The sequence below is a fragment of the Halanaerobium saccharolyticum genome (assembly GCF_003259895.1).
GTDB classification, from domain to species: domain Bacteria; phylum Bacillota; class Halanaerobiia; order Halanaerobiales; family Halanaerobiaceae; genus Halanaerobium; species Halanaerobium saccharolyticum_A.
This window is the reverse complement of the sequence record NZ_QLME01000001.1, coordinates 1-57,671: the sequence shown is the minus strand read 5'-3', so window position 1 is coordinate 57,671 and position 57,671 is coordinate 1. Positions and strand designations below refer to the sequence as shown.

Genomic DNA, 57,671 nt, shown 5'->3' with positions numbered 1-57,671 from the left:
ACTCCTTATGGAGATGCAGTAATAGATTTTGAAATAACAAAGGCTGTTCCGGCTTCCACTATTGCAGCTTCCTATATTATTAATGGTATTATTGCCGAAGTCATTGCAATTATGAAAGAAAAAGATCTGGAAATACCAGTTTATAAAAGTGGTAATATAGATGGAGCAGATGCAGATAATAAAAAATTGGCTCAAAAGTATGGGAAAAGAATTAAAGACTTATAAACTGGATACATCAGCTTATTTAATTTGTATCGGGTAAAACTAAAAAGAATAGATAATTAAGAACTCCTGTTGGTCATTTGTACGATTGCTGACAGGAGTTTTCTTTTACTAAACTCACTCATTTTTTTCAGACTCAATAAATTTGATCAAATTTCTATAAAACTCAATTTTGTCATTAGACATCTCTCGTATTTCGTTAAATAATAATTTAAGTTGATCATTATGTAGTATTTCTTTAGTTACATTACTTTCACTTACTTTATAATTATCATAATCAACAGCAAGCAGGGTATCAATGCTGCAGTCTAATGCTTTAGCAATTTTTTTCAGTACTTTGTAAGCTGGTTCCTGATCTTTGCTTTCATAGCCGGCAATGGTTGAGCGTTTAATTCCCACGATTTCTGCCAGATCTTTTTGTGTAAAACCTTTATTTTTGCGAGCTTTTTTGAGGTTTTCACCGAAAGTCATAAAAAATTCCTCCAATTTTGTCGAATAATTAAAATTAACAAAAAAACTTATAAAAATAGCTTGACATTGTTCTAAATTAGAACTATAATAAACTTGAAATGTGATAATTATAAACTAAAGTCCAGAAACAATAAATGGACAGAGTTATCCCTTGCTCTTTTTGCAGACAAAGGAGGGATTAAATATTGATAGTAGATTAGATAAAAAGGGTAACAGATTTCAGTTGGCGCTGTTCTGTTAGGGTTAATACTAAATAATTATATCACATTCGTTGAAGGGTGTAAATTTTAAAGACCCCCTTTTTGTTTCAAAAATCAGAATCTTTCAAACAGTCGGTTTAATTAGTCTTGGTGGTTCCCGGGAGGGATCTTTTTTGAGTAAAAATTATAAAGAAGAGCTGACAGATTTAGTGAAGTTTCAACCTGGAGATAAGATATATAAACTTTTTAAACATCAAAAGGTTTTAGTCAAAGGGCAAAAAGAAAATTTTGTTATACAGATCAAAAAAGTCAAATAAGAAGACTAACCTGGGGCCATGGGCCGGGAAATTTATTTTTCCCGGTCTCTTTTTTTGTTCTAAAAGTCCACAATTGGGATTGATTTTGCAAAATAATAAGGAGGATTTTAAATTATGAAGAAAATTTTGAGTTTAGTAGTTTTAGTATCACTGCTTTTGGTTCTCACCGCTTCAGCCTCAGCCCAGGAGTATACATTAAGATATGGGCATGTTCTAAATGAAAGCCATCCCTTTCACGAAGGTTTTGTAAACATGGCAGAAAGGGTAGAAAACAGAACTGATGGAGATTTGCAGATTGAGGTTTTTCCCAGTTCGCAATTAGGAGTAGAGGAAGATGTTCTGGAACAGCTGAGATCTGGAGTACCTATAGCCTGGAATACTGATGCAGCAAGGTTAGGCAGTTATGTGCCCGGACTGGCAGTGGTTAACGCTCCTTATTTTGTTGACACAATAGAAGATGTAGAAAAATTACGTCAGACACCGACAATGCAAAAATGGGAAGAAGAACTGGCAGAAGAATATGGAATTAAAATTCTTTCCTTCTCCTGGGTTCAGGGATTCAGGCATTTTATGACAAATGAACCTGTCAGAAGTCCGGAGGATCTGGATGGTTTAAGGATCAGGACACCCCCTGCACCAATCTGGCATCAGTCGGTTGAGGCTTTAGGTGCTGTGCCGACAGCAATGAATTTTGGTGATATCTATACAGGTATTCAGCAGGGTTCTGTTGATGGAGCAGAGTTAGTTTACAGTAATATTCCTGCTGGAAATTTATTTGAAGTTTTAGATTATGTAAATGAAACCAGACATTTTTTATTAGTTAACTTTCAGGTTGTAAGTAATCAGTGGTTTGAGAGCTTACCCGAAGCTTATCAGGAGGTCTTAGTTGAAGAGTCCAATAGAGCCGGTCTGGAAACTTCCCGCAAATTAGCCGAACAGACTGAAGAAATAAAGCAGACTGTGCAGGAAGAAGGAATGACTATTGTGGAAGATGTTGATCTGGAAGCATTTAGAGAAGCCGGAATGCAGGCCTATGAGGAATTAGATTTGATGGATGAGCGAGAGCAAATTTATGAAGAAATGGAAGCAATAGAGTAAAAATTAATAAGGCTGGCCCCGGTCAAAATTGGCCGGGGTTCTTAAGGAGGTTTATAGTTGGAGACTGCTAAAAATATTTATCATAAAATATGTCAGGTCGAAAAAATAATTTCAGGAGTATTCTTAGTTTTGATTATGATAATTGTGTTTCTGTCCGCTATCGGCAGGGCAGTAGGGCATCCTTTAAATTGGGCGATTGATATTTCTGCTTTTCTTTTTGCCTGGGCAGCTTTTTTTAGTGCAGATGTTGCGATGCGGCAGGATAGACATTTAAGTGTAAAATTTATAGTATTAAAACTTCCGGAAAAAGCTCAGTACTATATTACTTTAGCAAATTACTTAATTATTGTTGTTTTTCTGGGCTATCTAATTAGATTTGGTTTTATCCAGACCTATAATACGAGATTTAGAACATTCCAGGGGATCCCGGAGCTCAGTTATGCCTGGGCAACCCTCAGTGTACCCATTGGCTCAATTTTATTATTAATTTCCACAGTTAATAAAATGCGTCAGGTCTATAAAACAAAAGAGGCAGCATCTCTTAAAATGAAAGATAAAGAAAAGGTAGATCAATTAAGTGATTAATTTAGGAGGAAGATAATAAATGCTGGAAGTAATAATTATATTTGCATTATTTTTAATAATGGGGATGCCCGTTGCTTTTGCAATTGGAATTTCCGGGTTTTTCTTTTTCATGCAGGAACCGGCACTGCCCTATACAATGCCAGTTCAATTAGTTTTATCAGAAACACAGAGCTTTACTCTGCTGGCAATACCCATGTTTATGCTGGCCGGAAATTTATTAAATAATACAGGAATTACTAGCAGATTATTAGATTTAGCGTCAGTACTGGCCGGCCATTTATATGGAACCCTGGCTCAGGTTACTGTAGTATTAAGTACCTTAATGGGAGGAGTATCCGGATCTGCAATTGCCGATTCTTCAATGCAGGCCAGAATTTTGGGGCCGGATATGACAAAAAAGGGATATGAAAAAGGCTATTCAGCTGCAATTATTGGTTTTTCAGCCCTGATTTGTATCGCGGTTCCTCCGGGGATTGGTCTGGTGCTTTATGGAAACATTGGTGAAATCTCAATTGGAAGACTTTTTACAGGTGGAATTGTGCCTGGATTAATGATGATGGCTTTTTTAATGATTGCTGTTACTATCACCTCCAGGAAAAAAGGCTATGCTCCAGAAAGAGAAGAAATGGCCTCGATTGATGAAATTATACCAACTTTTATTAAAAGCATCTGGGCCCTTTTATTTCCGGTGATTTTAATTGTTGGTTTAAGATTTGGTTTAATGACTCCCTCAGAGGCTGGCTCATTTGCAGCAGTCTATGCAATTGTAATTGGAGTCCTGATCTATAAAGAACTGAGCTGGCAGCGATTTGTCAATTCGGTTAAGGATACAATTGGTGATGTAGGAATGATCATCTTTTTAATATCGCTGTCCTCACTATTTAGCTACGGAATTGTCTGGGACAGAATACCTGTTATTTTAACAAGTTTTTTATTAAATATTAGCGACAGTCCTCAGGTAATATTTTTAATAATCCTCACATTTTTATTCTTTCTGGGAATGTTCATTGATTCAACAGTTATAATCTTGCTTTTAACCTCAATTCTGGTGCCTGTAATTACCAGAATTGGAATTGACCCTGTACATTTTGGAGTAGTGATGGTTATAATCTGTGCCATGGGATTGTTAACACCTCCGGTTGGAGTTGCCATGTACTCAGTCTGCTCGGTGATGGAATGCTCAGTTGGTGAATATATGAAAGAAAGTTATCCATTTTTATTAGCATTATTTTCAGTCATAATCTTGTTAGTGTTTTTTCCTCAATTAGTAATATTTTTACCGAATTTGATTTTTAACTAAGATGATTTGAGATTAAGATCTAATTTAAGCTTAAGAAAGGAGATTTAAATGGAAACTAAAGTTGCAATTGTAACAGGTGCTGTTAATGGGATTGGAAGAGCAATTGCTGACCGATTGGTTGAAAATAATTTTACTGCAGTAATATGTGACATTAATCAGGATGAAGGTCAGAAATTAGAAGAAAAGAGTTCTGATTTTGAGGGAGAGTACAGATTTAAACACTGCAATGTAGCCAGGGAAGAAGATGTTGCAAGAGTGGTTAAGGGAGTTATAGAAGAATACGGTCAGATTGAGGCCCTGGTAAATAATGCGGGGATTATCAAAAGAAGAGTAGGAGAAGAAATAAGTATCTCTGACTGGGATCAGGTTTTTGCAGTAAATACCAGAGGTGCATTTCTATTCTGCAAATATTTACGGCCTCAATTTAAAGAACAGAAGCAGGGAAGGATTGTAAATATCTCTTCTATAGCTGGCAAAATGGGAGATATAACTTCTGCTCCAGGCTATGGTCCCTCCAAGGCAGCCCTGGATGGAATGACTAAAACATTTGCCAGAGATTTAGCTCCCTATAATGTTACAGTTAATGGAGTTGCTCCCCATGCAATAGAAACCGATATGAGTTCAGAATGGTCGGAAGAAAAAAGAAAGCGAATAATTTCTGAGATTCCACTTAAGAGGCTGGGACAGCCGGAAGATGTTGCAGGAGCTGTAAGTTTCCTCTTATCAGATGCTGCCAGTTTTATCACTGGCGAAATAATTGATGTCAATGGTGGATTTCTAATGGATTAGTCATTAAATAGAAAAACAAATGGAATAACCTATAGGAGGAATAAAGTTGTCAGAAAAAATTTTGATTACCCCAAAATCATATTACAAAATTAGAGATAAAATGATGCCGCTGCTGGGAGATTATCAGCCGATTTTTAATGATACCGGAAAAACTTTTACTGAAAAACAGATGCTCAATTTAGCAGAAGATGTGGTTGGAATCATAATTGGTATTGATCCAATCAGCAGCAAGGTAATTGAAAATGCTTCCAATCTCAGAGCAATTTCTAAATATGGGGTGGGAATGGATAATATTGATCTGGAAGCTGCCAGAGAGAAAAACATTAAACTGGACAATACTCCCGGCACCAATAATGTTTCTGTAGCAGAGTTAGCTCTGGGTCTGATCTTTGCAGCTGCCCGTAATTTGCCTCAGGCAGTTAAAAGCGTAAAAAAAGGGGAGTGGAAGCGGATCAAAGGAGTAGAACTGACTGACAAGACTTTAGGTTTAATTGGCTGTGGAAAAATTGGCAGAGAAGTAGTAAAAAGAGCTGCTGGAATATTTAAGTCTATCAAAGTCTATGACCCCTATTTTGATGATAGTCAATTCATCAGAAAATATAAGCTGCAGATGCTGGATAAGGATAGACTGCTGCAGGAAGCAGATTTTATTTCGCTGCATTTACCCTTAAATAAGGAAACCCAAAATTTCATTTCCAGAAAAGAACTTTCCCTCCTGAAAGGTGATGCTGTGCTGGTCAATACTTCCCGGGGAGGTCTGATTGATGAAGCTGAGTTATATCAGGCACTGAAAAACAATGAGCTTGAGTCAGCAGCCTGTGATGTTTTTTCGGAAGAACCTCCAGGTAAACATCAATTGTTAGAACTTGATAATTTTCTGCTGACTCCCCACATGGGTGCCAATACAAAAGAGGCAGTGGAGAAAATGGCAGCTGCAGCCACCAGAAATTTAATTGCAATGTTAGAGAATAATTCAGCAGGAGGTGTTAAAAATTAATAATAAAAGTTTCGCCCTGGAAAGAAAAACTGTTTCTAACAGAATATCGACTGCAGAAGAAAAAGAACTGTTAAGGAAATATGCAGCTCAAATTGCTTCTGATATTGACAGGATATTAATTGTACCACCTGATTATACCCGGAAACACTCGGGTTCGGGTAGACTGACCAGGGAATTATATAATCTTTTGCAGGCTGATTATCAAGTTGATATTATGCCGGCCCTGGGAACCCATAAAGCAATGACCGAACAGGAAATAAGAGATATGTTTGGCCAGGAGATTCCACCTGATAATTTTCTGGTTCATGACTTTAAAAATGAAATTCAGAAAATAGGAGAAATCCCCGCTGATTTTGTCGAAAATATTTCTGAGGGGAAGCTGCAGAGGTCAATTGAAGTCAAAATAAATAAAAGACTGGTCAATGACGAATATGATCTTGTAATCTCTGTTGGTCAGGTTTTACCCCACGGGGTTGTTGGTATGTCAAACTTCAACAAAAATATTTTTGTCGGCTGTGGTGGCGCAGAAATGATAAATATCTCTCACTATCTGGGTGCTGTTTATGGGATAGAGCGTTTACTTGGCAGAGGGGAGACTCCTGTCCGCAAATTATATGATTATGCAGAAGAACATTTCTTAAAAAATGTAAATGTTGATTATATTTTAACTGTTAATTCTACCGAAGTTAATAAAGAGACCGGAACGACTGATCTGCTGGGTCTTTATATTGGTCGGGATAAAGAAATATTTAAGTGGGCGGTTAAATTAAGTCAGAAGCACAATATAACTAAAGTCTCCGAGCCGCTGGAAAAGGTAGTTGTTTACATGGACAAAAAAGAATTTAAATCAACCTGGTTAAGCTGTAAGGCAATTTATAGAACCAGACTGGCTATTGCTGACGGAGGGGAGCTAATTGTAATCGCTCCCGGCTTAAAGGAATTTGGAGAATACGAAGAAGTTGATCAGCTAATTAGAAAATATGGATATCGAGGTAGTGAGCAGATCAGGCAGGAAGTCGAGAATAATGCTGATTTAAAAAATAATTTATCAGCTGCAGCACACTTAATCCATGGCTCAACTGAGGGCAGGTTTAAAGTCACTTTTGCCACTGATAAATTGAGTCGGGAGGAAGTAGAGGGGGTAAATCACAGTTGTCTGCCCCTGGATAAAGCACTTGCCCGCTACCCAATTTCGCAGTTTGATTATGGATTCAATAATTTGATCAACGCTGAGCGAGTATTTTATATTGACAACCCGACAACCGGTCTCTGGACAGCCCGGGATTTATAAAAAATTAGCCAGAATTAGGATGCAAATGATTGGCCTGAAATTAGGAGAGGACTGGACTCAGGCTCAGAAAAGATTGATTGGAGATAACAGATTAAATTTAGCGAGAAAATTAGGAGGTTTAAAATGGATATTTTTGATATTAAAGATCAAGTTGCGGTAATAACCGGTGCCGGTGGAGTTTTAGGCAGCAAAATTGCGCTGGAACTTGCTCAACAGGGAGCGAAAATAGGACTTTTAGATATTAATCTGGAGCCTGCCCTGGAGATAGCAGCTGAGATTAAAGAAAATGGCGGTGAGGTTTTAGCTGTCAAAACTGATGTTTTAAATAAAGAGAGTCTAAAAAATGCCAGAGAGGAAGTGTTAGCTGAATTTGGCAGAGTGGATATTCTGATCAATGGGGCAGGCGGTAATAAAAAAGAAGCAACTACCAGTGAAGAGCTTGATTTTTTTGATCTGCCTGAGGATGCCATAAAATGGGTCTTTAATCTTAATTTTTTAGGCACTGTTTTAACTTCTCAGGTTTTTGGAAAAGAAATTGCAAATAATGAGAAGGGGAGTATTATAAATATTTCTTCGATGGCAGCTATCAGTCCCCTGACTAAAACCATTGCTTATTCTGCAGCTAAGGCTGCTGTCAGTAATTTTACCCAGTGGCTTGCGGTTTATCTAAATCAAAATATTTCGGAAAAAATAAGAGTAAATGCAATTGCTCCCGGCTTTTTACTAACAACTCAAAACAAGTATTTACTGATTGATCAGGAAACCGGCGAGGAAACCGCAAGAGGTAAAAAGATTAAAAATAATACGCCAATGAACCGCTACGGCAGTCCGGAAGAATTAATAGGAGCTGTAATCTGGCTGGCCTCAGATGCCTCTTCTTTTGTAAATGGTTCGATTATCCCAATTGACGGCGGCTTTGCAGCTTACTCTGGAGTTTAATATTGATATTTGAGGAGGTAAAAAATGTACATTCTGGCTCTGGAGTTTAGTACTTCAGCTGTTAAAGTGACACTGTTTTCCCGGGCAAAGGGAATTATTAAAAATCTAAGCAAAAATTATGAGCAGACGACTGGAGATATGGAAAGGCAGTCAGCCCAGCTTTTATATAATTTTATTATCAAGACTGCTGTGCAGTTAATTAATGATCTGACTCAGGCAGAAAAAAACAAGATAGAATTAATAACTCTGGTCAGCACCTGGCACAGCTTCCTGCTTTTAGATCAGGATAGAAAGCCCCTGACTGAGATTTTAACCTGGGCTGATACCTCTGCCGGTGAGACAGTGTCAAAGTACAGAAAAAAGAAAAAATTAGCTCAAAAGATATATCAAAAAACAGGCTGTCCTGTGCACAGTATTTATCCTCTCTGGAAGTTTATGAATTTAGATAAAAGCAGCTTTAAAGTGGATCAAATCTATCTTTCATCTAAACCAGAATATATTTTTGAGAAATTAACTAAAAGCCGGGCAATTTCTCTAGCATCAGCTTCGGGAACAGGGATCTTTAATATTCATGATCTCAGCTGGGACCAGGAAATACTTGATTTTGCCGGTCTTTCAGCCAAACAGTTATCACCACTAAAAAAACTTAATTATCAGGCTGGCTTAACTAAAAAAGCGGCGCTAAAACTTGGCTTAAAACCTGGGTTGCCTGTCTTAATTCCCGGACCAGATGGAGCTCTTAATCAGATAGCGGCAGGTGGTTTAAAATCTAAGCTGATGACCCTCTCGGTTGGCACCAGCGGGGCCCTGCGGGTTACATCCAGTAAAGCTAAAATTCCGTCTGCACCAGCTACCTGGTGCTATTATGGGGCTGAAGGAAAAAGGATAGTCGGGGCAGCTACTTCTGGGGCCGGCAACTGTACTCAGTGGTTTAAAAATAAGATAAAAGAAAATGATTCTAACTTCATGGAATTAGAAAACTCTCTCAAAGATGTAAACAAAAATAAAGCTCCAATTTTTTTGCCTTTTATTTATGGTGAGCGATGTCCCGGCTGGCAGGATAAGCGAAAAGCCCAGTTCTGTGAGCTGAAAGGCAGCCATTTATCTGCCGACTTATATTATTCAATTCTGGAAGGAGTTTTATTCAACCTTTACCAGTCCTATTTAATTATTGAAGAAATGGGTTTAAAACCGGAAAAAATAAGGATTTCTGGTGGTATTACAAATTCTGAGAAGTGGCTGCAGATGGCTGCCGATATTTTTGGAAGAAAAATGATTGTATCGGAATTTAAAGATTCTTCGACGATGGGATCAATAATCCTGGGGCTAAAGGCTCTGGGAGAAATTAAAGATTTAAGTAATTATCAGCCAGAAGCTGGTAAAGTTATCGATTTTAATTTAGAGCGGCATCAATTTTATCAGTCGCGGTTTGAGAAGTATAAATACTGGTATCAAAAAACTAAGCGGAAGGATGATTATGATGAATACAATTAATAAACTGCAGGAAACAGGTATCGTTGCTGTGATTAGAGCTCAAAATGGAGATGAGGCAGTCAAGATTGCGCGGGCAGTCAAAAAAGGAGGAATAAAAGGTCTGGAAATCACCATGACAGTTCCCGGAGCGGTGGATGTTATCTCTGAATTAAGTAAAGAATTTGAGGGAGAGGAGATCATAATAGGAGCTGGTTCTGTTCTGGATGCCGAAACTGCTAGAACCTGTATTCTGGCAGGGGCGGAATACATTGTCAGTCCCTCTTTTAATGAGGAGATGGTTAAGTTAGCTAATAGATATCAGAAGCCTGTAATCCCGGGAGCAATGACAGTAACTGAGGTAGTAAAAGCTATGGAAGCGGGTGCTGATTTAGTTAAAATTTTCCCGGCCTCGCTTTTTGGACCAAAGATCATCAAAGCAATTAAAGGACCAGTACCCCAGGCACCACTGCTGCCTACTGGAGGAGTTAGTCTGGATAATGTTGCAGAATGGATTAAGGCCGGAAGTGCAGCGGTTGGAGTTGGCAGTTCCCTTACTGCTGGTGCCAAAACTGGAGATTTTGATAAAGTGACTCAAACTGCGGCGGCTTTTGTTGAAAAAATAGCAAAGGCCAGAGAAGTTTAGAGCTGATATAAAATATAAAGAATAAGTCCTGAAATCAAATTGCGGCCTGGGTGTTGTTAATAAATCTAATTAAATAGTAACTAGAGTCCTGCTGTTTTAAGTAATTTTAAAAACGGCAGGATTTTTATCATTGCAATTTAAGGATTTAATAAGTTTAAAAATATTTTCTAAAATGCAGGGAGAGTAATACTGACCGTGAAATATAAATTAAGTCTAAAAATTTAAGCCATACAATCTTCTTAGGAGGAAACAAAAAATGAAAATAAATGTTTATCAGGACAAAAAAACAACAAGTAAATACGCCGCAGAAAGAGCTAGAGAAATTTTGATTGAAAGCATCGAAAAAGATGGGGAAGCAGTATTTATCATCGCTACCGGTAATTCTCAACTTGATTTTTTAGCTGAATTAGTAGAATTCGATGATATAGATTGGTCCAAAACTAAACTTTATCATTTAGATGAATATCTCGGGCTAGACGAAACTCATAAGGCTAGTTTTAGAAAATATATTAAAGAAAACTTTATCTCTGAAGTTGGTGAATTAAAAGAAATTAACTTAATAGATGGGATGAATGATCCGGAAAAAGAATGTCAGAGCTTAAATCAAAAAATTAAGGAAGAAGATAAAATTCAGGCTGCATTTGTTGGCATAGGTGAAAATGGTCATCTGGCTTTTAATGAACCACCTGCAGATTTTGAAGAAGAGGATCCATTTATTATTGTTGAGCTGGATGATGTTTCCAGAAAACAGCAGGTTAAAGAAGGCTGGTTTGAGACTATTGCTGATGTTCCAAAAAATGCGATTACGATGACAGTTAAACAAATTATGAAGTCCGAAAATATTATCTGCACAGTACCCGGCGCCAGAAAAGCTGAGGCAGTTAAGAATTGTTTAGCTGGTGATGAAGTTACAGTTGACTGTCCTGCCTCAATTTTAAAAGAGCATAAAAGTACAGATGTCTTTTTAGATGAAGATTCGGCTAAATTGTTATAAAATATGAGTTTAAATAAATGATTTTAAGATTGTAATGGCTGCAGCTCAGGCAGTTATGGGCTGCAGTTTTTAGATAACTTAGATTAATAGTTGCAAAATTTTAAATCTTATGCTAAACTAATATACAGAATACAGTACATTGTATTTTATTTTTATTCTATTGTACAGAAAATTGTATATTAAAAAGGAGGAATTAAATGGTTTCTGAAATAAAGAGCAAAATGATGTCAAAAATCGGCTTCATAACTTCAATGCTGGCCCGGGATTTTTTCTTAAAAAACAAAGGCGAAAGAATTGATACAATTAGTGGTTATGCGGAGCGCTATAACACCGGACGAGGCACTATCCAGTCTGCAATATCATTTTTAACTGAACATCAGGCTGTAGAGCTGGAATCAAAAGGACATTTAGGCAGCTATATTCTTGATTTAGATTATCACCTGCTCTGGGAAATTGCAGATTTAGGAATGATAATGGGACTTTTACCACTGCCTTATTCTCTGCGTTATGAGGGGCTGGCAACTGGATTAAATCAGGAGTTTAAAAAAGCAGATTTTAATTACAGTATTGCCTATACCAGAGGTGCGGAAAAACGATTGAATGTCTTAAAAGATGATAAATATGATTTTATTGTTTTATCTAAATTTGCTGCCCAGAATCATGAAGATCGGGATCAATTTGAACTTTTTTGTGAATTTGGACCGGGTACCTATCTTTCTAAACATGTGATAGTTTTTTCGGATCCGGAAGCTGCAAAAATTGAAAATGGGATGAAAGTTGGACTTGATTCAACTTCTATTGATCATAAGATACTAACAAAGCTGGAATGTCAAAATCAGGATGTAGAATTTATAGAATTGACCTACATGAAAATAATGGAGCATATAAAAAATAAAACTATAGATGCAGCAGTCTGGAATTATGATGAGATTAAAGACCTTGATAATATAAACTTTACTGAACTGCAGAATGATAAATCGACTGCCAAAAATAAAGATATCAGTAATGCGGTAATTTTGGTTAATAAAAACAGCAGAATGATTAAGAGGATTTTAGCCAAGACAATTGATCCTGAAGAGGTAATTAAAGCTCAAAAAGAAGTATATAATCACAAATTAATTCCTGAGTATTAGGAGGAAGAGAATGGATCCTAAATTAAAACAGAGATTAGAGATTTTAGTTGAAGGTGATCAACTGGAAACAGAACTAAAGAAAAAGATAGAAAGTTTATTGAAAAAGTTTGAATCAGATTTTAATTTAGAATTAAAAAATGAGAATGCAGCAATGCTGGTAACCCATTTACCGATGGCTCTGATGAGGATAAAAAAAGGTGAAGAAGTAGAAGATTTAAATGAGATGGTTTTAGCAGAGTTAAAAAAAGAAAAATTTTATTCTGACTGTATGGATTTTATAGAGCAAATTGAAGCTGAAACCGAAATTGAAATTCCAGCTGGAGAAAAAAATTATTTAGTTTTACATTTTGGTAATTTAATAAAAAAAGAGGGGGGGAATAAATAATGAAGATAGTTGTAGGCGGTCAGGTTGACAAACAAAAAATTGCTAAAAAAATTAAAGAAATTGCCGGTGATCAAGTAGAGGTAGAGATCATGGATGATATTAAAGCGGCGAATACAATTAAGCAGGGAAAAGCTGATTATTATTTTGGTGCCTGTCATACCGGTGGTGGAGGAGCATTAGGAATGGCCATGGCAATCTTGAGCAGCACTAAATGCGCTACGATTTCAATGCCTGCTAAGCCACCTAAAGAGGAAAAAATAGTTGAAGAACTTGAAGCAGGAAAAGTTGCTTTTGGTTTTACTTCAGATCATTTAGAAAAAGCTGTGACTCTTTTATTAAAGAACATTTTAAACTAAAGTAAAGTCTAACAAAAAACGGGAGTGAGAATAATGCAATTAATACTAATGGCTTTAATTGGTGGAATGGCTGCTATACTTGCAAATAAGGGGATTGCTGTATTTAATGATAGTTTGCGTCCGGTAATACCAGAATATGTAGAAAATAGAATGAGCCGTAAAGAACTTGCTGCTACTTCTTTTGCTATGAGTTTTGGTCTGGTTGTTGGTTTTGGAATTCCATTTAGTTTATCGGCAAATATTATTTTAATACATAGTATTTTATTGGGTACAGATATTATTGGTACCTGGGCCCCAGATAATAACAAAGGTGCAGCTGGCGCTGGAGTAGTTGGTGCTCTATATGGTGTTGGTTTAACTTATGGTCTGGAAGCAATTGTAAATTTATTTGAAGTTTTACCTGTTAACTTTTTAGAAGATCTGGGAGCTGTAGGTAGTCCAATAGTTGTAGCCTTTGCTGCTTTCCCTGCCCTGGCTGTTGCTTATCAGTTTGGAATCAAAAAAGGTGGATTTACTTTAATCCTTACTGGAATAGTGAGACAAATTGCAGTTGTTGTTAGCCCCTTAATGATTAATGGTCTTGAAATAAGTATTAATCCCGAAGGAATGGCACTAATTGCTGGTATGACAACCTTATTAATCTTCGCCGCTGGAGAAAAGGGAGAAGAAAGTAATGTTGGTGATTTAGTTTCAATTTTTAGTAAAAGGGTGGAAAGAATTAAAAGCAACTTACCCTATTTAGCTGTGATGGGTGGATTAGTTTCGGCTGCTACTGCTTATCTAATTCTGGCAGGAGATCCTATTTCCTTAAACTTAGTAAGTGAGGGTGCAATAAATGAAGCTGCACTTGCTGCTTTAGCCAGAGCAGTTGGTTTTGTTCCTTTAATTGCTACTACAGCAATAGCTACAGGAGTATATGGGCCTGTAGGAATGACATTTATTTTTGCAGCGGCTCTATTTATTCAGAACCCATTGATTGCTGCAATTGTAGGTGCTGTAATTATTTCCATAGAGATTTTATTACTGGGTAAAGTTGCAACTCTGCTTGATAAGTTTCCTGGAATTAAAAAAGCCGGTGATAATATTAGGACTTCGATGTCTAAAGTTTTAGAAGTAGCCCTCTTAGTTGGAGGTATGAATGCTGCCAATGCAATCATACCAGGATTTGGGTTTTTCTTTGTGGCCGGACTCTATATTTTAAACGAAATTGGAGATCAGCCAATAGTAAGAATGGCAGTTGGACCTACAGCAGCTATAATGGTTGGTATTATTGCTAATATTTTCGCTTTATTTTCTTTAGTCTAAATACAATTGAAATTGAGCCCGGGAATTCTAAAATTTTCGGGCTCAAATTAAGGAGTAAATATGAATAATTTAAACCTGGATTTAAAGAAAAAATTTAATAATGCTCTTGCCAGCAGTTCTAAAGCAGTGGTTTATCACAACAGCGGCCTGAAAAAGAGGCTGTCAGAATTGGCCGAATCCAGGCAAGAACATTATCTGCTGGGTATTAAAAACACCTCTCAAATTTCAAAAAAATTAGTGGATAAATTAACTGAGGATCAGACTTTTCTTTTACATACAATTGATAAGATGGCCAGAGGTGGGAGAGCAGTCGATCCTGAGCTAATCAATCCTTTAACTTTGAGAGTGATGACTGGTTCCAGCAGTGGAGGCTGTCTAAATATTCTCCGGGGAATAAACGATCTTGCGGTGGGAACAGATGGTGGAGGTTCAGTTTTAGCTCCTGCAGCCTCGGTTTCTCTGTCTTCCCTGATGGCTAAAGGTATGGGACTTCAGGCAACTAACAAGAGAATTTCAACTGATAATTTAGAATTCAGGCCTGGAATCGGCTTTATTTCTCACGATTTTAAACTCTGCACTCTGGCTTTAAAAAAGATTCTTGCCCCAGAGCAGTGGGCTTTGAGTAAAGATGTTGAGTTAAACAAAGATCTGACTATTGCTCTGCCTGAGGTGAAAAGTGTTTTATTACCTCAGGGAGAAGATATGGCTGCTGTAACTGCAGAAATAGAAGCTGAGTTGAGTGATTTTAATCTAAATAGAATTAATCTTAAGGGCAGTGAAGATCGAAAACAGGCAATTCAGATTATAGAAAAGGCGTTTGAGCAGGGAAATGAGATTATAATAACTGCAGAAGGACCTGTTGATTATTATGGTTATGGTGATTCTGTTGCCGGCAGTTTTAAAATTGCTGAGGCTGCCCAGAAAAAGAGCGGTAAATATCTAATGCGGGCAGCCAATCTGGTCAATGCAACTGCTGTTACTATCCCCACTGACAGGCTCGGTCTTGCTATAGTTTTACTGGCCAGACCAGGTATAAAAAATGGATTTAAAGTGATTAAATTGGCTGAGCGTTTACAAAAATGCTATAAGCGGCCGGAACTTTTTGCAAGATATTTTCTCAAAAATTATGCTGAAAAAGAAAATGATTTTTTAGGAGCTGATAATTTTGATCAATACTTTGAATAAACAAATAAAAGCAGAAGCGATGGGAATTACAATGTATCACGAACATTTAACTATAGATCTTACAGAGCAGAAAAATGATCCCGATGCCCGGCTGGAAGGTGAGGCTCTGCTGCAGGATCTTAAAGAAATAAAAAAGGCCGGAGTTAAAACGATTGTCGAACTGACTAATATCGGGATGGGAAGAGATACAGCAAGACTCCGCTATCTGGCTGATCAGCTGGGAATGAATATTATTGCCAGCACAGGCTTTTACAAAGAACCCTATCTGCCAGATTTTTTCTACCAAAAGACTAAACAGGAACTGGTCGAATTAATGGTCAGCGAAATTAAGGAAGGGATTGAGGGGACAGATATTAAAGCCGGTGTGATTGGAGAAGTTGGCACCAGTCAGGAAATAACTGCAGCTGAGAAAAAATTACTGCAGGCTGCCGCCCTCGCCCAGAAGGAGACAGGAGTTCCGATTATTACCCACCTGACACTTGGCAGCTGTGGTCTGGAGCAGCTTGAAATTTTAGAAAAAGCCGGTGCAGATTTATCCCGGGTGGCCCTCAGTCATCTTGATCTGGCAGCTGATATTGATTATGTGCTGGAGCTTGCCGCCAGAGGAGTATTTATCGGCATTGATACCATTGGTAAGTTAAAATACCAGAGTGATCAATTCAGAATTAGACTGATTAAGGCCCTGCTTAAAGCAGGGTTTAAAGATCAAGTTTTAATTTCGACAGATATTACCCGGATGTCACATTTAAAAGCAAATGACGGCCACAGTTATCAGTATCTTTTTGAAAAATTTATTCCTAAATTAAAAGCAGCAGCTGTAAGCGAAGAAGAGATTGAAGGCATCCTGATTCATAATCCGGCAAAATTATTTTCATAAAAGCTATTATTTTATAAATGGAGGTTTTAAAAATGCAGACTTATCCTCTTAAATCACTTAGCCTGGAACAAGCCATAAAATTGCAGCAGAAACTTGTAGATGCAATTCAGCGCCAATTTAAGGGAGCAGAGCTTTTGCAGGCAGGTGACTATGGACTTGACCCCGAATTTAAAAAGCCCCGCTATACAGCCAGAGTCGAGAAGGTTCTGGCAGACTTTTTTGGGGCGGAAAAGGCTCTTTTAGTTAGAGGAGCAGGCACTGGTGCAATTAGAGCTTTTTTCAATGCCAATCTTGAGGTGGGGTCTAAAGTTTTAATTCACGAGGCAGCAGTTTATCCAACAACTGAAGTAACATTTAAAAGCATGGATTTAGAAACTAAAAAATTTGATTTCAATCGCTTAAAGGAAATGGAAGCTCAGAAATTGCTGCCGGCAGAAGATTTTGCAGCTATTTTAGTTCAGCACAGCCGTCAGAAAATAGATGACAGCTATGATTTTGGCAGAGTTATAAAAATATTGAAGGCCAAATATCCCGAAACACCAATAATCACAGATGACAACTATGCAGCAATGAAAGTTGAGCAAATTGGGGTTGAAAGAGGTGCTGATTTGAGTACTTTTTCGCTTTTTAAACTGCAGGGACCACCTGGAATCGGACTGCTTGTGGGTAAGAAAAAATATTTAGATAAAGTTGAAGCAATTAATTATTCGGGCGGCAGTCAGGTGCAGGGTCCAGAGGCGATGGATGCTCTCCGGTCCATGGTAAATACACCTGTCAGTCTGGCAATTCAGGCTCAGACTGTAGAAGAGGTTAATCAGCGCCTCAATCAGGGAGAAGTTGAAGCGGTTAAAAATTCATTTATTGCCAATGCTCAGTCTAAAGTTGTGATTATAGAATTTGAGCAGGCAATAGCCCGTGATTTTCTGGCAGCAGTTAATGAGCAGGGAGGGGTGCCCTATCCTGTTGGTTCAGAATCACGCTATGAGATTGGAGCCATGTTTTACAGGATTTCGGGAACTTTTAGACAGGAAAATCCGGAAGCAGAAAAATATCTGGTGCGGATTAATCCGATGCGGGCCGGTGCTGATACAGTTATTAGAATCATTAAAGAAACTATATCCGCTTTAAAAGGGCAGGGATAATCATGTTTTTAAAAAAAATGCAGCAGAGAAATCCAGAATTAATTGAGACAGCTTTTTATTTACACAGAAAAAATATTTTAGAACCAAATACATATATTTTAGACCTGGACCAGATTCAGGCTAATACGGCTATGATGGCAGAAGCGGCAGCAGAGAATAATTTGAGTCTCTACTTTATGAGCAAACAGCTGGGGAGAAATCCACTGGCAGCTCAGGCGGTAGTGGAAGCGGGAATTAAAAAGGCGGTTGCTGTGGATCCCTGGGAGGCCAGAACTCTGGCGCAGGCAGGGATTGAACTGGGAAATGTCGGTCATCTAGTTCAGGTTCCGACTTCTATGCTCTCAGAAATGATAGCTTATCAGCCGGAAATTATGACTGTCTACAGCCTTCAAAAAGCAGAACAAATTTCGAAGTTGGCCCTGGAGCAGAATAGGGTGCAGCCGATAATGCTCAGAATCTACAGTCAGGATTCATTTAATTATGAAGGTCAGATTGGAGGTTTTGATTTAAAAAATATAGATCAGGTAATCCCTGAATTGATGAAGCTTAAGGGAGTTGAAATTAAAGGGCTGACAGCTTTTCCCTGCCTTTTATTTAACTATCAGACTAAAAAAATTGAAACTACTCCCAATTTAGAGCTGGTGATAAAGACAGGGGAAATTTTAAATGAAAAATTTGGGCTGGAAATTGAACAGTTAAATACCCCAAGTGTCAGCTGTCAGAAGACGATTCCAAGGCTGGCTGCTGCTGGAGCAACTCACGGGGAGCCGGGACATGCCCTGACAGGAACTACCCCTTATCACGGTTATTATGATCAGGGAGAAAAACCGGCAATGATCTATATTTCTGAAATATCTCATTTAAAAGATGACAAGGCATATACTTTTGGCGGCGGCTTTTACAGCCGTTCCCACTTAAAAAATGGACTGGTAGCTGCTGATGACTATCAAAATAATAGTCGAGTTTATTCAGCCTCACAGCCAGATTCTGAGATGATTGATTATTATGCTTCGCTGGAAAATAGAGATCGAAAATTGAAGATTGGAGACACAGTACTCTATGCTTTTAGAACTCAGATTTTTGTTACCAGAGCCAGAGTGGCTGTGATTAGCGGTATACAAAACGGTAAATTAAAACTGCATGGAATTTATAATAGTCAGGGACAACTGCTAGACGAAAAAGGAGGGAGCAGGCTTTGAAGAGAGTAATTTTATTAATTTTAGATGGACTTGGAATTGGAGCAATGGATGACCTCAAAGAACAGCAGCGGCTGCAGGATCAGGCCGCAGATACACTGGGAAATGTTTTAAAAAGTAATAAAGATTTAAAATTGAATAACCTTAATCAGCTGGGTCTGGAGGCGGCTTATAATTTAAGCAGACTTGATCCAAGTTTTCCCAAAAGTACATTGGAAATGGATCCGGAACAGCGAAATTTGACGGAAAATGGAAGTGAAAAACAAAAACTTAAAGCTGCTTATACTTATGCTGCTTTAAGTTATGATGGAGCAGATACATTTATGGGACATCAGGAAATTATGGGTTCCAGTCCGACCCATCCTAAAATACAGCCTTTTAAAGTTGTGCATCAAAAGGTTAAGACTGCTCTGGAAAATGAAGGGCACAAAGTTAGTGTGCCTGACCAGGAAAATCCCTATCTGCTTGTTGATCGGCGGGTTGTGGTTGCGGATAATATTGAGGCTGATTACGGGCAGATTTACAATGTCAGCGGTTCATTAGAAGAGATAGATTTTGAAGAAATACTTGCAATCGGAAAAATTGTAAGAGCAAGTGTTAAAGTCAGTCGGGTAATCGCGCTGGGCGGTAAGAATACAAGCACTGAGAGGATTGTTAACAGTATTGAGAATGCTAATTCTGAGATTACAGGTGTTAATTCTACAGCTTCCGGGGTTTATGGAGAGGGTTATCAGGTAATCCATCTTGGTTATGGAATTGATCATCAAAAACAGATCACTTCAATTCTGGCCGGCCAGGGGATAGATGTCCGCTTGATTGGTAAAGTGCAGGATGTAATCTACTGTCCAGAAGCCAGAAAATCACTGCCTGCTGTTGCAACCGAAGAAGTGCTGGAACTGATGCAGCAGGAAATGGAGGAGGCTGATTCCGGTCTGATTGCCGTTAATGTCCAGGAAACTGATCTGGCAGGTCATCAGCAGGATCCGGCAGAATTTGCCAGAGTCTTAAAAATGGTGGATCAGCAGATACCGGAGATTATAGATAATTTACGAGAAGACGACCTTTTTATTATTACAGCTGATCATGGTGATGATCCAACTGTAGGCCACAGCCATCATACCAGAGAAAACGTCCCCCTTTTAGTTTACAAAAAAGATTTACCAGCAAAAGTACTGCCGCCCCGCGAAAGTCTGGCTGATATAGCAGCAGCAATTGCGGATTATTTTGAAGTCAGGGCACCTGAAAGTGGGGAGAGCTTTCTGTAAAAGATAGATATATATTTTGCTCTTTCAGTAAAAATTATGCTGTCCTGCTCTGATAATTGGAAAAAACTGCTTAAAATGATATACTTAAGTAAAGTAAAATTTTTAAGAGGAGGAGTTTTAATTATGGGAGCAGATCAAATTCAGGCACCTTTTCGGGCTGATCATGTTGGAAGTTTACTGAGGCCGAAGAGGCTGTTGAAAGCTAAAAGTAATTTTAAGCAAGGGAAAATAGGAGCAGCTGAACTGCATCAGATTGAAAGAGAAGAAGTAGAAAAAGCGGTAAATAAACAGCTGGAAGCCGGACTTAAACTTGTTACAGATGGTGAGTTTAGACGTGATTGGTGGCACCTTGACTTTCTGGAAGAGTTGAATGGTTTTGAAGGGTATGTACCGGAAAAAGGTTATCAGTTTGCTGACCTGGAAACAGAAGCCTATGATGTCCGTAATACTGGTAAAATTAGTTTTAATTCTGATCATTCTTTTCTTAAGTATTTTAAAGAATTTAATAAAATTGTTGACGGAAGGGCAGCAGCTAAACAGACAATCCCGAGTCCCAATCAGCTGTTTCATTTTGGAATTAGGAATTCAGAAATTTATCCAGATATTAAAGACTATGCACAGGATATAATTGAGACCTATCAGGATGCACTTAAAGCTTTTTACGAGGCTGGAGTTCGCTATCTGCAGTTTGATGATGTTTATATTGCCAGTCTTTCTTCTCCCGATATTTCTTATCAAGACGCGCCATTCTCACGAGAATATCTAATTGAACTGGCATTAGAAGTGGTCAATGGTGTACTTGAAGTGAAGCCGCCTGATCTATCGCTAACTACTCATCTCTGTCGGGGGAATTATAAGTCAAGCTGGGCTTTTTCTGGCAGTTATGATTTAATTGCCCCTACTTTATTTGCCAGGGAAAAGGTAGATGGTTTTTTTCTGGAATACGATGATCAGCGTTCAGGTGGTTTTGAACCCTTAAAGTACATTCCTGAAGGAAAGACAAAGGTAGTGCTGGGTCTAATTACTTCCAAGGATGGTCAGCTGGAGGATAAAGAAAAAGTAAAAGCCAGGATCAGGCAGGCAGCAGAATATATACCTCTTAGTCAGCTCTGCCTCAGTCCTCAGTGTGGTTTTGCTTCTACCCATCATGGTAATCAGCTGAGTCAGGAAGATCAGTGGCAGAAGTTAAAATTAATTGTTGAAATTGCAGAAGAGATCTGGGGCTGAAAATTTGAAAACAGCTGTGAGTGTTAAAACCCACCTTAAGCACTATTTTTTAACAGGTGCTTTTAAGGTGGGGTTATTTTATTTGTTAATTTTTTACTAGGCCTGGTGAAGTCATTTTTTCTGTTTTTAAGATTTCTACCAGCTTTTGTGGACTTAAAAGATTTTTTTCTAAAACCAATTCCTTTAGAGTCCTGTCCCGTTCCATAGCCTCTTCAGCCAGTTTGCTGGCCTGATCATAACCAATATAGGGAACTAAACTTGTAACTACAGCCAGACTGCTTTCCAGTAAATTTTTGCATCTATCCGGATTGGCCTCAATTCCCTGAATACATTTATTAATAAATTTATCTATTCCCTTTCGCATCATTTCGAGCATATTTAAAATTTTATGAGCGATAAGTGGGGAAAAGGCGTTCAGTTCCAGCTGACCGTCTCTGGCTGCCATGGTTACTGCCTGGTCACTGCAGATTATTTCAATTGACAGCTGATTAATCAGCTCACAGATTACCGGATTAACCTTTCCCGGCATAATAGAAGAACCTGCCTGAACTGCCGGCAGCTTTATTTCTCCAATTCCACCTGCTGGTCCTGAAGCCAGCAGCCTCAGATCACTGGCAATTTTATTCAGATTAACAGCTGTAGCTTTTAATAAGCCGGAGACTTCAACAAATAGATCCATGTTCTGGGTTATATCTATCATATTTTCAGAATGAGAGAGGCTTAAACCACTAATCTGCCGTATATGTTTGGCTATCTTAAAAATATAGCTGCGGGAAGTATTGAGCCCGGTTCCAACTGCAGTTCCTCCCAGATTTATTTTTTTAAGGCGGTCTGTAATTTTATACAGGCGCCAGCGGTCTCTATTGACAGCTTCTGCATAGGCAGAAAATTCCTGCCCCAGAGTAATGGGAACTGCATCCTGAAGCTGGGTTCTGCCCAGCTTAATTATGGCAGCGAATTCTTTTTCTTTTTCCTGCAGTGCCTGCTGCAGACTGGCCGCAGATTCAGTAAGCGGCTGCAGCAGTTTTAAAACTGCAATTCTGAGAGCAGTTGGGTAGACATCATTTGTTGACTGGCCCTGATTAACATCATCATTGGGATGGATAATTTGATAAGAACCTTTTTTATGGCCCAGAATCTCCAGAGCCCGGTTGGCAATTACCTCATTGACCATCATATTGGTTGAGGTTCCGGCTCCTCCCTGCAGTGCCTCCAGTTTGAATTCCTGACTTAACTTACCTGCTGTGATCTCTGCTGCAGCTTTAACAATGGCATCGCTTTTTTCTGGCTCAAGCAGTCCAAGTTCCTGGTTGGTTAATGCTGCTGCCTGTTTAACCATTACAATAGCCTTAATTAACTCTGGATGAACACTTTCCCGGCTGATAGAAAAATTTTCCCGGGCCCGGGCAGTATTGATACCTGTATAGGCTGCAGCAGAAATTTCTTTTTTGCCGATACTGTCTTCCTCAGTCCTGATATTTCTGGCTGAGTTATTAGTTTCGTCTTTAAGCATTATTTCCTCCTTATTTAGAAAGGGTTTAAACTAAAGCTGTCTCATCTTTCATTTCCAGCCAGAGATGATAGGCGGCAGGAAAGGGTTTTAAAGCTCTGTCAAGAATACCGTGCAGCTGGGCAATTGCCATTCCATAATTAATTACCGGGATTCCTGCCTGATCTGCCTCTTGCAGGCGGGAAATCACTTCTTTTCGATTCAGCATACAGCCACCACAGTGAAGTATAAGATCATAATCAGTTAAATTGTCTGGATAATCTCTACCGGAAACATGGTCAAACTCTAAGTCAGCGCCGACCTTTGATCTCAGCCAGCGGGGCAGTTTAACAGTTCCGATATCATCAGCCTGACGGCGGTGGGTACAGGCTTCAGCAATCAAAATTTTATCACCTGCCTGCAGTTTTTCTAACCTTCTGGCTCCCCGGAGGAAGATCTCCAGATCACCTTTGTAGCGGGCAAATAGAACTGAAAAGCCTGTCAGCAGAATATCTTCAGGTACATCTGCATCTACTTTCATAAAAGCCTGAGAATCTGTGATTACCAGTTTAGGAGCTTCTTTTAATTTATCCAGAGTTAGCTTTAATTCTCTTTCTTTACAGACCATAGTTATTCCATCATGATCAAGTACATCGCGAATAGTCTGAACTTGAGGTAGAATTAGTCTCCCTTTGGGAGCTGCGAGATCAATAGGAGTTACCAGTACAATAGTATCACCCGGGTCAACCAGATCTCCTACAATAAATGCTTCTTCCGTGTCAGCAGGCATTTTATCTGCTATCTGATCACGTAAATTTTCAATTCCTGCTCCTGTGGCTGCACTGACTGGCACAGCCTGCAGCTGATATTCTTCTTTTATTTTGTTAATTAAAGTTTCTTTTTCAGTTTCTAAATCAATTTTATTCAGACAGAGAACTACTGGAGTCTCTGATTCGGAAAATTTATTCAGCAGATCGGACTCATAATCACCAATTTTTTGCTCAGGATCAATTACAAGAACTGCCAGATCAGTTTTCCTGATAACTTCCAGAGTTTTCTTTACTCTCAGCTCGCCCAGCTCACCAGTATCATCGATACCTGCTGTGTCGATTATGATTACGGGACCAAGGGGCAGGAGTTCCATTGCTTTATAAACGGGATCAGTTGTTGTTCCGGGAATACTGGAAACAAGAGCCAGGTCCTGATTAGTTAGACTGTTAATCAAACTTGATTTACCTGCGTTTCTGCGTCCAAAAACTCCAATGTGCGGTCGATTACCTTTCGGTGTTTCCTGCATAATCTTTCACCTCTCTAATAAATGTTAGTAAAAAAATTTATAAAAACATGACAAAGAGCATATTGATAGTCTAAATTTGTTAAGCAAGTTGTGATAGCTAAATAATCTATCTTTTTACTTAAAATCAGCTTAAATAAAAAAACTATCCTCTATATTGAATAGGGATAGGGCTGCTTTATGAAATATAGCTGATAAAAAATCAGATTTTATAAAGACCCTTCCCCTGTTTCAGGCAGCTGCCCTGGACTCAGGAAGAATACTATTACCAGACTTAAAGTTCTGCTGGATTATTTTCTGGGATTAATTATATCATTAATCAGCATAATGTACAACTATTCACATTATCTAACGAAGGGATTAAACAATGGCAGTATAATTTATTATTAATATAAATTATTTTTATATTTACTGGGAGTTGTTCCGGTGTATTTTTTAAAAATAGTAGAAAAATATTTATAATCATTAAAGCCTACAGCTTCAGCAATTTGATAAAATTTAATCTCCCTATTTTCTTTAATTAATTTTTTGGCATACTCAAATTTATCGTAACCGCTGAGTACAATTATTTTAGTCTTCTGGTTATTTTTTCGGATTTCTTCTGCCATTTCAAGACCATTCATTTCGGGCATTCTGATATCTGTGATTATAATATCCGGCTGAAGTTTATTAATCTTATACTGGAACTCTTGTTTTAAGGCCAATGCTTTTAGAATTTCAGGATGATCCTGGCTGTGACTATCTGGATCGACAGTTTATGCTCGGTGATTCTTTAATGGTTGCTCCGGTATTTAATGAAGATGGCAAAGTTAAATACTATTTGCCAGAAGGTTGCTGGACTATTTTTTTAAGTGGAGAAGTAATTTAAGTTGAAAATGCAGCTCAAGATTATTCAATTGTGCTGAATAATATCTGGGATTATAAAAAAGTTGACAATGGTAAAGTGGAGGAAATTGAAAATGGCATTAAAATCATTCCGGATCAGGAAGCTAAAAAAATAGTGGTTTTGTTATAGGTAAGACTGTTTGGTGTCTAGAAAAAAATTTTGTTAATTTAATCGTAAATTTAATATTTGATAAAAACTGCAGCAGAATATTTTTGCTGTAGTTTTTGTTTGTGTAAATAATTATTATTGATAAAAGAATATAATAAAGCCTAATTAATGAGCTAATTTTCATACTTTTGCATAAATAATATAAATTTTGCGCAAATTAAATATATAATTTGCTTGATTTGCGTAAAAGTTTGTGTTAGAATTTTCATATAGTGAGTTAAAAACAAGTTATCAAAATTATTTTAAACATATATTTGTTGTAATAACAGGGATGATTATCATTAAATGTTATTTGAATATTAATAAAATTATTTAAGCAAAAATATTTTTTTGCATAAATTTTAATTGGAGGATTGAATTATGCCAACTACATTAAGTGATATTGCAGAAAAAACTGGATTTTCTGTTTCAACAGTTTCAAGAGTTATTAACGAAAAGGGTAATATTTCTGCTCAAACCCGGTCTGTTGTTTTAGATACTGCTTCTGAAATGGGTTATGAGTTTAGAAAATATAATAAAGATTTAAACCAGAAGTCTCAATATATTGCTACGATTTTTAATAATCGTCTGGATAAACAGGGTGGTATTTTAGGTAATCCTTTTTATGCTCAGATAGCTCTGGGGTTAGAAAATTTTACTAAAAGTCACAATTATGAACTGTTAATTAAATCAATAACTGGAGAAAGTAAAAAAGATAAAAAAATAATAGATGAAATGATTTCCAGTCAGGACATTGCTGGAATGGTATTTATAGGTTATCTGATTGATGAAAAGCTAATTATGGAAATTAAAGAAGCTGGAATGCCTGTTGTTGTTATTGATAATCATTTCTGGCAGGAAAATATTGATTGTATTTTGAATGATAATATTGCTGGTGCAAAAAAGATGATGAACCATTTGCTTGAGCTGGGACATCAAGATATAGCCTTTATTTCAGGACCGTTAGACAATACTTCTTTTGAAGAAAGATATACTGGTTATATTAACAGCTTGAGAAATCATGCTTTAGAAGTAAAAGATTCGTTTATAAAGATTGGGGACTCAACTTATGGAACAGAAAGTGCTTATAAAGTTGTATCAAAAATGTTAAAAGAAGAAAAGGATTTGCCTACAGCCTTTTTTGCTGTGAATGATTCAAGAGCTCTTGGTGTAATTAAAGCAATTCAGGATGCTGGTTTTTCCGTTCCTGAGGATTTTTCTGTTTGCGGTTTTGATGATATTGAAACTGGAAGACATATTACTCCATCTTTAACAACTGTTAGAATATTTAAACAGGAAATGGGACTTACTGCAATGGAAAGATTATATAAACTAATTAAAAACCCGGCTGCAAAAACTAGAAAGATAGTTATACCTGTTGAACTCATCACAAGGGAATCAACAGATACTATATAAAAATTATAACATTATAAGCTTATAAGCCATTAAATTTTATCGGAGGTGATATATCAGTTTTGAAATATCAGTTGATTTTGGCTTTTTAATGTTTTAAAAACCAGGGAGGTATTAATGTGATTAATAAAAAAAATAGTCTGATTATTTTTATAGTTTTAATTGTTGGAATTTTGTTTACAAGTTCAGTAATGGCTCAGGAAACTGTTGAATTAGAGATGTGGCATGCCTGGACAGGTCAGGATGCTTTTGCAAGTGAAGTTTTACTGCCTAAAATCGAAGAGTTTCAGGAAAACAATCCAAATATAAAACTTAAGATTCAGGTTATTCCAAATGATAGTTATAGAACTAAACTGAGAACTCAAGCAGCCGGGGGTCAAATTCCTGATATTATGCAGACATATCCAGGATCTGAAGTGCAGCCTCTAGTTGAAGCAGGATTATTAATGGATTTAGAAGGAATAATTGACTACTGGACTGATGATTTAATTCCAAGAGATAGTCTTTCTGCATATACTTTTAATGATAAAGTTTATGCAATTCCCGCTAAAGTAAATTATACTCACTTTGCCTTCTATAATAAAGATATGCTAGCAGAAGCGGGCTATACAGAATGGCCTGAAACATACGAAGAATTCAAAGTGATGGGAGACGCTCTTAAGGAAAATGATATTGTTCCAATTTCTTTAGGTAATAAAGCTAAATGGGTACTGCAGTCAATTTATATTTCAACTATCGGAGATAGATTGACAGGAATTGATTATTTAGAAGATGTTTTAGCAGGAGAACGCAAATTTACTGACCCTGCTTTTATTAAAGCACTTGATGTTATAAAAGAGCTTGCTGACGAAGGATACTTCAATAAAGATGCTAATAGTTTAAATGATATGGAAATGAGACAGGCATTTTATCAGAAAAGAGCTGCAATGTTCTTTGGTGGAGCCTGGGATATTGGTGGAGTAATAGAAACTGCTAAAGAAGAAGATATGAATGTTGGAATTGCAACATTCCCTCAAATTGAAGGAGAAGTAGCTCCTAAAGCTTTATCTGGAGTTACAGGAAGTGCTTTTTCAATTAGATCCGGCCTTTCTGAAGCACAAAAAGAAGCTGCAATTAAGTTTCTGAAGTTTTTCTACTCCGAAGAAACATATGTAGATCTTTTAAGAACAGGATCATTTGTGCCAGCAAAAGTTGATCTACCTGCTGATATTTCACCTCAGTTCCAGGATGTTATTAATTTAGTCAATGAACATCAAATTGGACCAGTTTATGATGCTGTCTTACCTATTAATTTAATTCAAACAATTAATAATGGTCTGCAGTCATTAACTACAGGAGAAATGACATCAGAAGAGTTAGCTCAACAGATGCAGGATAACTTATAGAATAAATAATTAAGGGGGAGGAAAAACCTCCCCCTTTTATTCAGGAGGTTTAGAAAGTGGAACATATTTATAAGCATAAGAAAAAACTAATATATCTTGGTATTTTGCCAGCTTTTTTACTCTATCTAGGTTTTGTAATTATTCCAATCTTTATTTCTGCTCGCTATTCTTTAGTTGAGTGGAATGGTTTTTCTCCCCCTTCATTTGTAGGTTTAGAAAATTATGCTGAAATGTTTGGAAATAATATTTTCTGGCGTTCTTTAAAAAATAATATGGTAGTTGTTTTGGCTTCAGTACTGGGACAGGTACCAATAGGTTTTTTATTAGCTTTGCTTGTGAATCAGAAAATAAAAGGAAGACATTTTTTTAGAACAATTATCTTTATGCCAGTAGTAATTTCGGCCGTAATTATTTCTTTAGTCTGGAGTATGGTATATAATTATAATTTTGGACTTTTAAATAATATTTTAAGTTTTGTAGGACTGGAATCATGGATCCAGAACTGGTTAAGCGATCCAGATATAGCAATGTTTTCTGTAGCTGCTGTTATAATCTGGCAGTTTGTTGGTCTTTATTTTATTATATTTCTGGCGGCCTTACAGACAGTACCGGATGAAATTTTAGAGGCTGCAAAAATTGATGGAGCTCAGGGTTGGAAAAGAACATTATATATAACAATTCCTTTAGTTAAAGATTCGATTTTAGCTGCAGTAGTCTTATGTATTAGCGGCAGCCTTAAAACTTTTGCTTTGATTTATGTAATGACAAATGGTGGTCCCTCACATGCCACAGAAGTGATGGCGATACATATGTATGACAATACCTTTAATGGAATGAAATTTGGTTATGGAAGTGCGGTTTCAATATTTATTGTGATATTTGGTATTGTTTTAGTTACTATAGTCAGAAATCTTTTTGCTAAATTTGGAGACTAAATTAAAAGGAGGTAGTCATGAGTAATAAAATTAAAAAACTAGATAAATTGAAAAAATATGCTACATATGCAATTTTGATATTTTTTGCTTTAATAAATATATATCCGATTTTCTGGATGGTTATGAACTCGTTTAAAACCGAAAATCAGATTTCTATCAATTCATTTTCACTGCCAAAGTCATTGATGCTGAGTAATTACACTAGAGCCTGGAATGCGGTATCTCTGGGCAGGAGTTTTATGAATAGTTTTATTGTAGCTGGTATTGCTGTTTTGATTACTGTATCTATTGGTTCTCTAGCAGCATACTTTATTTCTCGTTTTGAATTTCCTGGTAAAAAATTAATTTATAGTTTTTTTATTTTTGGCCTTTTAGTTCCAATCCATGGTACTTTAGTCCCTATTTTTATTTTGATGCGAAATATTGGGCTTGTTAATACCAGAGCATCACTAATTTTACCTTATGTTGCTTTTAACCTGCCCTTAACTATTTTTATTTTGAGCAGTTTTATGAAAAGTTTACCGAAAGCAGTAGAAGAAGCTGCAATTGTTGATGGAGCAGGTTATCTTAGAATTTTCTGGTCGATTATTTTACCAATGACCAGACCGGCTCTGGCAACAGTGGGAATTTTGAATTTTGTTTATAACTGGAATGAATTTTCTTTTGCTTTAGTTTTAATTAATGACAATAAATTAATGACTTTACCTTTAAGTCTTTCTTTGTTCTCAGGTCAATTTAGTACTGATTATGGAATGCAGATGGCTGGATTATCTATGGCCTTAGTTCCGATTATTGCAATTTATTTATTGATGGAAGATCAGTTGGTAAAAGGTATGAGTGCAGGAGCGGTAAAAGGTTAAGTACAGGGAGGAAGGACTTTGGAAAATAATATAGATATAGACAAAAAAATAGATGAGCTGATAGCCGAATTAACATTAGAAGAAAAAATTAAACTATGCAGTGGTGCAAGTATGTGGACTACAGAAGAAATAAAAAGGCTGAACATACCAGCTATTGTGATGTCAGATGGTCCTCATGGTCTGCGCTATGTGGTCGAGATAAATGAATTTGGAGCTACTTCCAATAAAAAAACTACCTGTTTCCCAACTGCTTCTGCTCTTGCTTCCAGCTGGAATAAAGAACTTTTATATCAGGTGGGAGAGACTCTGGCAGAGGAGGCAAAGAGTTTAGGTGTCAACATTATTCTGGGGCCAGGAGTAAATATCAAAAGATCTCCTTTAGGTGGGAGAAATTTTGAATATTTTTCTGAAGATCCAATTTTAACAGCAGATCTGGCTTCCTGCTTTGTTAAGGGGGTCCAGGATCAAGGAGTTGGTACTTCATTAAAACACTATGTCTGCAATAATCAGGAATATAAAAGATTTTCGGTTAATGTAGAAGTAGCAGAAAGAGCTTTAAGAGAAATATATCTGCTGGCATTCGAACGGGTGGTTAAAGAGGCAGAACCCTGGACTGTTATGGCTGCTTATAATCGGGTTAATGGAACTCCAGCTACTCAGAATGATTATCTTTTAAATCAGATTTTAAGAGCTGAATGGGGATACCAGGGCTTAGTTATTTCTGACTGGGGGGCGATCCATGATCGGGCAGCAGCATTAAAATCTGGTCTTGATCTGGAAATGCCTGGACCTTCCAGAGTCAATAAAGAAAAAATTCAGATGCAGCTGGATAAAAAGGAACTGAAAGAAGAGATTTTAAATCAATCTGTAAAACGAGTTTTGAAGACAGTATTTAAATCGTCACCAGAAAGAATAACTGTTGACTATGATCAACATGACAAAATAGCACAAACTGCAGCTGAAGAGTCTGTGGTATTGTTGAAAAATGAGAATAAGTTACTGCCGCTGGATTTTAATAATATGAGTTCAATTACCGTAATTGGCGAGATGGCTGTTAATCCTCGTTATCAGGGAAATGGAAGTTCAAAGGTTACTCCATATATTTTAGCTGATGGTTTATCAGAAATCAAAAATTCAATTCCGCCTGCTGTAGAATTAAACTATGCCTCCGGCTATAATAACGATCAGAATTTAGAAAGTCAAATTGATGAGGCTATAAAGAAAGCTGTTAAATCGGATTATGTTATTATTTTTGCTGGAATTCCTGAAAAATTTGAATCAGAAGGTTTTGATCGTAAGAATATTAATTTACCAGAAAGACAGAATAAGTTAATTAAAGCTGTTGCAGAAGTTAATAAAAATCTTATAGTAGTGCTAAATAACGGTTCAGCTGTAAATATATCTGACTGGATTGACAAAGTTCCTGCTGTTTTAGAAGGATGGCTGCCCGGACAGGCAGGGGCAAAAGCGATAGTTAATGTAATTAAGGGGAAGGTTAATCCTTCCGGGAAGCTTGCTGAGACTTTTCCACTTTCTTTAGCGCATAATCCTTCTTATCTTAATTTCCCTGGAGTAAATGAGGAAGTTAATTATGCAGAAGGTATTTATGTAGGTTATAGATATTACGAAAAGAAAAAAATTGAGCCTCAATTCCCCTTTGGACACGGTCTTTCTTACACTGAGTTTGAATATACAAATTTAATTTTAGATAAGGAGGTCTGGGCAGAGGATGAGGTGGAAGTTGAATTTGACTTAAAAAATGTTGGTAAACTGGCTGGAAAAGAAGTTATTCAGCTCTATGTTTCACAAAATAATCCTTATTATGACCGTCCGGAAAAAGAGCTTAAAAAATTTAAAAAGGTGAGTTTAAAACCAGGAGAAAGTGAAACCATTAAATTTAAACTTTCTTATCGAGATTTTGCTTATTTCAACCCAGAATTAAAAGACTGGGTTGTAGAAGAAGATGAATACAAAATTATTATAGCAAGCTCTGTGCAGGATATCAGGTTAAGTGCGGCAATCAAAATAAAGTCAAAAGAGATAGCACATATTTTAAGTACTGATGATCCAGTTCTGGACTGGCTTGCTGAGCCGTTAGGTAAAAAAGTATTAGCTGAGATTTTATCAGCAGAACAAATGGATTATCTGGAAAACGAAGAAAACACATATATTACAGAAAGACCACTATATAGACTGGATTTTTTAAGTGATGAACTGGTTAGTCAACAGGAAATCGAAAAAATAGTATTAAATTATAATATGCTTAGAGGTGATTATTATTCTAATAAATAAAAAATGGAAGTTAAAATATTTTAGGCCGGGAGAGAAGAATGATCTAGAAATTGCTTCTCCAAAAACTCTAGATAGATTCTGGATGTCAGCAGATGTACCAGGAGATGTACATAGTACACTGATAGAACACAAAGTTATTGATGATCCTTTTTACGGACACAATGACCAAAAATGCCAGTGGATAGAAGATCAGGACTGGTGGTATAGAACCACTTTTGAATACAAAGATGAACTGGCGGCAGATGAGCGATTAGATTTAATTTTTGCAGGTTTAGATACTTTTGCTGATGTCTATTTAAACGGTCTCAAGATTGGGAGTACTAATAATATGTTTATCTCTCATACTTTCGATGTGACTAAAGAAATTGTTGATGGTAAAAACACTCTGGCAGTTAAGTTTGAGCCAGTTAGTGAACATACAATTCATAATCTTGAAATGTGGGGCAATTATGGTAAAGAACGTCCCTGGGCTCGAAAAGCTCAGATGAATTTCGGCTGGGACTGGGGTCCGCGTTTAGTAACAGCAGGAATCTGGAAAGAAGTTAAACTTATAAAAGCTAAAAAAGCAGTTATTAATAGTGTTTATGCAAAAACTTTATCGATTACAGATAATACTGCAGAAATAGAGATTGATCTTGAGATTGATAATTTTACTAAAAGTGAAGATTTAAAGATTAAGGCCAGCTTTACTGGTGATGAAAAAGTTTATGAGTTGGAAAAGACACTGATGAAGGATAAGGCTAATTTTAAATTAAAGGTTGAGAATCCTAAATTGTGGTGGACTAATGATCTGGGAGAGCCGTTTTTATATGAACTTAAAGTAGAATTATTTTCTGAAAATAAAAAACTGGATTCCTATCAAAAGGAGTTTGGAATCAGAACAGTAGAGGTAGAACAGAAAAATAAAAAAGGAGAAGATGTCTTTACCTTTGTGCTGAATGGAGTTAAATTATTTGCTAAAGGTGCTAACTGGATTCCTGTCCACAACTTTTTTGCCTCAGTAGAAGATTCTCGTTATCAGTCATTAGTTAGCCTTGCCCGGGAAGCTAATATGAATATGTTGAGAGTCTGGGGAGGAGGAATTTACGAGAAAGACGTTTTTTATGAAGAGTGTAATAAAAATGGTATTTTAGTCTGGCAGGATTTTATGTTTGCCTGTGCTGTTTATCCTGACTATAATAAGAACTTTATGGAAAATGTTAAAAATGAGATTGAATCAGTTGTTAAGAGGTTAAGAAATGAAACCTGTCTTGCTATCTGGTGTGGAAATAATGAAAATCACTGGATCCATGAAAAAAAATATTCAATGGGAGAAGTAGATTACAGATTTTATGGTGAAAAAATTTATGACGAATTGATGCCAGAAATGTTATCTGAATTGGATCCCGACCGTCTTTACTGGCCCAGTTCTCCTTATGGTGGTAATGATCACAATGATCCTGATGTCGGTGATCAGCATAACTGGCAGGTCTGGCATGGATTAATAGAACCACGCAAATTTGGAGAAGAGGTCAAAGAAGATTTTAGTGTTGAAGGGGTATCCTTTAAAAACTTTAAGAAAGATAGAGCAAACTTTGTTAGCGAATTTGGGATGCATGCTTCTGCAAATAAATATACTTTAAGTGATAATATACCTGAAGGGAAATATTACTGGGGTAGTGATGAAATGGACTATCGAAATAAAGATGTTCATCATGAAAAAGGTATTTTATTAATGGAGGGTTATACCGGCAGGCCTGAGAATATTGATCAATATTTAAATTATTCGATGCTGACTCAGGCAGTGGGACTGCAGTGTGGTATTGAACACTATAGAAGGAGAAGACCAAAAACTAGTGGAACTCTCTTCTGGCAGTTAAATGATTCCTGGCCCGGTACAAGCTGGTCAGTGATTGATTATTATTTATTACCGAAAGCAGCTTACTACTATGCTAAGAAATTTTATCATCCATTCCTTTTATCAATAAATCATGATCGGGAATCAAATATTGAATTCTGGCTGACAAATGACTTTAGAGAAATGATAGAAGCTCAAATTAGTTTTGAAATTCTAGATTTTGAAGGTAGTCAGATCTATGAAGAAGAATTTATGATTAAAATTGATGGAACAGATTCAAAATTAATAAAAAGTTATCAGGAAAAAGAAGTACTACATGGCAAATTAGCTTCAGAAGCTGTGATCAGGCTTCGTTCTGCTGACAATCTGACTCCAGACAAACTATATTATTTAAGAGATAATAAGAATTTGGAATTTCCAGAATGCAGCCTGAAAATTGAAGTTGATAAGTTAAATAATTCTTTGAAGGTTAGTTCAGACAAACATGCCCGTCTGGTAAAGTTAGAAATTCCTCAGGCAGGAATAGTTTTCTCTGATAATTATTTTGACCTGATAGCAGGAGAAGAAAAAGAAATTAAAGTAAAGCATTTAAAAGGAGAAAAAATTAAAATTGATGATTTAACTGTAAGCTCAATGAATAGTAAAATCTTTAGTTGTAAATAAAAAATATTGATCAAAAAATAAATAACTATTCAAATTCAATAATAAAATAGATAGAATTAAATCTAAAATATCAAAGATTGTCTTGAATTGCCCCTTAAAAGTAGAAAATATAGATAACAATAATTCCCAGTATCTTTTATCAGGTGCTGGGAATTTTTTATTGTAACAATGCACACACCTTGTTTAGAGTTAAGATTTTTATCCTGCAATAATAGGGAATTTTAGTTTGTAACTTTCGGGAATACTACTTTGCAATTCCCGGTAAATTTAGCCTACAATAAGCAAAAATATGTTAACTAATCATAAATTGTTTGATAATTAATGACTAATAAGTTATAATTAATATAGAATAAAGTAAATTGAAATTAATAAATCTGATATTTATTTTGACGATTGGCGGTGGCTGTTATTTTTGATATATATTTAACAATATTAATTATCTGGGAGGTTTAAAATATAATGGGAAATAAATATGGAATTAGAAATAAGGATGATTCTTTTAAAGAATTAATTAAAGATAGAAATGATCTAAAAGATACAGTTGAGGGACTTGATCCTGTTTATGAATTAAGGAAAAAGATATTGTTATTAAGGTTAGATAAAGGTTTATCACAGGAGGAATTGGCTGCTAGAGCGGGAATGAAACAGTCAGTTATATCCAGAATAGAAAATGGTGAGAGCGAGCCAAGAATTAAGACAGTTAATAGAATAGCAAAGGCTTTGAATAGGAAGGTAAAAATAGATTTAGTTTAATTTATAATCTCACTGCAGCAGGAGAGATTATTCTTTATTTATTTTGAAAAAAATGGAAATTAGCTTGACATGAATCAAAGTCAATTATAATATTAATACTGGAATAATCAATACTTTTAGAAATAAATTAACAGAAGGAGAATTTTGCTATGGAAATTTCAGCACAGGGAAGATATGCTCTCAGAGCCCTGGTCGATCTGGCAGTAAATGCTAATAAATCTGCCCTTCCTTTAAGAGAAATCTCTGAGAGACAGAATATCTCAGAAAGATATTTAGAGCAGATATTTGCCAGATTAAAAAAGGCGAATCTAATAAAAAGTGTGCGCGGAGCCCACGGTGGCTATTTACTGACCCGGTCTCCAGAAGAAATAACGGTTAAGGATATCATGCAGGTAATAGAGGGGCGGCTGGCCCCGGAAGCCGAACCAGAAAAACATTCGGAAGAAGAACTTTACCAGCAGATGGCCCAGGAACTCTGGACTAAGATGGAATCAAATCTTTACCAGCTGCTGGAATCTATTACTCTGGCTGACTTAAAAGAAAGAACTTTAGAACTTAAAAAAGAAAATAATGAAGGTTATATGTACTATATTTAAAATAATACCGCTTTAATTAAAGAAGAAGCTGAACAGGCTTCTCTTTTTTATGCTCATTTATGTTCACGCACCGGGTAGGTGAACATAAATGAACATTTCTTTGAACAATTTGTAAAATATCTTACATTTTTATTGACATAGGTCCAAATATCCTGTATTATTATTTTTAAGTTAATACCGAATAATCTGATGGGGATTTTCATATTTAAAATTGAGAGGGTGAGATTAATGAGTGAGGCAGTGTTTAGAATACCGGAGACAATCAGGGAAGATACAGCAAAGTTTGAAGAAAATTTAAAACAGTTTTTAGCAGGTGATTTATCAGCTGCGAGGTTTAAAGGATATCGGGTGCCAATGGGAGTTTACGGCCAGCGGGGTGATTCAGCAGAAGAAAAGTATATGGTTCGAGTTAGAATTCCGGGAGGTTTTCTGACAGCAGAGCAGTTTAAGCTGCTGGCTGAGCTGAGTAGAGAGTATGGTGCCGGCTATCTTCATTTTACTACCAGACAGGATATCCAGCTGCATCAGATTGAGATAGATGACAGTGCAGAAATCCTGGCTAAATTATTGGAGGCTGGACTGAGTCCCCGTGGTGGTGGAGGTAATACAGTTCGTAATATAATGAACTCTCCTGCAGCAGGTGTTGATCCGGCAGGTAGATTTGATACAACTGCTCACTGTCTGGCTTTAAGTGAATATCTGCTGGGAGATCGTTCTTCCTTTAATTTACCTCGAAAATACAAGATTGCTTTTTCAGTCAGCCATCAGGACCAGGGTCTGGCAACAATTAATGACCTGGGTTTTATCGCTACTCTCCAGGATGGCCGTCGGGGTTTTAAGGTTTATGCAGCCGGGGGCATGGGGAATCAGCCGGCAGTGGCTTTTAAGCTGCTTGATTTTGTGGCAGAAAATGAGATTTTTGCGGTGGCAGAGGCAATCAAAAGATTATTTGACCGCTATGGTGACCGTAATAACAGACATCAGGCGCGTCTTCGTTTTGTCCGCCGTCGTTTTGGAGAAGCTAAATTTAAAGAATTATTTTTGGAATACTTTAACGAGGTTAAAGCAGAAGCTGAGATCGGAGAGCTGAAATTTACTGATCTTGACTATTATAAAGATGAAATTAAAGCTGGAAAAGCAGCTGATGTTCTGAATCTAAATCCACTCAATGGAGACCTGAAGTATCAGGAAGTAATCGATTTGATTCAGCTGCTTGAGAAATATGATCTCAGCCTAAGAACTACCAATAAGCAGGGTTTGCTTTTAAGAGGTGTAGACAGTTCTCAGCTGGAAGATTTAAAAGAAGATTTAGCTGCAGTCAATGAGAGCCTGCTTGATTCGGCGGCACTATCAGCAGTTGCCTGTAAGGGAGCATCCACCTGTCGGCTTGGACTCTGCCATTCTCCAAATCTGGCAGAAGCTATCAGAGAAAATCTTTTAGAAATTGAGCAGCAAAAGCGAGAACTTTTACCCCAGATTTATATCAGCGGCTGCCCCAACTCCTGCGGCCAGCACCATATCGGGAAGATTGCTTTTGAAGGTAAAGCCAGAAGGGAAAATGGGAGGCTAATCCCCTATTATTCACTCCTGCTGGGAGCAGAAGTGAGTGAGGAAAATACTCACTATGGGGAAAAAGTTATTGATTTACCTGCCAAAAGAATTCCTTCATTTTTAGTTAAACTGGCAAAAAAGCTGGCTAAAGCTGAAAATTACAGTCTGGAGAGGTTTAATGACTATCTGCAAACTGGAGGTCAGGCAGAAATTATTCAGCTGGCTCAGAAATATACAGAAGTCCCAGCTTACAGTAAGGATCCCGATTTTTATCAGGACTGGGGCCAGAATGAGGACTTTTCTCTGGCCGGACGGGGACCGGGAGAATGTGGAACTGGTGTGCTGGAGATTGTGAGGCTGGATCTGGATCAGGCCAAAGCTGCCTATGAGCAGGGAATTGCTGAAGAGGACAGCGACAGTCTCTATCAGGCGATTATTGCAGCTGCCCGTTCACTGTTAATAGTTCGCGGAGTTGACACCGAAAAAGATAGAGTAATCATTAAAGAGTTTAAAAAGAAATTTATTGCAGAAGACTGGGTGGCCGCAGCAAAAGAGGAGCTGCTGGAACAGGCTCTGGATTATCGACTGGGTGACCAGGAAGAACTATTGAGTTTAAGTCCGGAGATTAAAGATTTGATTGAACGATTAGAAGCTCTTTTCAATTCTTTAAATTCAAGTCTGGAGTTTACAATTGAGAAAGCAACTGTGGCTGAAAATACTGAGGAGCAAGATTCGGCAGATTCAGATTCTGCTGCTAAAAGCAGCGAAAGTAATAAGGCAGCTGCAGCAGAAAAAAAACAGTACAGGCGCAAAGACTTAAGAGGAGTCCAGTGTCCAATTAATTTTGTTAAGGCAAAACTATTTCTGGAGCCGCTGCCGGCTGAAGAAATTGTTGACTTTTACCTGGACGAAGGTGAGCCGATTAAAAATGTGCCCCGCAGTCTGGAAAATGAAGAGCATGAGATTCTCAAACAGGAAAAACAGGCTGAAGGCCATTATCTGCTGCGGGTTAAAAAGGCAAAGGACAATTAATTAAATGGCAAAACTGGTTCTGGTGCTGGTGAACTGCAGGCAGTAAGGCCAGTTTCTGGCGAATGCAGCCTGATTTAAGCTTGATTTCAAAAAAATTGTAAGAGGAGTGAGAAGATGAGTAGAGATTATCAATTTGAAACAAAGGTTTTACAAAATAAAAGTAAGGACGAAAAAGGAGCGGTTTCTCCCCCGATTTATCAGACAAATGCCTTTGCTTACGAAACAGCTGAGGAACTGGAAAAGGTTTTTAAAGGACAGGCTCAAGGATATAATTACACCCGGGTTGGTAATCCGACCAATAATCAGTTTGAAGAAAAGATGAAGGAACTGGAAAATGGAATTGGAGCGCTGGGCACAGCCTCCGGCATGGCTGCAATTGCAACGGCGGTGCTGGGGCTGGTGGAAGCTGGCGATGAAATTATTGCCGGCAACAGTCTTTTTGGGGGAACCTACAATTTTTTCAAAAAAGATTTAAAACAGTGGGGAATTAAATGTAATTTTGTAGAAACAACTGAGCTGGAGGAGTATAGAGCGGCAATTACTTCCGGGACTAAGTTGATTTTCCTGGAAACTGTGGGCAATCCCAAACTGGATATTCCTGAGATAAGGGAGCTGGCTGAACTGGCTCATCAGCATAATCTGCCCCTGATCCTGGATAATACTTTGATGACACCCTATCTTTTTCAGGCAAAGGATTATGGAGTTGATATTGTAGTTCATTCTACTTCTAAATTTATCAACGGCAGCTCCAATTCTATCGGAGGAGTGATTGTTGATACCGGGAATTTCAACTGGGCTGAAACTGATAATCCCCTGCTGACAGAGTATCTTAAATATGGACCCTTTGCTTATCTGGCCAAACTGAGGCAGGATATTTTTCGGAATCTGGGTCCGGTGGCAAGTCCCTTTAATTCTTTTCTCAATAATCTGGGTGTGGAAACTCTGCCCTTGAGGATGGAAAAACACTGCAGTAATGCCCTGAAACTGGCTGAATTTTTGCAGTCTGCTCCTGGAGTTAAAAAGGTAAATTATCCGGGGCTTAAAACAAGTCCTTACCACGAGCTGGCAGCAGAACAGTTTGATAATCATTTTGGTGGACTTTTGACTTTTGAGGTGGGAAATAAAAGTGAGGCTTTTAAGCTAATTAATAAGCTGGAGCTGGCCAGGAATCTTTCCAATCTGGGGGATCTGAGAACTCTGGTTGTCCATCCTGAGTCAACGATTTACCACAGCCTGAGTCAGACTGAACAGCAGCAGTTGGGAGTTAACCCGGCCCTGATCAGAGTTTCGGTTGGAATCGAAAGCCCGGATGATATAATTTTAGATTTTAAAGAAGCGCTGGCAGCACTCTAATTGGAGGCAGTAAAATGGAGAAAAAAATTATAAAAACTGATCTTCTGGTTATTGGGGGTGGAGCTGCCGGCTGTTATGCTGCAGTGACTGCCCGCAGAGAGGATCCAGAACTTAAGGTAACAGTTATCGAAAAAGCACATATAGAAAGAAGCGGCTGTCTGGCAGCAGGAATCAATGCAATCAATGCCTACTTAAATCCCGGTGAAACTCCGGAATCGTATCTTCATTATGTTAAAAATGACAGTTATGGCCTGGTTCGTGATGATTTAGTTTATTCTATTGGTCGGGGCCTAAATAAGGTGACCCGGGAGGTAGAGGACTGGGGTTTAAAGATTTTAAAAGATGAGAACGGTAATTATTTAAAGCGCAGTTCCCGCAGTATTAAGATTGAAGGAGAAAATTTTAAGGAAATTCTGGCGGCTAAAGTTGAGCGGAGTGGAGTTCAGGTTTTAAATAAAACAGCTGCCCTAAATTATATTAAAAAGGATGGCAGAATTTGTGGTGCTTTTGCCCTGAATATAAAAGAAGACAAATTTTATGTAATTAAAGCGAAGGCCGTAATCTGTGCCACGGGAGGGGCAGCCGGGATTTATGAACCCAATAATTCCGGTCAGGCCAAACATAAAATGTGGTATCCCCCTTTTAATACCGGAGCTGGTTATGCAATGGGGATTCGAGCTGGAGCTGAGATGACAACTTTTGAAATGCGTTTTGTGGCCTTAAGGGTTAAGGATGTGATTGCTCCCACTGGCAGTTTTGCTTTTGCCGGCGGACAGCAGGTGAATGAGCAGGGAGAAGAGTATCTCAAAAAATACAGCAGAATTACTACTGCCATGAGGCTTTATGCAACCGTCAGGGAAAATAAGGAGGGGCGAGGACCCTGTTATCTGGATCTGGGCCATCTGGAAGCTGAGAAGAAGGAAAAGCTGGCTCAGTCACTGCTGGGGATGTGCCCGGGAATAGTACTGAAGTGGGAAGATAGTCAGTCTGATCTGTCGGAGCTTAAGGTTGAGATAGAAGGAACTGAACCCTATATAGTTGGCGGCCACTGTCAGTCAGGTTACTGGATTGATCTGGATCGAAGCACCAGCCTGCCCGGTCTTTTTGCAGCCGGTGATGTGGCAGGAGGATCTCCCAAAAAATATGTAACTGGCGCCTTTGTTGAAGGAGAAATAGCAGCTAAATCAGCGGTGAAGGAAATAGCGGAGCTGCCGCAAAATTTTTTAAATTTAAATATAAGCGAGTTAATCACTAATGAATACCAGAGAGTAAAATCTGTATTAGATAAGCCAGAGGGAATTGAGGCTGTCCGGCTGGAAGAAAAACTGCAGCAGATTATGGAAAACTACGCCGGGGGCAGAACACAGTATTATGAGCTGGAGGCTTCAAAATTAAAGCAGGCCCGGTCAAAATTGAAAGAACTAAAAAATGAAAGTAAAATGCTGAAGGCGGAATCTCTGAGAGATTTTCTTGCTGTTCAGGAGCTGTTAGAAAGAATCGATGTAGCAGAAGTTTTGCTGGAACACCTTCTTTATCGAGAAGAAACCCGCTGGCCCGCCTATCAGTCTAGAGTTGATTTTTCGGAGCGTAAAAAAGAGTGGCGGAAATTTGTTAATTCCAGGCAAAATCCTGCCAGTGGAGAAATTGAAATTATTGAGAGAGAGTATAAAAGTTTAGAGGAATATGCAGCTTTTGCCAGCCGCAGTCAGGAAGATTTTTATCTGGAATATAATTTATAATTTTTAAGGGGAGTGAAGTCAGATGGCAATAAAAATTGATCAGAGTATTTGTGATGGCTGTCCCGATTATCAGGAAGGCCGCTGTGAGAGAATCTGTCCCGGCAATTTAATTGAAAAAGAAGGCGAAAAAGCAGAGATGAAAAGACCAGCAGAGTGCTGGGACTGTGCAGCCTGTGTTAAAGCCTGTCCCCGCAATGCCATTAGTCTTTATTTACCCGAGGAAGTCGGAGGTCGGGGAACTAAATTGAAAGTACAGCAGAATAAAAAACGTTCGCTCTGGATTTTTGATAGAGAAGATGGAAGCAGAAAAGTTTATAAAACCGGATAGACTGTTTGGTACCGGGCACTTGGAAATAATTTCCAAGTGCCCGGTACCAAAAACCAACTAAATAAAGGAGGACAATAAATGAGTATTAAAATTACTGTTAATGGAGAAGAGAAAGAAATTAAAGAAAATTTAAATCTGGCAGAGCTGCTGGCTGAGCTGGAGATTGACCCAGAGGTGACCGTTGTTAAATTAAATGATTCGATGGTACCCCAGGGAGAACTGGCGGAAAGAGAAGTGGAGTCAGGAGATAATATTGAATACATCTTCTTTATGGGAGGGGGAGCTTTCGATTTAACTGAGGAAGAAATCGAACGCTACAGCCGTCATATTATTCTAAAGGATCTTGGAGGTACAGGACAGCAGAAAATTAAAGATGCAAAAGTATTGGTAGTTGGAGCAGGAGGACTTGGTTCTCCTGTGGCTTTTTATCTGGCAGCTGCCGGCGTCGGAACCCTGGGTCTGGTTGACAGTGACCACGTGGATCTGACAAATTTACAGCGGCAGATTCTTCATACAACTGAGGATACAGGCCGGCCCAAGGTGGATTCGGCCCGCGAAAAGCTGGAAGCGATGAATCCCAATGTTGAAGTAAAAACCTATAATCAGTATTTAAATAAGGATAATGTGGAAGCAATTATTGCCGATTATGATATTATTGTAGATGGAGTCGATAATTTTCCGACCCGTTATCTTTTAAATGATGCCTGTGTAATGGCCGGTAAACCGCTGGTTGAAGCTGGAATTTTGCAGTTTTCGGGTCAGCTGACAACTATTATGCCGGGAGAGGGTCCCTGCTACCGCTGTATTTTTGCGGAGCCGCCAAAAGAAGGAGCGATCCCTAGCTGTCAGGAAGCAGGAGTGCTGGGAGCAATCGCCGGGACAATTGGAACTCTACAGGCAACAGAAGTTTTAAAACTGATTACCGGTATTGGGCGTCCTTTAGTTGGCAGAATGTTAGTCTATGATGCAAAAGATCTTTCTTTTAGAGAAGTAGAAGTCAAAAAAAGTGACAGCTGTGATGTCTGTGGAGATAATCCGGTGATTACAGAACTAATGGAATATGAACTGAGCTGTAATCTGCATCAGCAGGCAGAAGCATAAAGATTGCAAAGGAGTGAGCAAATGGCAAAGTTGATTTTAAAAAGAGAAGATTATCAAAAAATGTTAGAGTATTCCCTGCAGCATAAACCTGTAGAAGCCTGTGGTATTATAGCAGGAACTATTGATGAGGATGCGGAAAAATATTTTTCAACAAAAATTTATTTAATGAAGAACACTAAAAACAGCCCCGAACATTATTTGATGGAGCCGGAAGAGCAGTTTGATGTTTTTAAGGATATGAGAGAAAATGATCTCGATTTCATTTCAGTATTTCATTCCCATCCTCATTCTCCGGCGCGTCCTTCACAGGAAGATATAGATATGGCCAATTACAAAGAGGCCATTTATTTAATTATTTCTCTGCAGCAGAAGCAGGAAGATTTTAGAGCTTATTTTATTCAGGATGAACAGCCAGAGGAAATAGAAGTTGAAGTTAAAATTTAAATTTTTTGCAGCTAGCCAGCCTCTCAAAATTTAGCGAATATTATTTGCTAATTACTAGCAATTTCGATATAATATATGTATCTGGAGAATACGAGGAGGGGCAGGTGAATGAGATGTCAGAAGCTAAAATTTTAGAGACACTTGTCAGCCGTTTTGACCAGTTGGATAGCAAATTTGAGCAAATTGATAAACGTTTTGATAAAGTTGATAAACGTTTTGATATGGTTGAAAACAAACTAGCTGAACACGATAAGCGTTTTGATAAGCTGGACAATATTCTTGAAGAGCAGGATATTAAACTTTTTAATATCAACAAAAAATTAACAAAACACAGTGAACAAATTGATGAGCTGGATTATACAATTGATAAGATTCGCAGTCAAACTGCTTGCCTGAGCCTTGAACAAGGAAAATTGTCCATGAAGATTGATCAACTCAAAAACAGAAAAAAGTGAGGAAAATATCAACAGTATTTAATGATCATTAAATATTGCTGATGAAATTTTCAACTAAATATCAGGAGCAGTTCTAGGCAGTTTAAAGGAACTGCTCTTTTTTGAATGGACTTTTTTTATAGCTGGTTTTTGATAGAATCTAATTAATTGGAGTTAAGCAGTTAAATCTTTGAAATTTGATCATATTCGAAAAAATGATTTATAAAATAAACTGAATCACTTTTTTGTTAAAATTGGTTCTGCAAACGGTAGTTGAACATATAAGGAGGGGCAAATTTGGATCATTTAGATAAATTAGAAAGCAGAAGTATTCATATTTTAAGAGAGGCCTACAGTGAATTTAAAAATATCTGTATGCTGTGGTCAGTTGGTAAGGACTCAACAGTTATGCTCTGGCTGGCCAGAAAGGCATTTTTTGGACATGTTCCAATTCCGCTGGTACATATTGATACGAGCTACATGATTCCGGAGATGATTGAACACCGGGATAAGCTGGCTAAAAAGTGGAATCTGGATATGATTTATGGTCAGGATGAAGAAACTCTGGCAGCAGGAGATACCTTTCCTAATGGCAAGGCAACTCACTTAGAATGCTGTGGACGTTTAAAAACAGCGGCTCTGAAAAATACTTTAAATGGTAACTGGCGCCGCTACAGATATAATCATAATAAAGATGAGTATGAGCTGGATAGCAACCGCGAACCCTACACCGGGGTAATTGTTGGTGCCAGAGCTGATGAGGAAGGCTCGCGCTCTAAAGAGAGATATTTTTCTCCCCGGGACCGCAACAATGACTGGGACATTGGCGATCAGCCGCCTGAATTCTGGGATCAGTACAAAACTGATTTTGCACCGGGAACCCATGTCCGGATTCACCCGCTTTTAGACTGGACTGAGCTTGATGTCTGGGAATATATTCAGCGCGAAAAGATTCCGATGGTTTCACTTTATTTTGATCAGGGCCAGGGTAAACGCTACCGCTCTTTAGGTTGTGCTCCCTGTACTGAGCCGGTTGAATCTACGGCCTCCACAGTTGATGAGGTAGTAGAAGAATTGAAAACCGGAAAGTTTGCCAACATCGCTGAGCGTGAGGGTAGAGCTCAGGATAAAGAAGATGGTGGCGGACTGGAAGAACTGCGTAAAGACGGGTATATGTAGGGGGTAATGATGAATAATACAAAAGGAGAACAGGATTTAAATTTAGTTATTGCAGGCCATGTTGATCACGGAAAAAGTACGATTATTGGTAGAATGCTGGCAGATACAGATTCTCTGCCTGAGGGTAAATTAGAACAGGTTAAGGAAACCTGTCGCAAAAATTCCAAGCCTTTTGAATATGCTTTTCTGCTTGATGCATTAAAAGATGAGCAGGCCCAGGGAATTACTATTGATTCGGCCCGGGTTTTCTTTCAGACGGATTTCAGGCAGTATATTATTCTTGATGCTCCGGGACACATTGAGTTTTTAAAGAATATGGTAACAGGTGCAGCCAGAGCCGAAGCAGCACTTTTAGTAATCGATGCTTCAGAAGGAGTTAAAGAAAACTCCCGCCGCCACGGCTATATGCTTTCCATGCTCGGGATCAAACAGATTGCAGTTGTGGTTAATAAGATGGATTTAGTTGACTATGATCAGGATACATATAAGCAGATTGTAGATGAATATACCGACTTTTTAGCTGAACTTGGGATGGAGGCAGAGCGCTTTATTCCTGTCAGTGGGATGCTCGGTGATAATGTAGCAGATAAATCAGAAAATATGGACTGGTATCAGGGACAGACTGTTTTAGAACAGCTGGACAGCTTTGAAAATGAAGCTTTACCACACAATAAACCATTTAGAATGCCGGTTCAGGATGTCTATAAATTTACCAAAGGTGGAGATGACCGCCGCATAGTTGCCGGTACAGTAGGTGCCGGGGAGTTAAATATCGGAGATGAAGTTGTTTTTTATCCCTCCGGTAAAAAGAGTACAGTTAAAACAATAGAAGGATTTGAAGAGGATAAACAGCACAAGGTTAAGGTTGGTAAGGCAACCGGATTTACCCTTGATGAACAGATTTATATTACCCGCGGTGAACTTGCTTCCCGGGCTGATGAGGCGGAACCTCAGGTTTCAGCAAGAATTAAGGCCAATCTTTTCTGGCTGGCCCGTCAGGATTTAGTTAAGGATAAGGTATATTACTTAAAAGTAGGAACAGCTAAAGTTAAAGCGCGTCTGGAAAAAATTAATAGAGTTATTGATGCTTCCAATTTAAACCAGGATGAAAACAAGGAAAAAATTGAGCGTCATGATGTGGCAGAAGTAGTCTTCAAACTGGATAAGGCGATGGCTTTTGATCTGGCAGGAGAGATAGAAGAAACCAGCCGTTTTGTAATTGTCGATGATTTCGAAATTGCAGGTGGAGGAATTATCTCAGAAGCTTTAAAAGATGAACAAAGCTGGGTTCGAGAAAAAGTAATGCGCCGTAACTACAAGTGGGAGCAGTCACTGATCAGCCGCGAAGATAGAGCCGAAAAATATAATCAAAAATCAACTCTGATCTTAATTACTGGAGAAGAAGATGTAGGTAAAAAACCGACTGCCAAAGCTCTGGAGAAAAGATTATTTAATGATGGAAAGCTGGTTTATTTCCTCGGAATCGGTAACTTACTCTATGGTGTTGATGCTGACATTAAAAACGGTGACAGTGAAAAGAATAAGGAAGAGCACCTGCGCCGTCTGGCTGAGGTTTCTCATTTAATGCTTGATGCAGGAGCAATTTTAGTTGTGACAGCTGTTGAGCTGACTCAGTCTGATCTGGAACTGATTAAAACTACAGTTAACCCTCAGCAGATTGAGACAGTCTGGCTCGGAGATAGGGTTACTACTGATCTGGAATTTGACCTCCAGATTCCGGAGTTTACTTCTGAGGATCAGGTTTCAGCCCAGATTAAGGGCTTACTTCAGGACAGGGGGATTATCTTTAGACCATGGTAGATAACATTAAGTGGCATTCAGGTGAAATTGATAAAGCTGCCCGGGAGGAACTGCTCGGGCAGAAAGGCATGGTGCTCTGGTTTACCGGGCTTTCGGGATCCGGCAAATCAACCATTGCTGTTGAGGTGGAAAAGGAGCTTTACTGGAGAGGCAAAGCTTCCTACCGTCTTGATGGTGATAACCTGCGCTTTGGTTTAAATCAGGACCTTGGTTTTACTGCTGAAGATAGGATAGAAAATATCCGCCGCATTGGTGAAGTGGCAGCTCTTTTTGCAGATGCCGGTTTAATTACTCTGGCTTCCTTTATTTCTCCCTATAAAGCCGGGAGAGAAGCTGCCCGTCAGGCTGCAGGAAAAGAAAACTTTAAGGAAATTTATGTTAAAGCAGATGTAGAAACCTGTGCTGAGCGGGATCCCAAAGGACTTTACGCCAGAGCCAGAAAAGGTGAAATCGAAAACTTCACCGGTATTTCAGCTCCCTATGAGGAGCCAGAAAATCCGGATCTGGTAGTTGATACCAAAAGCTTAAGTCTGGAGCAATCAGTGGAGCTGGTGCTGGGATTGTTTTAAAACATGCAGCTATCGTTTTCCGAACCAATTTTTACCAAAATTAATCCTGGCTGGATTACAACTTAATTTTTTTTATTACTAAATAATAAAAATTTCAAGCTTTATTTTTCCTCCTGTTTTCTTGCTAATTCATATCTAAAGTAATATAATTAACTTAGTAAATTATAAATTTATATAGATTTTAAGGCTTTATGGAGAAAACGGAGAAAGGGGAGTGAAAATGAGGTGGCTGAAGATAAAACATTAAACTTAATCCTTTCAAAAATTGAAGATCTTGACTCTAAGTTTGATAAGCTGGATTCTAAGTTTGATAAACTAAATTCCAGAGTTGATAAGTTGGATTCTAAGGTAGATAAGTTGGATTCTAAGGTTGCAGCTTTAGATTCTAGAGTTGATGGCCTGGAAGTTAACCTTTCAAACTTCAGGGGAGAATTCAATAGTTTTAGAAATGAGACAAATGAAACATTAGCTCGAATAGAGAAAAGAGTTGATGCAACATTTGACCAGGTTGGAGGTTTAAGTGAATACAAAACCAGAACTGAAGCTCAACTTGAAAATATTGAATCTGACATGTCATATTATGCTCGCAAACAGATTGAAAATGAAAAAGAAATATATAAACTAGAAAATAAACTGGCAAAATAGCCGCTTTAACAGCCTCTCCTGTGAGCGAAAATGGGAGAGGTTTTTGTTTTATACTTTTAGGTACCTGGTTCAAATAGGGCTTTTTGTACCAGGTACCTATCGTACTTTTTGTACCTGGTACCTATAGGTCCATTAGCGTCGGAAAGGATGGTTTTATGTTGAAATATCTTAAAGAAATTAGTAAATACGCAGGTCTTATCTTTTTTATAATCCTGTTAATAATGCCTCCATTTGCTGGTTTAAATCCGGCCGGGCAGCGGGCTCTTGCTGTTTTTGTGCTGGTTTTAAGCTTCTGGGTGACACATGTGCTTCCTTTATCAGTGACTTCACTGCTGGGAATTGCCCTGCTGCCTTTATTAAATGTGATGAGCCTGGAGTATACGTTTTCACTTTTTGGTTCCAAAGCTATCTTTTTTATTCTTGGTGCTTTGATTCTGGCGTCTGGACTTTATCAGACAGGTCTGGGATCCCGGCTGGCCTTTAAGATAATTTCTTTTAGCGGCAGCAGTCCACTTAAACTTTTATATGGAATCTTATTTACAGCGGCTTTTTTATCCTTAATTATGCCCGAACACGCTGTTGCAGCTCTGCTTTTTCCGATAGTCCTGGAGATTGCAGTTAGTCTGGATTTAAAGCCTTTAGAGAGCAATTATGGTAAATTACTCTTTTTGACAATGGCCTGGGGAACCGTTATCGGGGGAATCACTACCTATCTTGGTGGGGCCCGTAACTTGCTGGCAGTTGGCCTTTTAGAAAAACATTATGGAATTACAATTGGCTTTTTTGAATGGATTAAATACAGCTGGCCGCTGCCGTTTCTGCTTTTAATTGTTTTTGCAGTCATTATTACCAAATTTGCAGATATTGATATTAGTGATACCTCCAGTTCTCTCAAGAAATTGAAGGCTAAATCAGAAGCAAGGGGAAATTTATCTGGAGCCGAAAAAAGATTAATTGTAATTTTGGGTCTGGTAGTTTTTAGCTGGCTCTTTTTATCAAACTTAATCAATATTGCAATCACAGCCCTGCTGGGAGGAGTTTTAATTGTGGCCTTTAAGGTAGTAAGCTGGAAGGAAGTAGAAGAGTATGTCAACTGGGGAGTAATTTTAATGTACGGGGGAGCGATTGTTGTTGCCTCTTCGCTGGTGGAAACCGGAGTTACTGACTGGATGGCAGCCAGATTTTTCTCTCAATTAGAACTGGCGCCATTTTTATTTATCTTCCTGCTGGCAATTTTCACTTCAATTTTAACCGAGGGAGTTAGTAATATAGCATCAGTTGCTGTAATTTTACCCCTGGCTTTTAGTGCTGCCGAGGCCTACAGTTTAAATCCGATTTTGCTGACCCTGTCAGTTGCTCTCTCAGGTGGACTTGCTTTTTTACTGCCGATGGGAACACCGCCAAATGCGATTGCCTTTTCCTCGGGTTATTATCAGATCAAAGATGCTTTAAAATGGGGGCTTTTGCTGAAAGTAATCGGCTGGTTAATCTACATTTTAGTTGCCAGATTCTACTGGCCGCTGATTGGACTTGAAACTTTTATTTAAAACACTTTAAAAAAGTGGTTTGAGGAGATATAATAGATAATGCTGATGGAATTTGAGGGCAAATAGCTAATTAAGCTTAAATTAACTTAAAAAGTGTTAAATTTGTGAGGGATAAATAAATGAAAAAATATATGCTGATTTTATTCAGTTATGGTGGTTTAAAGAAAATTAATAAACACCTGAAAAAGAATTTAAAGCAGGATGATCAACTGTTAGTTAGAGCAGTAATGCTCGAGGAAGTACCTAAACTATTCAATCATTTAATCTCTGATGTGGGTTTTTTAGGAGAAAAAGTTGTCAGTGATGTAGAAGATTCTGTTGTTGATATTTATCAGGATAATGCTAAAGATTATTTAGCAGAGTTAAAAGAGCTGGCAGCAGCTATGAATTTTAAACTTGATAAGAAATTAATTAAGCAAAATAAGGCAGAAGAATTAAAGCAGGAAATTAAAACAGCTGAGCTGGATCGAATATTCATTAATTTTTCTCATAATGAATTTGTCTCCGATCAGGTTAAAGAAGATGAGATTAGATGCTGGCTGAAAAAGACTGAACTGCCCCAGGATATTTTTTATGATGGGAAAAAAGCAAAATAATAAATATTCAACTATAAATCCCGGTAATAGCAAAACTGCCGGGACTTTTTTTGTCGGATTGGCCGGCAGCTGCTTATTTTAAGCTGAGATTAATCCAATAAGCTGAGATCAAGTTAGTCAAGTTAGTTAAGTTAGTTAAGATACTCCTTTAACTGTTGATAAATCTCATCTGCCTGCTGACTCTGATCCATTGAATTATAGATTATTTCTACATATCCTCGCTTCTTAATGATTGCAAGAGTTTCCTTAAAATTAATATCATAAATCCAGCCCAGCTGCATGGCTTTCAGGTCATTGATTGTCTCCAGCTTATCATAATTTATAGATTCTCCCTTCAATACCTTCTTAAAAATTTCATCACTGATTGTAGGCTCTGTCGAAAGTTTAATCACATAATCTTTTTGACTTCCCTTTTTATATCTTTCCACAAAAATATTAAAAATATCCAGTTTATCAGCATCTCGAATCAGGCGGGCAAAAAACAATTCTGCTTCATTTTCAAAATTATCCCGCCTGAGATCTGCCTGATTGTGCTGTTTAATTGCTTGATAAATAATATTCTGCTGCTTTTTATTCAAATCTGCCAGCAGTTTATTTTCCTTGATGACTTCTATCCCCAGCTCTCCGTGATCGACAGACTTATAATCAGAAAAAGTTTTATACTCCTGATACTGCTTAAAACGACCGATGTCATGGTAGAGAGCAATAATTTTTGCCAGATATTTCGCTTCAGCTTCCAGCGCCAGACCGGCAATTATTTCTTCCATGTTTGTGACAACTCTTTTGCTGTGATCAATTTTAAGCTGGATATTTTTTTGATCTTTTTTATTTTTCAAGTTGAACTCTTCTGTATAGCTGTCAAAGAATTTCTCAAGCTCCATATATTTGTTTTTTAGCTTCAATTGGGTAGACACAGTTAATTCCTCCTGTCATAAAATTGGCTTTTAATCATTGAAAAATTGATATTTTTCTATAGCAGAGCGCTGCTTTTGATATTCCTGGGGAGAAATTCCGACTTCCCTCTTAAATGATCTATAAAAGGTAGAATAATCGCCAAAGTTTAATTTAGAAGAAACTTCACTGCAGCTGTTATTATCAAGCAGCAGTCGTTTGGCAGTCATGATTTTTTTATAGTGAATGTACTGCAGAACGGAAAAACCTGTATTTTTTTTAAAAATATGGGATAGATATGATTTATTTAAATAAAATTCTTCTGCCAGTAAATTTAATGATAAGGATTTTTCGATATTACTATTAATATATGTTATTATTTCTAAAATTCTTCTATTATATTTAATGAAATTATTATTTTCAACTGTTTTTTTATTGAATTTTTTGTTAATAAGGACTAACATTTGGATAAATAAAGTCTCAACCATGAGCTCTGATTCTAAAGATTTGTTTTGCACATATTGAGTTATTTTTTTAAAATAGTTAAATATTTCTTTGTTCTTGTCAATGATTTTATTATGATGAGCTTCTTTTCTATTTTCAAAACATTCCAGTAAATTAAAGTCATAAGAATCATATTTAGAGAGAACCCAGGGAAAAAAGTGGATTACAATTCTTTCGTAGGGGAGCTCCTTATTGAAAATTGGTTTATGCAGTTCTTTATTATTAATAATTAATAAACTGTTGGCCTCCATTTGGTAGCCATGTCCTTCAATATAATAAGTGACATCCCCTTCTAAAAAATAATAGATTTCATAAAAATCATGTAAATGCATATTGAATTTTTCAGTTGAAGATATAATATCAGACCTAGTATATTTGATATCTAAAAAATTATTTTGTAATGAACAATTTTTACTATACAAAAAGTGTACCTCCTAAAAAGTATTATAATTAAATTATATATACATTATACCTAAAGATCTGCAATATTTAAAGCAGTAATTCCAAAGCGAAATTATAATTATTGTTGTATAATTGAATACAGAATGAATTTTCGGATAATTAAAACTTTATTTTCAATTTTTTAAGTTTAATCCAAGGGGGAGGAATTAAGATGTATTATACTGGTTTTGCTGATGAAGCAGCAGATTCTATAGAAAAACAGATAGAAGTGACTAAGAAACTTGGCTGGGAGTATATAGAATCTCGCAGTATTGAGGGAACAAATCTTACTGACATTAGTGACGAAAAGTTTGAAGAGGTGGCTGAAAAATTAAAAGCAGCGGGTGTTAAAGTTAACTGTTTTGGCAGTGCTGTTGCTAACTGGGGGAAGGATCCCCGGGAAGAGGATTCATTTAAAAATAGTATGGAAGAACTTAAGCGAGCTATACCCAGAATGCAGAAGCTGGGAACTAAAATGATTCGCGGAATGAGCTATGGAATTCCCAAAGAACTTTCGCCAGAGAATTCTGAAATTGAAGCGAAAATTATTGATCATTTAAAAAAAATGGTTAAAATGTGTGAAGAAGCAGGGATTACTTATGTTCATGAAAACTGCATGAATTATTTTTCACAGTCCTATCAACACATGGACAAACTGCTTGCAGCAATTGATTCTCCTAATTTTAAGATTGTTTATGACACTGGTAATCCTTTAATGGCTGATAATAGAATGGGTGAAGCCCCTTATGAAAAACAGACAAGCTGGGGTGCCTATCAGCATTTAAAAGACAAAATAGCCTATGTGCATATTAAAGATGGTACTTTTGTTAAAGAAACTAATGGAATTTTTCCGGAAATGGATTACTGCTATCCCGGAGAAGGTAATGGTGAGGTAAAAAGAATTATTAAAGATCTGCTGGCAGGCGGTTATGATGGTGGATTTTCTATTGAACCTCATATGGGAGCTGTTTATCATGAAGACCGTGACGATAGTCAGGCTGATGCCAAATATAACACTTATCTTGAATATGGAAAAAGATTTAAGGGTTTAATGGAAGAGATCAGGAGTGAACTTGAGGAGGATTAGATAGCAGATGGAAGAAGTGAAGATTGGTATTATTGGAATTGGAAATATGGGTACTAACCATGCTAGATCGATAGTAGATGGTCGAGTTAAAAATTCTAGACTGACTGCAGTCTGCGATCTTGATCCAGCCAGAATCAAATGGGCTAAAGAAAATCTTCCGGTAGAAGTTGAATGTTTTGACAGTTCAGAAAAATTTTATCAGCAAGCAGATATTGAAGCTGTATTTATCGCTACACCCCATTATGATCATCCTCCGCTGGCAGTGGAAGCTTTTAAAAATGAGCTGCATGTGTTAATCGAGAAACCAGCCGGGGTTTATACAAAGGCTGTACGAGAGATGAATGAAGCTGCTAAAATGTCTGATAAGGTTTTTGGGATAATGTATAATCAGAGAACCAGAGCTATTTATCAGAAATTAAAAGATCTTATTGAATCTGGTGAGTTGGGAGAAATTAAAAGGACAAACTGGATAATTGACTGGTACCGTTCTCAAAGTTACTATAATAACGGTGGCTGGAGAGCAACCTGGGAAGGAGAAGGTGGTGGAGTTCTATTAAATCAGGATCCCCATCAGCTCGATCTCTGGCAGTGGGTCTGTGGAATGCCTAAAAAAATAAGAGCCTTTGCTGCAAATGGTAAGTATCATAAAATAGAAGTAGAAGATGATGTAACAGCATATGTGGAATATGAAAATGGTGCTACAGGAGTTTTTGTTACTTCAACTGGTATCGCCCCAGAAACTAATCGTTTTGAAATTACAGGAAACAAAGGTAAAATAGTTGTTGAAAATGATGAAATTATTTTTAGAAAACTCAGAACTCCAGAAAGAAAATTTAATGCAGAATTTAAAGGTGGTTTTGGTAAACCAGAGTGCTGGGAATTTAAGGTGCCTGCTCCTGGTGAAAATCCTGAGCATCCAGGTATTTTGAATAACTGGATAGATGCAATTTTAAATAAAACAGAATTAATTGCTCCCGGGGAGGAAGGAATAAAGGGTTTGACAATCTCCAATGCAATGCACCTTTCGGCCTGGACAGATGACTGGGTAGAACTGCCTCTGGATGAGGACTTATTTAAAGAAAAACTGGACGAAAAAATAAAAAATTCTAATTTTATTAAGAAAAGTACAGCTGCTAAAACAATGAAGGTTGATGGGACATTTTAATTAATTTATAAAAATTGGATTAATTAAAAGAGATTAGTTTGAGAGGATGTCTAAAAAATGAAGAACTTAAATGCAGCCATAGTTGGCTGTGGCAGTATATATAAAGTTCATGCAGATGCATTGATTGAGCTGGAAAAGGTGAAATTAAAATATGTAGTTGATATCAGGGAAGAAAGAGCCAAAAAAGCGGCAGAAGAATATAACTGTTCCTATCTGCTTAAGTATGAAGAACTTTTAAATAAGGAGATTGATGTTGTTCACATCTGTACCCCTCATTTTCTGCACAGTCCAATGGCTGTCAAATTTTTAGAGGCCGGAATTAATGTTTTTGTTGAAAAACCGCTGGCTCTAAATTATCAGGATGGCCAAAATATTAATGCTGCTCTGGCTCAGAGTCAGGCAAAGCTGGGAGTTTGTTTTCAGAATAGATTTAATGATAATAATCAACAGGCTAAAAAAATAATTGAAAGCGGTAAACTGGGAGAGATTAAAGGGATTAAAGGTTTTGTAACCTGGCACCGCAGCCGGGACTATTATCTTAAAGATGACTGGAAGGGTTTTTATGAAACTGAGGGTGGTGGAGTTTTAATTAATCAGGCGATTCACACTCTGGATTTGATGCAGTGGTTTGGCGGTCAGATTAAAGCTGTTAAGGGTAATATTGATACCCGGGTCTTAAATGATGTAATAGAGGTGGAAGATACTGCCGAAGCAACATTATATTTTGAAAGCGGTGCTCTCGGAATCTTCTATGCCACCAATACCTTTAGTCAGAACAGTCCCATAGAAATTGTAATAGATTGTGAGAATGGCAGTATGAGATTATTTAATGATCAGCTGGTAATTAATCAAGGTGATAATAAATCTGTTTTTAATGCTGATAATCAGGGTGATTATAAATCATACTGGGGAAACAGTCATCATAAGATAATTGAATTGTTTTACCAGGATCTTTTAGCTGATAGCTATGAGAATATTGTAACTGCTGCTGAAGGTTTAAAGACTTTAACTTTAATTAAGTATATTAATCTATCTGCTCAGAATAATAAAAAATTTCATCTAGAAAATGAAAGTGATTATTAAAGCAGATTGCTAAAATTTTTATATCAGGAGGTGATGCGATGGATATTGCATTTAGTTTATTTTCGTAAATTTATAGAATATATTTATTATTTATGCTTTAAAAATTCAGAAAAGAAACAATATAAGCAATAAAAAATATTATCAGAACATATAAAATTTAAGGAGGAAATATTATAATGAAAAAATCAGTATTAAGTTTAATGATTATTGCATTATTATTAAGTACTATTCCCACAGCAGTTTTGGCACAGGATGAGGAGATTACATTGAGAATGGCCTGGTGGGGTTCTCAGAACAGACACACCCGAACTCTAAGAGTAATTGATATGTATGAAGAAATGAATCCTAATGTAAATATAGAGCCCCAGTATACAGGCTGGACTGGCTACTGGGAAAAAATGGCTGCCCAGGCTGCAGGTGATCGTTTACCAGATATTATGCAGCATGACCGTAAATATATTGTTCAGTATGCTGATAATAATCAGTTAGTTGATTTAAATCCATATGTTGAAAGTGGTATTCTTGATATGTCAGATGTGGATATGCCAATGGGAGAAATGGACGGCAAGCTTTATGGTATTACTCTTGGTGTTAACTCTGTTGGAATAGCAGCTGATGAAGTCCTATTTGAGACAGCAGGAGTTGAACTTCCTGGCCCTGAATGGACCTGGGAGGAATATATTGAGATTGGAAATACTATTCACGACAAACTGGGAGTTTATGCTGATAGAACTCTTCCACACTCCTGGGGTGGATTATTTGACTTAAGAATCTGGCTCCGCCAGCATGGAGAATCTCTCTATAATGAAGATGCTACTGCTCTGGGTTATGAAGATGATCAGTTATTTGTAGATTTATATACACAAATGAAAGAATTAATTGATGCTGGTTTTTATGCGCCACCTTCTCTGATTAAAGAAGTGGGAACCAATGTGGAAGAAGAATTAGTTACCAATCAGCAGGCAGCAATGGCTGGACTCTGGAGTAATCAGATTGTAGCTGCAAGTTCTGCTGCAGGTAAAAAACTTGAATTATTAACCTTGCCAAAGCTTAAGGATCAGGTTCAGGAAGGACTATTTATCAAACAGGGACAGTATCTTGCAGTAACCAGAAATAGTGAACATCCAGAAGAAGCAGCTAAATTTGTAAACTTCTTTTTAAATAATATCGAAGCAAATAAGGTTTTAATGGCTGAACGTGGTGTTCCAGCTCCTAAAGATGTTAGAGAAGCTCTAATGCCTCTTTTAGATGAAGTTAATAAAGAACAGTTTGAATATGTTGAAACAGCATCTAATCACTCAAGTGCAATTTATGCTCCACCTCCAAGTGGACATATGGAAATTGTTGACTTAAAAAAACGTTTAATGATGTCTATAATGTATGGTGCTATTGAACCTATGGAAGCCGCTAAGGAATTTAGAACTACTGCTAATAAGATTCTGGCCAAAAATAATTAAATAAAAAATAAAATATATAAAACGGAGCAGTTGTTTATAATACTTCTGCTTCGTTTTTAAAAAGGAGGATGATTTTAGGTGCGAAATTATGTTAATGAGAAAACAACTTTAGCCGGTTACATATTTATAAGCCCCTGGCTTTTTGGATTTTTTGCTTTTATGTTAATACCTGTACTTATGTCTTTATATTATTCATTTACCAGTTATAACTTAATCAGTCAATCAACTTTTATTGGTCTTGATAATTATAGAGAAATTATTGGTAATGATATTCGCTTCTGGAACTCTTTAAAGGTAACATTTATTTATACTTTTACAGCTTTGCCACTCAGACTCAGTTTTGCTCTGCTTCTGGCAGTTTTATTTAATCAGGGAAGAAAATTTGTAGGATTTTATAGAACTTTATTTTATGTACCTTCTTTAATTGGAGGTAGTGTTGCTATCTCTGTAGTCTGGAGACAGCTATTTGGCTACAGTGGAGCAATGAATGATATTCTAATTGGAATGGGGATTTTAGATAATCCAATTGGTTTTATAGGTAATCCCCAGACTTCAATTTGGACGCTTGTTTTACTTGCTGCCTGGCAGTTTGGCTCGCCGATGCTCATTTTTCTTGCTGGTTTAAAGCAGATTCCGATTAGATTGTACGAATCAGCAGCAATTGATGGGGCCAGCTGGTGGCAGAAGTTTTTTCATATTACTATCCCGATGCTGACACCGGTTATATTTTTTAATGTTGTAATGCAGACAATTCGTTTATTTAT

Annotated in this window: 54 protein-coding genes and 1 pseudogene (1 of these 55 running past the window's edge); 49 read left to right on the top strand and 6 right to left on the bottom strand. The window is 37.4% G+C overall.

Features of this window, described 5'->3' with window-relative positions:
* A protein-coding gene (locus C7958_RS00270; RefSeq protein WP_111570662.1) for a sugar isomerase domain-containing protein crosses the window boundary here: on the top strand, positions 1-225 show its end. 504 nt of this gene lie to the left of the window's left edge; 225 of the gene's 729 nt are visible here — the last part of the coding sequence; its start codon lies off the left edge, out of view; its stop codon occupies positions 223-225.
* 114 nt (positions 226-339) lie between these two features.
* Here C7958_RS00270 and C7958_RS00265 read toward each other — a convergent pair whose 3' ends face one another.
* Positions 340-693: a helix-turn-helix domain-containing protein gene (locus tag C7958_RS00265; protein ID WP_111570661.1), complete on the bottom strand. Its 354-nt coding sequence runs from the start codon at positions 691-693 to the stop codon at positions 340-342.
* Between the two features lie 373 nt (positions 694-1,066).
* On the opposite strand from C7958_RS00265, the gene C7958_RS15540 reads away from it, so the two are divergent.
* The 21 genes from C7958_RS15540 (at position 1,067) to C7958_RS00165 (ending at position 21,390) form a co-directional block, all read left to right on the top strand.
* A complete protein-coding gene (locus C7958_RS15540) occupies positions 1,067-1,210 on the top strand; it encodes a hypothetical protein (protein ID WP_166668460.1) in 144 nt (47 codons plus the stop codon).
* A gap of 114 nt (positions 1,211-1,324) precedes the next feature.
* Entirely contained in the window at positions 1,325-2,308 is a 984-nt protein-coding gene (locus tag C7958_RS00260) for a C4-dicarboxylate TRAP transporter substrate-binding protein (RefSeq protein WP_111570660.1), read from the top strand.
* A gap of 57 nt (positions 2,309-2,365) precedes the next feature.
* Positions 2,366-2,893 carry a TRAP transporter small permease gene (locus C7958_RS00255; protein WP_208320729.1) on the top strand — a complete coding sequence of 176 codons (528 nt, stop codon included), beginning with the start codon at positions 2,366-2,368 and terminating at the stop codon, positions 2,891-2,893.
* A gap of 19 nt (positions 2,894-2,912) precedes the next feature.
* The gene (locus C7958_RS00250) at positions 2,913-4,193 is read left to right on the top strand and encodes a TRAP transporter large permease (protein WP_111570659.1); all 1,281 of its coding nucleotides are present in this window, start codon (positions 2,913-2,915) and stop codon (positions 4,191-4,193) included.
* A 48-nt stretch (positions 4,194-4,241) separates the two neighbouring features.
* Positions 4,242-4,982: an SDR family NAD(P)-dependent oxidoreductase gene (locus C7958_RS00245; RefSeq protein ID WP_208320728.1), complete on the top strand. Its 741-nt coding sequence runs from the start codon at positions 4,242-4,244 to the stop codon at positions 4,980-4,982.
* Between the two features lie 46 nt (positions 4,983-5,028).
* The gene (locus tag C7958_RS00240; protein WP_111570658.1) at positions 5,029-5,979 is read left to right on the top strand and encodes a phosphoglycerate dehydrogenase; all 951 of its coding nucleotides are present in this window, start codon (positions 5,029-5,031) and stop codon (positions 5,977-5,979) included.
* Positions 5,966-7,270: a lactate racemase domain-containing protein gene (locus C7958_RS00235; RefSeq protein WP_166668463.1), complete on the top strand. Its 1,305-nt coding sequence runs from the start codon at positions 5,966-5,968 to the stop codon at positions 7,268-7,270. Before C7958_RS00240 ends, C7958_RS00235 begins: the two co-directional genes overlap by 14 nt.
* Positions 7,271-7,393: 123 nt before the next feature.
* Positions 7,394-8,209 (top strand): SDR family oxidoreductase, encoded by an 816-nt coding sequence (locus tag C7958_RS00230; RefSeq protein WP_111570656.1) that lies wholly within the window; start codon positions 7,394-7,396, stop codon positions 8,207-8,209.
* 24 nt (positions 8,210-8,233) lie between these two features.
* Entirely contained in the window at positions 8,234-9,703 is a 1,470-nt protein-coding gene (locus C7958_RS00225) for a gluconokinase (RefSeq protein WP_111570655.1), read from the top strand.
* Positions 9,681-10,325, top strand: a complete 645-nt coding sequence (locus C7958_RS00220; protein ID WP_111570654.1) for a bifunctional 2-keto-4-hydroxyglutarate aldolase/2-keto-3-deoxy-6-phosphogluconate aldolase — start codon at positions 9,681-9,683, stop codon at positions 10,323-10,325. The genes C7958_RS00225 and C7958_RS00220 overlap by 23 nt, the downstream gene beginning before the upstream one ends.
* A 256-nt stretch (positions 10,326-10,581) precedes the next feature.
* A complete protein-coding gene (locus tag C7958_RS00215) occupies positions 10,582-11,319 on the top strand; it encodes a glucosamine-6-phosphate deaminase (protein ID WP_111570653.1) in 738 nt (245 codons plus the stop codon).
* Between the two features lie 197 nt (positions 11,320-11,516).
* Positions 11,517-12,452 carry a GntR family transcriptional regulator YhfZ gene (gene yhfZ / locus C7958_RS00210; RefSeq protein WP_111570652.1) on the top strand — a complete coding sequence of 312 codons (936 nt, stop codon included), beginning with the start codon at positions 11,517-11,519 and terminating at the stop codon, positions 12,450-12,452.
* 10 nt (positions 12,453-12,462) lie between these two features.
* Complete coding sequence (locus C7958_RS00205; protein ID WP_111570651.1) at positions 12,463-12,837, top strand: PRD domain-containing protein; 375 nt, start codon at positions 12,463-12,465, stop codon at positions 12,835-12,837.
* Positions 12,834-13,193, top strand: coding sequence for a DUF2620 family protein (locus C7958_RS00200; protein WP_111570650.1), 360 nt, complete (start codon positions 12,834-12,836; stop codon positions 13,191-13,193). The genes C7958_RS00205 and C7958_RS00200 overlap by 4 nt, the downstream gene beginning before the upstream one ends.
* Positions 13,194-13,226: 33 nt before the next feature.
* Entirely contained in the window at positions 13,227-14,498 is a 1,272-nt protein-coding gene (locus C7958_RS00195; protein WP_111570649.1) for a YhfT family protein, read from the top strand.
* Between the two features lie 60 nt (positions 14,499-14,558).
* Positions 14,559-15,683, top strand: a complete 1,125-nt coding sequence (locus C7958_RS00190) for an amidase family protein (RefSeq protein WP_111570648.1) — start codon at positions 14,559-14,561, stop codon at positions 15,681-15,683.
* Entirely contained in the window at positions 15,664-16,560 is an 897-nt protein-coding gene (locus C7958_RS00185) for a phosphotriesterase family protein (protein WP_208320726.1), read from the top strand. Before C7958_RS00190 ends, C7958_RS00185 begins: the two co-directional genes overlap by 20 nt.
* 32 nt (positions 16,561-16,592) lie before the next feature.
* On the top strand, positions 16,593-17,702 hold the full coding sequence (locus C7958_RS00180) for an aminotransferase class V-fold PLP-dependent enzyme (RefSeq protein ID WP_111570647.1): 1,110 nt from the start codon (positions 16,593-16,595) through the stop codon (positions 17,700-17,702).
* A 2-nt stretch (positions 17,703-17,704) separates the two neighbouring features.
* Positions 17,705-18,901 (top strand): alanine racemase, encoded by a 1,197-nt coding sequence (locus tag C7958_RS00175; RefSeq protein ID WP_111570646.1) that lies wholly within the window; start codon positions 17,705-17,707, stop codon positions 18,899-18,901.
* Entirely contained in the window at positions 18,898-20,163 is a 1,266-nt protein-coding gene (locus tag C7958_RS00170) for a phosphopentomutase (protein ID WP_208320725.1), read from the top strand. Before C7958_RS00175 ends, C7958_RS00170 begins: the two co-directional genes overlap by 4 nt.
* Before the next feature lie 123 nt (positions 20,164-20,286).
* Positions 20,287-21,390, top strand: coding sequence for a 5-methyltetrahydropteroyltriglutamate--homocysteine S-methyltransferase (locus tag C7958_RS00165; protein WP_111570645.1), 1,104 nt, complete (start codon positions 20,287-20,289; stop codon positions 21,388-21,390).
* A gap of 85 nt (positions 21,391-21,475) precedes the next feature.
* On the opposite strand, the gene C7958_RS00160 is transcribed toward C7958_RS00165, so the two are convergent.
* From C7958_RS00160 to C7958_RS00150, 3 genes are all read right to left on the bottom strand, one after another.
* Entirely contained in the window at positions 21,476-22,903 is a 1,428-nt protein-coding gene (locus C7958_RS00160) for an aspartate ammonia-lyase (protein ID WP_111570644.1), read from the bottom strand.
* A 25-nt stretch (positions 22,904-22,928) separates the two neighbouring features.
* A complete protein-coding gene (hydF, locus tag C7958_RS00155) occupies positions 22,929-24,176 on the bottom strand; it encodes a [FeFe] hydrogenase H-cluster maturation GTPase HydF (RefSeq protein WP_111570643.1) in 1,248 nt (415 codons plus the stop codon).
* A 383-nt stretch (positions 24,177-24,559) separates the two neighbouring features.
* Entirely contained in the window at positions 24,560-24,805 is a 246-nt protein-coding gene (locus tag C7958_RS00150) for a response regulator transcription factor (protein ID WP_347877273.1), read from the bottom strand.
* Between the two features lie 50 nt (positions 24,806-24,855).
* Between C7958_RS00150 and C7958_RS00145 the strand changes: the two are divergent.
* The 22 genes and pseudogenes from C7958_RS00145 to C7958_RS00040 form a co-directional block, all read left to right on the top strand.
* A pseudogene (locus tag C7958_RS00145) lies at positions 24,856-25,038 on the top strand (hypothetical protein); the annotation flags it as partial.
* 549 nt (positions 25,039-25,587) lie between these two features.
* Positions 25,588-26,622 carry a LacI family DNA-binding transcriptional regulator gene (locus C7958_RS00140; protein ID WP_111570640.1) on the top strand — a complete coding sequence of 345 codons (1,035 nt, stop codon included), beginning with the start codon at positions 25,588-25,590 and terminating at the stop codon, positions 26,620-26,622.
* A 116-nt stretch (positions 26,623-26,738) separates the two neighbouring features.
* On the top strand, positions 26,739-28,004 hold the full coding sequence (locus C7958_RS00135) for an extracellular solute-binding protein (protein WP_111570639.1): 1,266 nt from the start codon (positions 26,739-26,741) through the stop codon (positions 28,002-28,004).
* A 56-nt stretch (positions 28,005-28,060) separates the two neighbouring features.
* Positions 28,061-28,939, top strand: a complete 879-nt coding sequence (locus C7958_RS00130) for a carbohydrate ABC transporter permease (protein ID WP_111570638.1) — start codon at positions 28,061-28,063, stop codon at positions 28,937-28,939.
* A 17-nt stretch (positions 28,940-28,956) separates the two neighbouring features.
* Positions 28,957-29,799 carry a carbohydrate ABC transporter permease gene (locus tag C7958_RS00125; protein ID WP_111570637.1) on the top strand — a complete coding sequence of 281 codons (843 nt, stop codon included), beginning with the start codon at positions 28,957-28,959 and terminating at the stop codon, positions 29,797-29,799.
* A gap of 18 nt (positions 29,800-29,817) precedes the next feature.
* On the top strand, positions 29,818-32,091 hold the full coding sequence (locus tag C7958_RS00120; protein WP_243834262.1) for a glycoside hydrolase family 3 C-terminal domain-containing protein: 2,274 nt from the start codon (positions 29,818-29,820) through the stop codon (positions 32,089-32,091).
* A complete protein-coding gene (locus C7958_RS00115; protein WP_111570917.1) occupies positions 32,078-34,591 on the top strand; it encodes a glycosyl hydrolase 2 galactose-binding domain-containing protein in 2,514 nt (837 codons plus the stop codon). Before C7958_RS00120 ends, C7958_RS00115 begins: the two co-directional genes overlap by 14 nt.
* Before the next feature lie 459 nt (positions 34,592-35,050).
* Positions 35,051-35,344, top strand: a complete 294-nt coding sequence (locus C7958_RS00110; RefSeq protein ID WP_111570636.1) for a helix-turn-helix domain-containing protein — start codon at positions 35,051-35,053, stop codon at positions 35,342-35,344.
* Between the two features lie 149 nt (positions 35,345-35,493).
* Complete coding sequence (locus tag C7958_RS00105; protein WP_111570635.1) at positions 35,494-35,940, top strand: RrF2 family transcriptional regulator; 447 nt, start codon at positions 35,494-35,496, stop codon at positions 35,938-35,940.
* A 228-nt stretch (positions 35,941-36,168) separates the two neighbouring features.
* Positions 36,169-38,523: a sulfurtransferase TusA family protein gene (locus tag C7958_RS00100; RefSeq protein ID WP_243834260.1), complete on the top strand. Its 2,355-nt coding sequence runs from the start codon at positions 36,169-36,171 to the stop codon at positions 38,521-38,523.
* Between the two features lie 114 nt (positions 38,524-38,637).
* A complete protein-coding gene (locus tag C7958_RS00095; RefSeq protein ID WP_111570633.1) occupies positions 38,638-39,876 on the top strand; it encodes an O-acetylhomoserine aminocarboxypropyltransferase/cysteine synthase family protein in 1,239 nt (412 codons plus the stop codon).
* A 14-nt stretch (positions 39,877-39,890) separates the two neighbouring features.
* Positions 39,891-41,615, top strand: coding sequence for an adenylyl-sulfate reductase subunit alpha (locus C7958_RS00090; protein ID WP_111570632.1), 1,725 nt, complete (start codon positions 39,891-39,893; stop codon positions 41,613-41,615).
* 22 nt (positions 41,616-41,637) lie between these two features.
* Entirely contained in the window at positions 41,638-41,943 is a 306-nt protein-coding gene (locus tag C7958_RS00085; RefSeq protein WP_111570631.1) for a 4Fe-4S dicluster domain-containing protein, read from the top strand.
* Positions 41,944-42,021: 78 nt separating this feature from the next.
* The gene (gene thiS / locus C7958_RS00080; RefSeq protein ID WP_166668462.1) at positions 42,022-43,044 is read left to right on the top strand and encodes a sulfur carrier protein ThiS; all 1,023 of its coding nucleotides are present in this window, start codon (positions 42,022-42,024) and stop codon (positions 43,042-43,044) included.
* Positions 43,045-43,065: 21 nt separating this feature from the next.
* Complete coding sequence (locus C7958_RS00075) at positions 43,066-43,488, top strand: M67 family metallopeptidase (RefSeq protein WP_111570630.1); 423 nt, start codon at positions 43,066-43,068, stop codon at positions 43,486-43,488.
* Positions 43,489-43,601: 113 nt separating this feature from the next.
* Complete coding sequence (locus C7958_RS00070) at positions 43,602-43,943, top strand: hypothetical protein (RefSeq protein ID WP_111570915.1); 342 nt, start codon at positions 43,602-43,604, stop codon at positions 43,941-43,943.
* A 276-nt stretch (positions 43,944-44,219) separates the two neighbouring features.
* Positions 44,220-45,101 carry a sulfate adenylyltransferase subunit CysD gene (gene cysD / locus C7958_RS00065; RefSeq protein ID WP_111570629.1) on the top strand — a complete coding sequence of 294 codons (882 nt, stop codon included), beginning with the start codon at positions 44,220-44,222 and terminating at the stop codon, positions 45,099-45,101.
* Between the two features lie 9 nt (positions 45,102-45,110).
* Positions 45,111-46,922, top strand: coding sequence for a GTP-binding protein (locus C7958_RS00060; RefSeq protein WP_111570628.1), 1,812 nt, complete (start codon positions 45,111-45,113; stop codon positions 46,920-46,922).
* Positions 46,916-47,491: an adenylyl-sulfate kinase gene (cysC, locus tag C7958_RS00055; RefSeq protein ID WP_111570627.1), complete on the top strand. Its 576-nt coding sequence runs from the start codon at positions 46,916-46,918 to the stop codon at positions 47,489-47,491. Before C7958_RS00060 ends, cysC begins: the two co-directional genes overlap by 7 nt.
* A gap of 225 nt (positions 47,492-47,716) precedes the next feature.
* Positions 47,717-48,136, top strand: a complete 420-nt coding sequence (locus C7958_RS00050) for a hypothetical protein (RefSeq protein ID WP_111570626.1) — start codon at positions 47,717-47,719, stop codon at positions 48,134-48,136.
* A gap of 155 nt (positions 48,137-48,291) precedes the next feature.
* Positions 48,292-49,683 (top strand): SLC13 family permease, encoded by a 1,392-nt coding sequence (locus C7958_RS00045; protein ID WP_111570625.1) that lies wholly within the window; start codon positions 48,292-48,294, stop codon positions 49,681-49,683.
* 119 nt (positions 49,684-49,802) lie between these two features.
* Complete coding sequence (locus C7958_RS00040) at positions 49,803-50,279, top strand: hypothetical protein (protein ID WP_111570624.1); 477 nt, start codon at positions 49,803-49,805, stop codon at positions 50,277-50,279.
* A gap of 131 nt (positions 50,280-50,410) precedes the next feature.
* On the opposite strand, the gene C7958_RS00035 is transcribed toward C7958_RS00040, so the two are convergent.
* Together C7958_RS00035 and C7958_RS00030 are read right to left on the bottom strand one after the other, a co-directional pair.
* Positions 50,411-51,193: an HD domain-containing protein gene (locus tag C7958_RS00035; protein ID WP_111570623.1), complete on the bottom strand. Its 783-nt coding sequence runs from the start codon at positions 51,191-51,193 to the stop codon at positions 50,411-50,413.
* A gap of 30 nt (positions 51,194-51,223) precedes the next feature.
* Positions 51,224-52,096 carry an AraC family transcriptional regulator gene (locus tag C7958_RS00030; RefSeq protein ID WP_111570622.1) on the bottom strand — a complete coding sequence of 291 codons (873 nt, stop codon included), beginning with the start codon at positions 52,094-52,096 and terminating at the stop codon, positions 51,224-51,226.
* 191 nt (positions 52,097-52,287) lie between these two features.
* Here C7958_RS00030 and C7958_RS00025 point away from each other — a divergent pair, with 191 nt between their 5' ends.
* The 5 genes from C7958_RS00025 to C7958_RS00005 form a co-directional block, all read left to right on the top strand.
* Positions 52,288-53,202 carry a sugar phosphate isomerase/epimerase family protein gene (locus C7958_RS00025; RefSeq protein WP_111570621.1) on the top strand — a complete coding sequence of 305 codons (915 nt, stop codon included), beginning with the start codon at positions 52,288-52,290 and terminating at the stop codon, positions 53,200-53,202.
* Between the two features lie 7 nt (positions 53,203-53,209).
* The gene (locus C7958_RS00020) at positions 53,210-54,367 is read left to right on the top strand and encodes a Gfo/Idh/MocA family protein (RefSeq protein WP_111570620.1); all 1,158 of its coding nucleotides are present in this window, start codon (positions 53,210-53,212) and stop codon (positions 54,365-54,367) included.
* A gap of 57 nt (positions 54,368-54,424) precedes the next feature.
* The gene (locus C7958_RS00015) at positions 54,425-55,450 is read left to right on the top strand and encodes a Gfo/Idh/MocA family protein (RefSeq protein ID WP_111570619.1); all 1,026 of its coding nucleotides are present in this window, start codon (positions 54,425-54,427) and stop codon (positions 55,448-55,450) included.
* A 176-nt stretch (positions 55,451-55,626) separates the two neighbouring features.
* A complete protein-coding gene (locus C7958_RS00010; RefSeq protein ID WP_111570618.1) occupies positions 55,627-56,907 on the top strand; it encodes an ABC transporter substrate-binding protein in 1,281 nt (426 codons plus the stop codon).
* A gap of 78 nt (positions 56,908-56,985) precedes the next feature.
* Positions 56,986-57,671: carbohydrate ABC transporter permease (locus tag C7958_RS00005; protein ID WP_208323119.1), on the top strand; the 686-nt coding region annotated here is incomplete at its 3' end.

Bases quoted from the DNA above. Each gene is read 5' to 3' on its own strand.
- C7958_RS00220 (WP_111570654.1), top strand. From the start codon at position 9,681: ATGATTATGATGAATACAATTAATAAACTGCAGGAAACAGGTATCGTT.
- C7958_RS00015 (WP_111570619.1), top strand. From the start codon at position 54,425: ATGAAGAACTTAAATGCAGCCATAGTTGGCTGTGGCAGTATATATAAA.
- yhfZ (WP_111570652.1), top strand. From the start codon at position 11,517: ATGGTTTCTGAAATAAAGAGCAAAATGATGTCAAAAATCGGCTTCATA.
- hydF (WP_111570643.1), bottom strand. From the start codon at position 24,176: ATGCAGGAAACACCGAAAGGTAATCGACCGCACATTGGAGTTTTTGGA.
- C7958_RS00025 (WP_111570621.1), top strand. From the start codon at position 52,288: ATGTATTATACTGGTTTTGCTGATGAAGCAGCAGATTCTATAGAAAAA.
- C7958_RS00085 (WP_111570631.1), top strand. From the start codon at position 41,638: ATGGCAATAAAAATTGATCAGAGTATTTGTGATGGCTGTCCCGATTAT.
- cysC (WP_111570627.1), top strand. From the start codon at position 46,916: ATGGTAGATAACATTAAGTGGCATTCAGGTGAAATTGATAAAGCTGCC.
- C7958_RS00180 (WP_111570647.1), top strand. From the start codon at position 16,593: ATGCAGACTTATCCTCTTAAATCACTTAGCCTGGAACAAGCCATAAAA.
- C7958_RS00060 (WP_111570628.1), top strand. From the start codon at position 45,111: ATGAATAATACAAAAGGAGAACAGGATTTAAATTTAGTTATTGCAGGC.
- C7958_RS00110 (WP_111570636.1), top strand. From the start codon at position 35,051: ATGGGAAATAAATATGGAATTAGAAATAAGGATGATTCTTTTAAAGAA.
- C7958_RS00215 (WP_111570653.1), top strand. From the start codon at position 10,582: ATGAAAATAAATGTTTATCAGGACAAAAAAACAACAAGTAAATACGCC.
- C7958_RS00205 (WP_111570651.1), top strand. From the start codon at position 12,463: ATGGATCCTAAATTAAAACAGAGATTAGAGATTTTAGTTGAAGGTGAT.
- C7958_RS00100 (WP_243834260.1), top strand. From the start codon at position 36,169: ATGAGTGAGGCAGTGTTTAGAATACCGGAGACAATCAGGGAAGATACA.
- C7958_RS00010 (WP_111570618.1), top strand. From the start codon at position 55,627: ATGAAAAAATCAGTATTAAGTTTAATGATTATTGCATTATTATTAAGT.
- C7958_RS00250 (WP_111570659.1), top strand. From the start codon at position 2,913: ATGCTGGAAGTAATAATTATATTTGCATTATTTTTAATAATGGGGATG.
- C7958_RS00020 (WP_111570620.1), top strand. From the start codon at position 53,210: ATGGAAGAAGTGAAGATTGGTATTATTGGAATTGGAAATATGGGTACT.
- C7958_RS00260 (WP_111570660.1), top strand. From the start codon at position 1,325: ATGAAGAAAATTTTGAGTTTAGTAGTTTTAGTATCACTGCTTTTGGTT.
- C7958_RS00095 (WP_111570633.1), top strand. From the start codon at position 38,638: ATGAGTAGAGATTATCAATTTGAAACAAAGGTTTTACAAAATAAAAGT.
- C7958_RS00190 (WP_111570648.1), top strand. From the start codon at position 14,559: ATGAATAATTTAAACCTGGATTTAAAGAAAAAATTTAATAATGCTCTT.
- thiS (WP_166668462.1), top strand. From the start codon at position 42,022: ATGAGTATTAAAATTACTGTTAATGGAGAAGAGAAAGAAATTAAAGAA.
- C7958_RS00075 (WP_111570630.1), top strand. From the start codon at position 43,066: ATGGCAAAGTTGATTTTAAAAAGAGAAGATTATCAAAAAATGTTAGAG.
- C7958_RS00175 (WP_111570646.1), top strand. From the start codon at position 17,705: ATGTTTTTAAAAAAAATGCAGCAGAGAAATCCAGAATTAATTGAGACA.
- C7958_RS00160 (WP_111570644.1), bottom strand. From the start codon at position 22,903: ATGCTTAAAGACGAAACTAATAACTCAGCCAGAAATATCAGGACTGAG.
- C7958_RS00040 (WP_111570624.1), top strand. From the start codon at position 49,803: ATGAAAAAATATATGCTGATTTTATTCAGTTATGGTGGTTTAAAGAAA.
- C7958_RS00265 (WP_111570661.1), bottom strand. From the start codon at position 693: ATGACTTTCGGTGAAAACCTCAAAAAAGCTCGCAAAAATAAAGGTTTT.
- C7958_RS00225 (WP_111570655.1), top strand. From the start codon at position 8,234: ATGTACATTCTGGCTCTGGAGTTTAGTACTTCAGCTGTTAAAGTGACA.
- C7958_RS00045 (WP_111570625.1), top strand. From the start codon at position 48,292: ATGTTGAAATATCTTAAAGAAATTAGTAAATACGCAGGTCTTATCTTT.
- C7958_RS00245 (WP_208320728.1), top strand. From the start codon at position 4,242: ATGGAAACTAAAGTTGCAATTGTAACAGGTGCTGTTAATGGGATTGGA.
- C7958_RS00195 (WP_111570649.1), top strand. From the start codon at position 13,227: ATGCAATTAATACTAATGGCTTTAATTGGTGGAATGGCTGCTATACTT.
- C7958_RS00165 (WP_111570645.1), top strand. From the start codon at position 20,287: ATGGGAGCAGATCAAATTCAGGCACCTTTTCGGGCTGATCATGTTGGA.
- C7958_RS00140 (WP_111570640.1), top strand. From the start codon at position 25,588: ATGCCAACTACATTAAGTGATATTGCAGAAAAAACTGGATTTTCTGTT.
- C7958_RS00230 (WP_111570656.1), top strand. From the start codon at position 7,394: ATGGATATTTTTGATATTAAAGATCAAGTTGCGGTAATAACCGGTGCC.
- C7958_RS00105 (WP_111570635.1), top strand. From the start codon at position 35,494: ATGGAAATTTCAGCACAGGGAAGATATGCTCTCAGAGCCCTGGTCGAT.
- C7958_RS00150 (WP_347877273.1), bottom strand. From the start codon at position 24,805: ATGCCCGAAATGAATGGTCTTGAAATGGCAGAAGAAATCCGAAAAAAT.
- C7958_RS00090 (WP_111570632.1), top strand. From the start codon at position 39,891: ATGGAGAAAAAAATTATAAAAACTGATCTTCTGGTTATTGGGGGTGGA.
- C7958_RS00125 (WP_111570637.1), top strand. From the start codon at position 28,957: ATGAGTAATAAAATTAAAAAACTAGATAAATTGAAAAAATATGCTACA.
- C7958_RS00070 (WP_111570915.1), top strand. From the start codon at position 43,602: ATGTCAGAAGCTAAAATTTTAGAGACACTTGTCAGCCGTTTTGACCAG.